The organism is Micromonospora sp. NPDC049049 (assembly GCF_040649115.1).
Lineage (GTDB): Bacteria > Actinomycetota > Actinomycetes > Mycobacteriales > Micromonosporaceae > Micromonospora.
Genome location: NZ_JBEZEX010000009.1, coordinates 134,290 through 191,960, shown reverse-complemented (window position 1 = coordinate 191,960; position 57,671 = coordinate 134,290). Strand labels below are relative to the sequence as shown.

Sequence of the window (57,671 nt, the reverse complement as noted above, 5' to 3'; positions counted from 1 at the left end):
CCACCCGGGCGGACGGCGCGAACCGGCCCGCCCGCAAACTGTCCGACATCACCGAGGTGGGTACGGCGCTCGCCGACGTCACCGACGCCACCCTGACCGCCGCGCTGCGGGCCGCTCAGGCCAGCCAGCCGGCACCGGCGGGGCTGCGGTTCGCGGTGATCGGCATGGGCCGGCTCGGCGGGTACGAGTCGAACTACCTCTCCGACGCCGACGTGTTCTTCGTCTACGACCCGCCCCCGGGCACCAGCGAGAGCGCCGCCAGCGCGGCTGCGCACGCCGTCGCCGAGGAGCTGCGCCGGCTGCTCGGCGTACCCGCCCCCGACCCGCCGCTGGGCGTCGACGCCGACCTGCGCCCGGAGGGCCGCCAGGGCCCGCTGGTCCGCAGCCTCGCCGCGTACGCCGCGTACTACGCCCGCTGGTCGCGGGTGTGGGAGGCGCAGGCACTGCTGCGCGCCCGGTTCGTCTGCGGCGACGCCGACCTGGGCGCCGAGTTCGAGGCGATGATCGAGCCGGTGCGCTACCCGGCCGACGGGCTGACCCGCGAGCAGGTCGTCGAGATCCGGCGGATCAAGGCCCGGGTGGAGACCGAACGGCTGCCTCGTGGCGCCGACCCGGCCACCCACACCAAGTTGGGCCGCGGTGGGCTCGCCGACGTGGAGTGGGCTGTGCAACTCGTCCAGCTCCGGCACGCCGGCGCGATCCCGGAGCTGCGCGGCACGCGTACCCTCGATGCCCTCGCGGCGGCCGAGCGGGCCGGCCTGATCGACCCGGCGGACGCCGCGGAGATGGCCGCCGGGTGGGCCCTGGCTGCGCAGGTCCGCAACGCGTTGATGCTGGTCCGGGGTCGGGCCGGCGACCAACTGCCCCGGCACGGGGTGGAGTTGGCCGGGGTGGCCCGGCTGCTCGGCCGCGACGACCCGGGGGAGTTCCTCGACGAGTACCTGCGCACCGGCCGCCGCTCCCGCGCGGCTGCCGAACGGGTCCTCGATGCCTGACGCGTCTCCGCCCCCGACCGGGCGGAGTATCGCGGGCTGGGCGGCGGCGACCGGGGTGGCGGTGCTGCTCGCCGTAGCGTTCCTCCTCGCTCCACCGATGGGCACCGACCTCGCCGCCCAGGTGGCGCGTGCCGGGTTCACCGAGCGGTACGGGGCCGCGCCGGTCGATTTCGGCTGGTACGGCGGCGTCAACCAGTACGGCTACAGCCTCTTCACGGCCAGGTTGGGCGCGCTGATCGGGGTGCGTCCGCTGGGGGCGGTCGCCGCCGTGGTCGGCGCGGGCGCGCTGGGTTGGCTGTTCACCCGCAACCGGGCCCGCCGACCGCTGCTGGCCGGTGTCCTCGGCGCGGTGGTGCTGGTCGGCAACCTGGCCAGCGGTCGGATCACCTTCGCGGTCGGGCTGGCGTTCGGGCTGCTGGCGCTCTGCGCGGTCAGCGCGGAACGCCCACCCCGCTGGCTTCGGCTGACGCTCGCCGCCGTCTGCGCCGCCCTGGCGACGGCGGCCAGCCCGGTCGCCGGCCTGTTCACCGGGCTGGCCGGCGCGGCGCTGCTGCTCAGCGCCCTGCGCACCGGTGACGGGCCGGGCCGCCCGCTGCCCGGAGGCTGGCGGGCCGACCGACCACTGGTCGAGGGGTTCGTCCTGGCCGTGGCGCCCGCCGTCACGCTCGCCCCGATGGCGTTCCTCTTCGGCAACGGAGGCACCCAGCCGTACTCGGCCGAGTCGATGCGCATCAACGTCGCGCTCGCGGTGCTGGTGGCGGTCGTGCTGCCGCGTCGCCGTCGGGTGCTGCGCATCGGCGCGGCGCTCACCGTGCTGCTGCTGATCGGGGCGTACTACGTGCCCAGCCCGATCGGTTCCAACGCGCTGCGACTGCCGATGCTGTTCGCCCTGCCCGTGCTGGCCGGGTACGCCGCCCTGCCGGGGCCGTGGCTGGCCGGTTTGCTCGCCGCGACCGTGTGGTGGCAGTCGCCGGTGATGATCAGCGACGTGACCCGGGCCGGCGCCCCGGAGAGCGCCGAAAGTTTCTACCAACCGCTCGTCGCCGAACTCGACAGGCGGCAGCCTGCCGGGCGGGTCGAGGTGGTGCCGCTGCGCGACCACTGGGAGTCCGCGTACCTGCCGCCGACCGTGCCACTGGCCCGGGGTTGGGAACGCCAGGTCGACAGCGACCGCAACGCGCTGTTCTACGACGGAAGCCTGAGCGCGCAGACGTACGAGAAGTGGCTACGGCACGAGGCGGTGAGCTACGTGGTGCTCGCCCCGGACGCACCCGCCGACCGGTGGGGCCGCGACGAGGCCGCGCTGATCCGTGCCGGCCTGCCGTACCTGCGGGAGGTCTGGCGTGACCCGACCTGGCGGATGTACGCCGTGGTCGATCCGACCCCGCTGGTGGGTGCCCCGGGTCGACTCGTCACCGCCGACCGCGGCGCGGTCCGGCTGACCGCCCCGCCCGGGGACGTGCCGGTCCGGGTGCGCTGGTCGCGCTGGCTCACACTGAGCGGCCCGGACGGATGTCTGCGACCGGGCCCGGACGGGTGGACCGAGGTGCGCATCCGCGCCGCCGGCGACTACTCGATCTCCAGTGGGCTGGCACCGACGCGCCACTGCTGACCGTGCCTGCCGTCGGCCTCCCACCGACGGGCTGGCAGCATGTCCGGCGTGCCCTCCCACCTCGCGCGCTGGACCGGCCTGGCCGGCTCGATGCTGCTCGCGCTGTCCGCCTTCCTCGGCGGCGCGTTTCCCGGCGGCCCCCTGCGCAGCACCCCGGTCAGCATCTGGCAGGAACCCAACGGCCCGCTGATCCTCGCCGCCTGGCTGGTCGGCACCGGCCTGATGGCGTACGCCTGGTGGGCGCTACGTGACGGGGGACCCTCGACGCGCTGGGCCCTGGTCACCGTCGGGCTCTGGCTGCTGCCGTTGCTGATCGCACCGCCTTTCGGCAGCCGGGACGTGTACGCGTACGCCTGCCAGGGCGCCAGCTTCGTCGGCGGCCTCAGCCCGTACGAGCAGGGTGTCTCCGCGCTGCCCTGCCCCTGGCTGGACACCGTCTCGGTCATCTGGCGCGACACCCCGGCGCCGTACGGGCCGCTGTTCGTGCTCGTCGCGGGCGCCGTGGTGAAGGCCACCGGGTCGCTGACCGCCAGCATCGTGCTGTTCCGAGCGCTGTCGCTGGTCGGCGTCGTCCTCACCGCGTGGGCCCTGCCGGCGCTGGCACGTCGGGCCGGTGTGCCGGCGAAGCGGGCGGTGTGGCTGGCGCTGGGTTCCCCGCTGGTCGCCGCGCACCTGATCGGTGGCCCGCACAACGACGTGCTGATGCTCGCCGCGTTGGTCGGTGGGCTGGCCGTGGTGGCGGCGCACCCGGGCCGGCGCGGAATGCTGCTGGTCGGCGGGCTCCTCCTCGGGATCGCGGTGGCGATCAAGGTGACCGCCGTGGTGGTGGTGCCGTTCGCCGCGCTGGCCGCCACCGCCGGGCCGTACCGGATCCGCACGCTGATCCGCGACGGCGGCTGGGTGGTCGGCGGCACCGTCGCCACAGTGGTCGGCGTGACAGTCGTCGGTGGGCTGGACTTCGGTTGGATCGGCGGGCTGTCCCAGGGTGGCGCCGCCATCGCCTGGACGTCCCCGTCGACCGCCGTGGGACAGACTGTCGGTTACGTCGCGGCGCTGTTCGGTGGTCACATCGACGCGCTTCCGGTCACTCGCGGAATCGCCGTGGTCCTCCTGGCGGTGCTACTCGTCTGGCTCTGGTGGCGGGCCCGCACCCGCGACCCGCTGTACCACGCCGGCCTCGCGCTCGCCCTCACCGTCGCGCTCGCCCCCGTCGTGCACCCCTGGTACTGGACCTGGCCGCTGTTCGTGCTCGCGGCCACCGCCCAGCGGACCAGATGGTTCACAGTGGTCGCACTGGTCGCGTCCTTCCTGGTGCTGCCCGACGGCACCGGGCTGCCCCGGTACACCAAGACGGTCGGGGCGCCGCTGATGACGCTGTTGGTGATCGTGCTGGTCATCCGGTTGGTACGGTCGGCTCGGGCGGCCCGTCAGCCGGTCGCCGCCGACTGAGGGAAGGTGCGCCGGTGACCGCTCCCGGTGCCTCTCTCTCCCGGTACGCCGGCCTGGTCGGGGCGGTCCTGCTCGCCGTGGCCGGATACCTCGGCGGGGCACTGCCCGACGCCCCGCTGGGCGTGACACCCGCGTCGATCTGGCGGACCCCGGACGGCCCGGCGACGCTGACCTGCTGGCTGATCGGCACCGTGCTGCTGGTCGGGGCGTGGTGGTCACTGCGCGACGGTGCGCCGTCGACCCGTTGGGCTTACGTCACCGCCGGGCTGTGGGCGCTACCGCTGCTGCTCGCGCCACCGTTGGGCAGCCGGGACGTCTACTCGTACGCCTGCCAGGGCTGGACGTACGCGCACGGCGTCGACCCGTACACAGTGGGGGTGGAGGCGGCGGGCTGCCCCTGGCTGGACACCGTGGCACCGATCTGGCGGGACACCCCGGCACCGTACGGCCCGGTCTTCGTCCTGCTCGCGGCCCTCGCCGTCGGCCTCGGCGGCGGGCTCACCGGGACCATCGTGGCGCTGCGCGTGATCGCCGTGGCGGGGCTGTTGCTGGCCGCGCTCTGCCTGCCCGCTCTGGCCCGGGCGGCCGGGGTGCCGGCCCGGCGGGCGGTCTGGTTGGCGCTGGCCGGTCCGTTGGTCGGCGTACACCTGGTGGCCGGCGCGCACAACGACGCCGTGATGCTGGGCCTGCTGCTGTGTGGACTGCTGGTAGTGGTCCGGCGACCAGGTCGGCCGGCGGCACTGCTGCTGGCCGGGGCGCTGCTCGGACTGGCGGTCACGGTGAAGGCCAGCGCCGTGGTGGTGGTGCCGTTCGCGGTGCTGGCCGGGATGCCCGACCAGCCCACCGTTCGGGCGCTGCTGCGCCACGCTGGATGGCTGGCCGGTGGGCTGGTCGCCGCGCTGCTGGTCACCTCCGCGGTGTCCGGCCTCGGCTTCGGCTGGGTGGGCGGGCTGACCCACAGTGGCGACTCGGAGCAGTGGACGTCGCCACCCACCGCCGTGGGCTTCGTGGTCGACTACGCCGGCGCGCTGGTCGGCCGGGACCCGCAGGCGGTGCCGGTGGTCCGAGCGGTCGCGCTGCTGCTGCTCGTCGGGGTGCTGCTGGTGCTCTGGTGGCGGGCCTGGCAGACCCTGCGCGGACTGAACGACGCGCGCCCTGAGGTGGGGTGTGCTCCGGTGGTGCGGTCCCGGGTGGCGCTGCACGGCGCGGCGTTGGCACTGGTCGCCACCGTCGTCCTGTCCCCGGTCTTTCACCCCTGGTACGCGACCTGGCCGCTGGCGCTGCTCGCGCTCACCGCCGCCCGCACGACGTGGTTCGTGCTGCCCACCGCTGCGGCAGCCTTCCTCGCCCTGCCCGACGGCACCAACCTGGCCCGCGTCACCAAGGCACCCGGTGCCCTGGCGATGACCGCCCTGCTCCTGACCGTGCTCATCCGCACCCTCCGCACCGCCCGCACGCGCCGCCGCTGCCGCCGTTGCCGCCGTTGATCATGAGGTTGGCCGGGGGCAATTCGGACGGAACGCCTCGCCAACCTCATGATCGTCAGCGTCGTGCGGGGCGGGGCGGGGCGGGGTCGGGCCGGGGTTGGGGTTGGGGGTGGGGGTGGGGGTGGGGGTGGGGGTGGGGGTTAGGCTCGCGCGCCGCAGGTGGGGCAGGGTTGGGTTGAGGGCTGGGGGGTGGAGGCCCGGCGGGAGCGGAGCAGGACGGTCAGGAACAGTACGGCGGGACCGGCGAACGCGACGGCGACGGCGGTCACCGCCAGCTCCGCGAAGGTGACGGCGCCCTGTGCCGCGCCGAAGTTGTCAGCCAGGCCGGGCACCGCCAGGAAACCGGCGGGAGTGAGCAGTGTGACGAGCGCCCAGCCGCCGCGGGTGTCCCCGCCCAGTGCCAGCCCCATGGCCAACAGTGCCCCGACGACCAGCAACAGTCCGCCGACGGTGGGCAGGAAGACTTCCATGGTGTCGCCGTAGTACATGAAGGTCGGGTCCAAGCCCACGAGGAACTGCGTCGCCAGCACCGCCAACAGTGCGGACAGCGCCGGCGCGAGGCGGATCGCCCGGGAGGGTCGATCGGGCAGGGCGAGCCCCAGCAGGCCCAGGACCACCTGCGGCAGCAGCACCATCAGCGGCGGTCGGAGTGTGTCGAGCGCCGCGGCCACCGGTGGCAGCGCGATCGTGAGCACCAGCGCGAAGGTGATGGCCCGCCGGGCGACCCGGCTCGGCGCGACGGCGATCACCACCGCCGCCAGCAGCCATGCCGCCCACGTGACGACACCGAGCGAGACGAACGGGCCGACGTGGGGGACGCCCCACTCGGCGGGCGGCGGGTGCAGCTCTGCCGTACCCCAGACACCGGCCAGGGTGCTGGCGGTGACCAGGGCCAGCAGCGCCGCGAGGCGTACCCCCGGGATCAGGTCGGTGACGCCCGCGGCCCGCAGCCGCTGGCGGAGGCCGCCGCGCACCAGGTCCGCGGCGTCCGCCGGTGCCGGCCAGCGTTGGTCAAGGGCGGCCAGGTCGAGGTAGGTGCCGACGATTTCGGCGCCGCGGGCGCGCCGGTAGTCGGCGGGGTACGCGCGCAGCAGCCGGAAGTAGCGGCGTTCCAGGTCGTTCATGCCAAGCCTCCGGCCGTGCGTGGGGTGGTCGGGAGGGCGGCGCGAGTCCGCTTGGACAGCCGGGCGGTGGCGGCTTCGACGTTGCGGCGCAGCCGCTCGGTCTCGGTGCTCAACGTGGTCTCACCAGCGGGGGAGAGGCGGTAGTAGCGGCGCAGTCTGCCGTCCACCACCTCCTCCCGGTCGACCTCGACGAGGCCGGCGTCGACCAGCCGGTCGAGCGCTCCGTAGAGCGTCCCGGGGCGTAGCGACACGCGGTTGTCGGAGAGGGCGGCGACCTCACCGATCAGCCCGTATCCGTGCATCGGCTGGGCGGCCAGCGCGGTCAGGATCAGGAAGGTCGGTTCGCGTAGAGGTGTGTCCACTGGAGCAATATATCGGACGCGAAGGTATGCCGGGGGTGGCGCACAGCGAGCCGGGCCGGCTCCGCGGTGAGCGGAGCCGGCCCGGCCGGTGTTTCGAGCGACTGCTCAGCAGTCGTAGTACATGGCGAACTCGTGCGGGGTCGGGCGCAGACGCACCGGGTCGACCTCGTTGGCGCGCTTCCAGTCGACCCAGGTGGAGATCAGGTCGGGGGTGAAGACGCCGCCGTCGAGCAGGTAGTCGTGGTCGGCCTCCAGCGAGTCGAGCACTGCCGACAGCGAGCCCGGCACCTGCTTGACGTCGCCCCACTCCTCCGGCGGGAGGTCGTAGAGGTCCTTGTCGATCGGGGTCGGCGGCTCCATCTTGCTCTTGATGCCGTCCAGGCCGGCCATCATCATGGCCGAGAAGGCCAGGTAGACGTTGGCCGACGGGTCCGGGACGCGGAACTCGACGCGCTTGGCCTTGGCGTTGCTGCCGGTCACCGGGATGCGGGTGCAGGCGGAGCGGTTGCGCTGCGAGTAGACCAGGTTGACCGGCGCCTCATAGCCCGGCACCAGGCGACGGTACGAGTTGATCGTCGGGTTGGTGAAGGCCAGCAGCGACGGCGCGTGGTGCAGCAGACCGCCGATGTACCAGCGGGCCATGTCGGACAGGCCGGCGTAGCCGGTCTCGTCGTAGAACAGCGGCTCACCGTTGAGCCAGAGGCTCTGGTGGGTGTGCATGCCGGAGCCGTTGTCGCCGAACAGCGGCTTGGGCATGAACGTCGCGGTCTTGCCGTTGGCCCAGGCCTCGTTCTTCACGATGTACTTGAAGAGCTGGAGCTGGTCACCGGCGTGCAGCAGGGTGGAGAACCGGTAGTTGATCTCGGACTGGCCGGCGGTGCCCACCTCGTGGTGCGAGCGCTCCACGTTGAAGCCGGTGTCGACCAGGCGGCGCACGATCGAGTCACGCAGGTCGGCGTAGTGGTCGACCGGCGGGACGGGGAAGTAGCCGCCCTTGTACGCGGTCTTGTAACCGCGGTTGCCGCCCGGCTCTTCGCGGCCGGTGTTCCAGGCGCCCTCGATCGAGTCGATGTAGTAGAACGACTGGTGCGCCGAGGTCTCGTGGCGGATCGAGTCGAAGATGTAGAACTCCGCCTCGGCGCCGAAGTAGGCGGTGTCGGCGATGCCGCTCGCCGCCAGGTACGCCTCGGCCTTCTTCGCCACGTTGCGCGGGTCGCGGCTGTAGGCCTCGCGGGTGAACGGGTCGTGGATGAAGAAGTTGAGCGCGAGCGTCTTCTGCGCGCGGAACGGGTCGATGAACGCGGTGGCGACATCCGGGAGCAGGAGCATGTCCGACTCGTGGATCGCCTGGAAACCGCGGATCGACGAACCGTCGAACGCGAGGCCGTCGGTGAAGAGGTCGTCGTTGACGGACTCGACCGGCAGGTTGAAGTGCTGCATCACGCCGGGCAGGTCACAGAAACGAACGTCGACGAACTTCACGTCCTCGTTCTTGAGGTATCGCAGCAGTTCCTCGGGATTGGCGAACACACATCCTCCTGGCACGTCCACGGGGTGGCTAGGCTTCTGGCGACGCTAGGGCCGGGGGGTTGCCCGGCCGTGTCTCCGTTGTTTCTGCCGTGTTACGTCCCTCGCGGAGCGTCAGTGGCGCCCCGTCCACGCCTCCGGCCCGCCAGGGACGCCGTACCGACTGTGCCAGTGTAATGACATCTGATCGCTTTGGCCTGAATCGGCACGCAGTGGCGGCGGCACCCGGCAAGCCCTCATCCCGGCGCGGATACCCTTGACCGCTGTGACCAATCCGCACCTCCCGGCAGCGCCGGCCACCGACCCCAGCTTCACCGCGCCGAGCCTCGGTCGGCGGTTCGGGGCGCTGATCATCGACTGGGTGCTCTGCCTGCTGGTGTCCAACTTCTTCGCCGACCCGGTACGCGACGGCTGGGCCCCGGTGCTGGTGTTGGTCCTGGTGTACGGCATCTTCCTCGGCCTGTTCGCCCAGACTCCGGGCATGTTCATCACCAAGATCCGCTGCGTGAGCTGGAACGACGGTGGCCGGATCGGCGTGCTTCGGGGGCTGATCCGTGGCCTCCTGCTGGCCCTTGTCGTCCCCGCGCTGATCATGGACGAGCACCGACGCGGTCTGCACGACCGGATCGCCGGCTCGGTCATCGTCGACGCCCCCCGCGGCTGACCCGACCCTCTGCGCCCCCGAAGGTGGCTGAGTTCGCCTCAGCGATCCCAAGATCGTGCTCGATCATTGATGTAGTGGCATTCACGCACCCGGAGACCACTACATCCAGGTTCGAGCACGATCTTGGCGCTGCTCGAGCCCGAGCCGCCCGCGGGGCGCGGGGCGCGGGGCGCGTTCGACGCCCCGACGCGAAAGAGCCGGGCCCGTGCGGGTCCGGCTCTTGTCGGCGTACGTCGAAGGGGGTCAGCGGCCCCGCGACTGGCGGAAGGCGCCCGGCGGCCGCATGTTCTTCGGGATCGCGCCCTTGGGCATCTGTGGCCGGGCGGTGAGCGCCTTGAGTCGCTTGTCCAGCGAGTTGACGTCCTTGCCGGAGAGGGCGCGGGGCAGGCGCAGCAGCGTGGTCCGCAGCTTGCGGATCGGCAGCTCGCCCTCCTCCTGCCCGATCACGTAGTCGTGCAGGGGAGCGGAGCCGATCACCTTGGACAGCCGCCGCTTCTCCTGGCCGAGCAGGCCGCGCACCCGCTGCGGGTTGCCCTCGGCCAGCAGGATCACGCCCGGGCGGCCGATCACCAGGTGGACCATGTCCATCTGGGTGGTCGAGCTGACCGCCGGGGTGACCCGCCAGTCGCCGCGCATGTTCTCCATGATCTGCGCCGCCGCGCCGGGTTGCCCCTCGGCGGCGTTCATCATCGCCTTGTTGGACCGAAGGTTGAGCACGATCAGCACCGCGAGCAGGATGAACAGGATGCCCAGCGGCAGCCAGATCCAGCCCCAGAGGATGACCGCGACCACGGTGAGCGCGAGCGGGAGCAGCACCGCTGCGGCGACCAACGGCGCGAACCACCGGTCCTGCTTGGCGGTGAACTGGAACACCATCCCGATCTGCTTCAGCCGCTGGCCGAACGAGACCTTCTCCTGGGGCTTTGCCATGCCGCAGAGTCTAGTGGTCGCCGCCGGCCCGGTTGATCCGCGTCCGGGTGCCGGGGCAGCTGAGTACCTTACGTCGCCGTGAGCGCCCTGAGCGGCCGGGTAAGGAGGGTGTGGGCGCGGAAGATGAGGCGCCGTGCCCATGCCCGGGTGGGGCCTTCGCGCGAAGAGTCGTCAGCAGAAGACGACGACGCCACGAAGGAGCCCGACATGTTCGGCAACGACGCAGATTTCCTGCTCACCCTGCACCGTACCCACGCCGCCGAGCTGCGCGCCGACGCTGCCGCGGACCGGCTCGCCCGGTCGCTGTCCCGTCCGGTCAGCCGCGGGTGGCTGGGCCGGCGCAGGCAGGCCGGTCGCACCGGCGACGCCCGCCGGTGACCGCGCTCAGCGTGGCCGCCACGTCCACCGCGCCTGTAGTGGCCGCTGCCACGGCTACCGCGCCCGGCGGGCTGGCCGCTCGACCCGATCCGACCCCGCCGCCCGGCCTCCGGCCGATCGGCGGGGCCGGCGGGGTGGGCCGCCATGGCATGCTCGAACACGTGACCGTACGCGCCGCCAGCTCCGTCCTCGTCGGGCGCCACCGCGAGACCGTGGCACTACGGGACGCGCTGGGTCGGGCGCGGGCCGGGGAGCCGACCGCTGTGCTGGTCGGCGGCGAGGCGGGGGTGGGTAAGACCCGGCTGCTGGAGGAGTTCGCGGGCTGGGCCACCGAGGGGGCGGCGCGGGTGCTCGTCGGCCAGTGCCTGGAGCTGGGCGAGGCGGGTCTGCCGTTCGCGCCGTTCGCCGCCGCGTTGCGGTCGGTGCTCCGCGCCGACGGCCCCGAGGTCTTCGCCGGTTACGAAGCGGAGTTCGCTCCGCTCCTGCCGGAGCTGGGCCGCGCCTCTGCGGCGCTGACCACCCCCCGCGCGGTCCTGCTCAGCGACGCCCCGCGCGGCTACCTGTTCGACCTGGTCGCCGAGCTGTTCCAGCGGCTGGCCGATGCTCGCCCGCTGGTCCTGATCATCGAGGACCTGCACTGGGCCGACCGTTCCACTCGCGACCTCATCGGTTTCCTCGTCCGGGCGGCGAGGCCGGGCCGGCTGCTGCTGGTCTGCACCTACCGCACCGACGAGTTGCAGCGCGGGCACCCGCTGCGCCCGTTCCTCGCCGAGCTGGATCGGGCCCGGGGTGTGGAGCGGGTCGAGCTGGCTCGCCTGGACCGCGACGGCACCGCCGCGATCCTCGCCGACCTGCTCGGTGCCGAGCCGCCCGCCCGCGCCGTCGACGATGTCCATGGCCGCACCCAGGGCAACCCATTCTTCATCGAGGAGTTGGCCGTCGCCGGTGACCCGATCGGCTGCGCGGCGCTGCCCGAGACGCTGCGTGACCTGCTGCTGGCCCGGGTGGACCGGCTTCCGGAGCCGGCGCAGCGGGTGTTGCGGATCGCCGCCGCCGGCGGCACCCGGTTCGCCCACGACCTGCTCGCCGAGGTCGCCGGGCTGCCCGAAACCGAGCTGGAGGACGCGTTACGCGCCGCCGTCGCCGCCCAGTTGGTGGTGGCCGACCGGGACGGTGACTACGAGTTCCGACACGCGCTGGTCCGCGAGGCCGTCCACGACGAGTTGTTGCCCGGTGAGCACGCCCGGCTGCACGCCCGCTTCGCAGCCGCCATCGAGGCCCAGCCGCATCTGGTCGCCGCCGGCCGGGCCCCGGCCGAGATCGCCCACCACTGGTACGCCGCGCACGACCATCCGCGCGCCCTCGTCGCCGCACGAGCCGCCGCGTGCGCCGCCGCCGACCGCTACGCGTACGCCGAGCAGCGCCGACTGCTGGAGCGGGCGCTGGAGCTGTGGGAACTGGTGCCCGACGCCGCCGACCTGCTCGGCATGGACCATCTGGCGTTGCTGGAGCAGACCCTGGCCGCGGCGGTCACGGCCGGCGACTTCAGCCGGGCCATCACGCTGACCCGGGCCGGCCTGGCCGAGGTGGACACCGACGCCGCACCGCTGCGTGCCGCCCGCCTGCTCAACCAGCGGGGTCGGCTGATGGCCCTGCTCGGCAAGAGTGACGGCCGCCGGGAGCTGGATGAGGCGTACCGGCTGGCCGCCGGCGGCCCCCGTGACGTGGCACGGGTTCGGCTGCTCGCCGACATCGCCGCGCACATGGTCAAGATCGACCCCGGACAGGCGGCCCGGGTGGCTGCCGAGGCCGCCGTGGACGGCAAGGCACTCGGCGAGGACCTGGCGCTGCTGCACACGCGGATCGCCCTGCTCTGCCACGGCGAGCGGGACCTGGAGCGGGGGTTGGCCGAGCTGAGCCAGGCTGAGGCCGTCGTCCGCGAGTCCGGGGACTCCACGGCCCTGGTGCTCGCCCGGGTGTACCAGTCCGACGTGCTCTGCGAGTTGGGCCGCTACGCCGAGTCCGCGGAGGCCGCCGAGGCCGGCGTGGCCGAGGCGCGACGGGTGGGGATCAGCCGCTCCACCGGGGCGTACCTGCTCTCCAACCGGGCCGAGGCGCTCATCGCGTTGGGTCGGTGGGACGAGGCCGAGGCGGTCTGCGGAGAGGCCGCTCGGATCGACCTGTCCGGTGTCACCAGTCTGCACTGGATCCAGTTGGGCGCCGGGCTGCGGCTGGCCCGCGCCCACCCGGGCGCCGACGAGCTGGTCGACAAGGCGCTCACCTTCCTCAACCGACCGTACCTGTGGCCGAACCACCGCCTGCCCCTGCACGAGCTGGCGATCGAGGCGGCGCTGGCCGCGGACGACAAGGTCGAGGCGGTACGCGCAGCCCGCGTCGCGGTGGCCGACGAGAGCCTGCCGCGCCTGCCCCGGGAGGGTTGGCCGGTGCTCAGCGCCGCCGCGCGTACCGCGGCGCGGGTGGGTGACCGGGAGTTGGCCACAGCGGTGGCGGCGCTCGCCACCGACCTGCCGGCGCGGCACCCGGCGGCCCGCGCGCACGCCGCCCAGGTCACCGCGCTGCTCGCGGTCGGCGACCAGGCGCTGCCGGCGTGGCGTGCGGCGGTCGACGCGTGGCGGGCCGACGGGCAGCCCTACCCGTTGGGCAGGGCGCTGCTGGCGTTCGGCGAGGCGACGGCCGCGGCCGGGGAACGCGACGAGGCGGCGACGGCGGTCACCGAGGCCACCGAGATCGGCCGGCGGCTGGGCGCGACCCCGCTGGTCGAGGCGGCCGCCACCCTGGCGCGGCGGGTCGGCCTGCGCGCCGGGGGCGGGGCCGGAGCGGACCTGTTGACCGCCCGGGAGCGGGAGGTGCTGCGCCTGGTCGCTGAGGGACACAGCAACAGCCGGATCGCCGAGCGGCTGTTCATCTCGCCGAAGACGGCGAGCGTCCATGTCTCCCGGATCATCGCGAAGCTGGGTGTGACCAACCGGGTGGAGGCCGCCGCCCTGGCCCACCGCCTCGGCCTGCTCACCGAGGCCGCCGGGCCGCGCTGACGCGCACCGAGGCCGCCGGGCTGACGTGGGCCGCTGGGGTCAGCGCGGCAGGTAGATGCGCCAGCCCTCGATGGTGACCAGGTCGAGGCTGCCCGGCGTGGCTCGCTGCCGTTCGTCGAGCACCTCCGCCAGGGGTGAGCCGGCCGGCGCGACCCAGGCCGGTGCCGCCGCGCTGTCCACCTCCCGCCGGTACGCGGGGTAGCGGTCGAAACCGGGGCGCAGGGTGTCGTCGACGACCGCGCAGACCACCTGCTCCGCGCTGGCGAAGGTGAGCCGGTTGCAGGTCCAGTAGCCGGCGTGCACGTGCCGTACGCCCAGTTGTCGCAGGGTGCTCACCAGTTCGGTGTGCCGGGCCTCGGCGTCCCGGGTCGCCGGGACGGTCTCCGCTGCCCGCCAGGTGGCGTGGGCCGCGGTGCCCAGCGTGGCGGCGAGCATCACCACAGCGACCGACCGGGCCAGCGTCGACCCGACGCCGTGTCGGCCGGTCGCCGCCCGACGCAGCCCGTGCCGGGCCACCGTCCACACCGGCCAGAGCAGCGCCGGCAGGGAGATGAGCAGGCAGGACAGGTAGCGGGAACTCTCCACGGGGGTGAGCCCGGCGGAACTGCTCACCGTGTACGCGCCGAGGGTGGCCACCGCGGCCAGCACGAGCGCCAGCCGTGCCGCCGCGGCCACCCGAGGCGACACCGCGTCGTTGCCCACAGCGGCAGAGCCAGCAGGATCGGGTTCGCAGGCGCGCAGGGCCCGCCAGGCGGTCGCGGCGGCGATGGCCAGCAGCAGCGGCAGGGCGAGCGCCCACCACAGTTGCCAGGTGGCGCACTGCCCGGGAGCGCAGAAGCCCATGCCCAGCCCGGGGCCGAGAACCAGGCCACCGTGCAGCCGGTCCGGCCAGCCCGCGCTGGCGTTCGTACCGCTGGCCGCGAGCACAGCGTGCAGCGGGTTGCGCCCGGTCAGCAGGCTGTGCAGCAGCAGTGGGGCCGCTCCCAGCACGGCCGCCGCCCCTAGCAGCGCCCCGGCGGCACCCCACAGCTCCCGGCGGCAGAACCCGACGAGGACCGCGCCGGTCGCCGCGACGTACGGCAGCACGAGCGGGTCGACCCAGAGCATCAGCCCGGCCAGGAACCCCCACGCGGCCCAGCGCGCCAACCGCCAACCGGGTCGCCCGGCCTCGGCCGTCCGCCGCCCCGGTCGACCGGTGGCGAGATCCACTGCGAGCACTGCCAGCGCCGCCCCGGCCGTGTTCATCTCGGGGTAACCGCCGCCGGCGATCAGCTGGTTCTTGACGATCCGGTCGGAACCGAGGGCCAGCAGCGCCACCATCAGCAACCCGAACCACCGGTCCCCGGTCAGCCGCAGCGTCAACCGCCAGGCCAGCAGCAGGAACAGCGCGTACAGGGCCAGCGTGGGCAACCGCAGCCCGAGCAGCGACGGCCCACCGGCGAGGGCGAACACCGGCGCGGCCAGGTACGCCTCCAGCGTGCCCATGTACTGCTGGCCGTAGAACCAGACCGGGAAGTCCTCGCCTCGGGCGATGTGCAGCGCGGCCAGCCCCATGGTGGCCTCGTCGCTGTTCGTCGGCGGGGCGGCGTGCAGCAGAAGCCAGAGCCGGTAACCCACCCCGGCGAGCACCACCAACCCGGTGAGCCAACCGACCAGGCCGGAGCGCGCGCCGGGTCGCGGGCGCGGCGAGTCCGCGCCGCGCGGCTGCTCGCGTACGCCGACGGTCATCACAGGATCATGACACCCGGACGCCGAACGGCCGTGCGGCGCTGCCGGCGGAGTCAGCTGGCGGTGGCGACCGAGGCGGCGGCGCGGGCGTCGATGGCCTGCTTGTAGAGCCGGCCGGCCCGGTACGACGAACGCACCAGCGGCCCGCTCATCACCCCGGCGAAGCCGATCTCCTCGGCCTCCTCGCGCAGCTCCACGAACTCCTCCGGCTTGACCCAGCGGGTCACCGGGTGGTGCCGGGGCGAGGGGCGCAGGTACTGGGTGATGGTGATCAGCTCGCAGCCGGACTCGTGCAGGTCACGCAGCGCCTGCGAAACCTCGGCCCGCTCCTCGCCCATGCCCAGGATCAGGTTGCTCTTGGTGACCAGGCCGTCGGCGCGGGCCTGCCGGATCACGTCCAGCGAGCGGTCGTAGCGGAACGCCGGCCGGATGCGCTTGAAGATGCGCGGCACCGTCTCCACGTTGTGGGCCAGCACCTCGGGACGGGAGCTGAAGACCTCGGCCAACTGCTCGGGGACGGCGTTGAAGTCCGGGATCAGCAGCTCGACGCCGCAGCCGGGCTGAAGGGCGTGGATCTGTCGGACGGTCTCGGCGTACAGCCAGGCACCGCCGTCGGGCAGGTCGTCACGGGCGACACCGGTGATGGTGGCGTAACGCAGCCCCATCGAGACCACCGACTCGGCGACGCGACGCGGCTCGTCGGCGTCGAACTCGGCCGGCTTGCCGGTGTCGATCTGGCAGAAGTCGCAGCGCCGGGTGCACTGGTCACCACCGATGAGGAAGGTGGCCTCCCGGTCTTCCCAACATTCGTAGATGTTGGGGCAGCCGGCCTCCTGGCAGACGGTGTGCAGCCCTTCGCGCGAGACGAGCCCGCGCAACTGGGTGTACTCCGGGCCCATCTTGGCCTTGACCTTGATCCATGGCGGTTTGCGCTCGATCGGCGTCTCGGCATTACGCGCCTCGATCCGCAGCAGACGCCGCCCCTCGGGGGCCGCCGTTGCGGTGCGCGCTGCCTGGCCGGTCGTCGGCGCGGAGTGCTCGATCGTCACGAAAATGAGCCTACGCCGGACGGCGGGTGTCTATGTGCGTCAGGCGACCGGCGTCACGCCCCGAACGTTGTGACGCCGGACACCGGGGTGTCGAAAATGTGCGTCACACGAGCGGGATTCGGGTGCTACGGTCACCGCCAACAGCGACGACGGAGCCGAGTAGCCCCCGACCCGCCAGTGCAGAGAGCCGCCGGTGCTGAGAGGCGGTCTGGCACCGGGGCGCGAAGACCCTCCCGAGCTGCGGGAAGAACGGCCGCGGGTCCCCCGCGCCCAGTAGAGCCCGCCCGGCTGGCCCCGGTCATCAGGCGACGAACGAGGCCCCCGCTCCGGCGGGGGCGAAGGTGTGGTGGCACCGCGAGGTTCCCGCTCGCCCACACCTCCCTGGGGCTGATGCGACGCTTTCGCCACCCCGGGGCGGCGACGGCGTGGCGATCGACCGAGGAGCAGCCCGCCATGCAACGAACCCTGTCCCAGCAACTGCCCGCCAGGATCGGCACGACAGTGCGGATCGCCGGCTGGGTGCACCGCCGCCGACTGCTCAAGTCGGTGGCCTTCCTGATCGTTCGGGACGCCACCGGCCTGGCCCAGGTGGTCGTCACCGACCCGGCCGTCCGCGCCGAGCTGGAGAAACTCACCGAGGAGACGGTCGTCGAGGTCACCGCGACGGCCACCGCGAACGGCACGGCGCCCGCCGGGGTGGAGCTGACCGACCCGACGGTACGTCTCCTCGGGTCGCCCGCCGAGCCGCCGCCGTTCGACCTGTACCGGCCGGCACTCACCGCGAGCCTGCCCACCCAGCTCGACAACGCGCCCACCGCCCTGCGGCACCCCACCCGTTCGGCCGCCCTGCGGATCTCGGCGGCCGCGGTGGCCGGGTTCCGGGCCGCACTCGACGCTCAGGACTTCGTGGAGGTCCACACGCCGAAGGTGGTCAGTTCCAGCACCGAGAGCGGTGCGAACGTGTTCGCGCTGGACTGGTTCGGTCGACCCGCCTACCTGGCCCAGTCACCGCAGTTCTACAAGCAGTTGATGGTCGGCGTCTTCGAACGTGTCTACGAGGTGGGGCCGGTCTTCCGGGCCGAACCGCACGACACGGTCCGGCACCTCGCGCAGTACACGTCGCTCGACGCGGAGCTGGGCTTCGTCGCCGACCACCGGGACGTGATGCGCGTGCTGCGCGACACGGTGGCCGGGATGCTCGGGACCGTGGACGAGCGGGCCGCCGGCGCGCTGGCGACGCTCGGCGTCACGCCGCCGCAGGTGCCGGCGGAGATCCCGGCGGTGCACTTCACCGAGGCGCTGACGATCGCCGGGGCGCCCGCCGACGAGCCGGACCTCGCGCCTGCCCACGAACGGGCGCTGGGGGAGTGGGCCCGGCGCGAACACGGGTCGGACTTCCTCTTCGTCACCGGCTACCCGATGGCGAAGCGACCCTTCTACACCCACCCGGACCCGGCGCGGCCCGCGTACTCGAACGGTTTTGACCTGCTGTTTCGGGGTCTGGAGCTGGTCACCGGCGGGCAGCGGTTGCACCGGCACGCCGACTACCTGGCGGCGTTGGCGGCCCGGGGTGAGCCGGTCGAGCCGTACGTCGGCTACCTGGACGCGTTCCGGCACGGCATGCCGCCGCACGGTGGCTTCGCCATCGGCCTGGAACGGTTCGTGGCCCGGCTGGTCGGCGCGGCGAACGTCCGCGAGGTCACCGCGTTCCCCCGTGACCTGCATCGCCTGACCCCGTAGGTGGGAGCCCTGCCGGCCCACTCGATCCGTGGAGCGGGCCGGCAGCGGCTCAGGCGGGGCCGAGGAGGTCCCAGAGGTTGCCGGCGACGTCGCGGAAGACGGCGACCCGGCCGTACGGTTCGGTGCGCGGCGGTTTGACGAACTCGACGCGCTCCTCGACCATCCGGCGGTAGGTGGCGTCGAAGTCGTCGACCTGAAGGAAGAAACCCACCCGGCCGTGGGTCTGGTCGCCCACCGCGGCCTCCTGCCGCTCGCCGTCGGCACGGGCCAGCAGCAAGCCGGTTCCGCCTCCCGGCGGACGGACCACCACCCAACGCTTCGGCCGCCCGTCGTTGGTCAGCGACGGGGCGTCCTCGGCCAGCTCGAAGCCGAGCACCCCGGTGAAGAAGGCGATGGCCGGGTCGTACTCGGTAACGACGACGGTGACGAGATCAATCTGCACCAACCGAGGGTAAGCCGCCCGTCGGTCACCCGACGCGCGGCCGAGTCTCAGATCGTGACAAGGGTGGAGAGCCGGCGCTCGACCACCGGCAGCACGTCCGCGACGCTGATCGGCCGACCAAGCTCGGCGGTGAGCGAGGTGACGCCCGCGTCCCGGATGCCACACGGCACGATCCGGTCGAAGTACGTCAGGTCGCAGTCGCAGTTGATCGAGAAGCCGTGCAGGGTGACGCCCCGCGCCACCCGGATGCCGATGGCCGCCACCTTGCGGGCCGGCCCCCTGTCGTCCTCGGGCACCCAGACCCCGCTGCGCCCCTCGACCCGGCCGGCGGTCAACCCGAACTCCGCGCACACGTCGATGAGCAGCTCTTCGGTCCGGCGCACGTAGGCGACCACGTCCACCGGGTCGGGCAGGCGCAGGATCGGGTAACCGACCAGCTGCCCCGGCCCATGCCAGGTGATCTTGCCGCCACGGTCCACGTCGACGACCGGGGTGCCGTCCATGGGCCGGTCCCACGGTTCGGTGCGCTTGCCCGCTGTGTAGACGCTCGGGTGCTCCAGCAGCAGCACTGTGTCGCCGCGCTCGCCAGCCACCACCGACTCGTGCAGGCTCCGCTGCTCGTCCCAGGCGGTCTGGTAATCGAGCAGACCGGCACGGACGGCCGTCAGGCCGGGGGTCGTCGTTGTCACGGCAACCAGCCTAGTCCCGACCGGGGCGATCATCCCTGGTGAGCCGCCTCACGAGGACCACGTCGGTGCCGCTCGGCGGCTCGTTGTCACGCCGGAGCAGGGCCCGTCGCAGCGCGGTGGCGGCGGATCCGGCGGACGATGAGAGCGATCACGAGCAGCGTCGGCACGGCCAGCGTCAGGTAGACCCAGAGCGGGGCGGCGAACGGTGACGGCCGGGGCTCTGACCCACCGAACGCGGCCCGGGTCAGCAGGTCGCCCGGCACCATCAGGTCGGTCGACCCGACCGGCGTGGTCACCAGCACCTCGCGACCGCCGTCGGGCGACAGCGCGGCGAGAGTGGCCTGCCGGTCCGTGTCCGCCTCCGTTCTGTTGACATACCGCAGGAGCGGGTCGTCGCCGCGCCAGCCGACGATCCCGCTGACCGAGGTGCCGGCCGGCAGGGCCTTGCCGACGGCTTGGCCGGTGGCCGTGTCCAGGAACTCGATTCGCCAGCTGCGCGCCGCCAGCTGCTCGGACGTGCACCTGGGCCCGGCGCAGCCGTCGAAGGCGAGCAGCGCGAGCCGCCGGCCGTCGGGATGCCAGGCGGCGGGGCCGGCCAGCATCCGCCGGTCGCCCAGGTCGACCTGCCAGCGAGGACCCCCGCCGGTCGGGTCCAGGACCACAAGTCGCTGGCGCTCGGCGAGCCGGGCAGGCACGTCCGGCGAGCCGGTGACCGCCAGCAGGTCGCCACGGGGTGACCAGGCCGCCTCGTTGTGGGCGGCGAAGGTGCCGGCCGCGACCACCTGCTCGGTGCCCTGGTACGGGTCGACGACGAGCAGGTCGTCGGGCTTCTCCGGATCGTTGAGCTGCTGGTTGTCCGGCCCGTAGCTGATGACGTGATCGTCGTTGTTTCGGGTGCCGAGCACGCGTCGCCCATCCGGTGACCAGGCGAACGGGTGCAGCCCGGGTTTCACTGTGCGGCGCTGCCGGCCGGTGGTGAGGTCCAGCAGCTCGCCGGTCTGCGGCCGCAGGTAGTGGCGCCCGTCGGGGGAGAGCAGCCCGTGCCCCTCCGCCATGCCGATCGGGATGAGCCGGTAGGCGCCGTCCCGGGCGACGAGCACGCCTGTCGACTCGAAATAGCGGGTGCGGTCGGTGAAGAACACCAACGCGGCCGGACCCGCCGGTCGTTGCCCCACTGTGGCTTGCCACAGCCACGGATCGCGCACCCGGCTCGGCACCACCCCGGCCGTGCTGTCGGTGAGAGCGCTGCTCGCGGCCGTGGCGGGGCTGTCAGCGGCCGTGGCCGCTGGCGCGCTGAGCGCGACGAGCCCCAGCGCGAGCCCGACAACGGTGGCACGCCGCAGTCGCCCGCCGGTCGATTCCATCGGCCCATTAAACGCGATGACGGCCGGTCGCGATGCCCCGACCGGCCGCGTCGCGGACTACCGATCGGTGGGCGGGATGCGCCAGAGCCAGACGTCGTCGACCCGTTGCGGCTCGCCGAACAGGGCGGTGGCGGTACGCAGCAGCGCCTCCTCGTCGACCTCGAACTTCGCGCCGTGCACCTGGTCGGCGAGCACCACCGTCTCGATTCGCCAGTGCCGCAGGTCCGCTTGGACCTCCCGGATGGTCCCGTCGGTGACGATCGGCACCAGCCCGGTGCGGCCGGCCTGGTCCATCAACGCGCTGAGCGTGCGCGGCACCGGACCGATCCGGCCCCGCCCGTCCGGCCCACCGGGCCCGAGGAAGAAGCCGCCGGGGATCTCGAACTCGCCCTGCCGGTGCGACAGCGCGTACGCCTGCCACCGCTGACCGTCCGGGTAGATGTCCACGGTCAGCGGCACCGGGGTCAGCACCCCGTCCGGCGAGACATAGTCCTTCCAGGTGCCGGAGGTGATGAACCGCGGGATCGGCTCCCGCTCGTCGGTCAGCAGCGGGGTGGGCAGCAGCGGCACCAGGGCCGCCGCGAAGCCGAGCACCCAGGCCAGCTCCGTGGGGCGGTACCGGGGTGGCGCGGCGCGCAACTGGTCGACGGTGTACGCCAGCACCAGCCCGATCACCGGCGCGACCACCAGCGCCAGACGGGCGGGCAGCGCGGCGTTCACCACCGGCAGTTGTCCGAGCAGGTCGAACGGCATGGGGAGGTCGGTGCGTCGCCCGTCGACCTTGGCGATCGGGCCGAAGGAGAGCACCGAGAAGATCAGCGCCAGAACGCCCAGCGCCCAGAGGGTGGCCCGGCGGCTCGGGTCGGCCCGCCGCCAGAGCACGACGAAACAGACCACGGTGAGCACCAGCAGCGGAATGCCGAAGAAGGAGTTCTCCTCGGTCGGGTTCGGCGCCAACGAGGTGCCCAACCCGGCCTCGCCGGCCAGCGAGCGGCGTGGGAAGGCGGCGAACGCCGCGATGTCCTCGGAGTGGATCGCCGGGTCGAAGCCGGTGCCGTGGAACCGCTGCGGCCCGGCGAAGTGCAACCACAGGGGGTACGACAGCAGCACGCCGGCGACCACGGCGGTCACCCCGAGCCCGCGTACGAAATTGGGCAGCACGGCACGGGCCTCCGCCCGGTTGGCCGGGTGCAGCGCCCAGATGGCGACGAACACCCCCAGCGCCAGCGCGGTGAAGAAGAGCCCTTCGGCGGCGATCGAGAAGGCCACCGCCACCAGCACGCCGAGGATCACCCCGTCGCGGAGCCAGTGCCCGGCTCGGCGCAGCGCGAACAGCCGCCAGATCAGCAACGGCACCAGCCAGCCGGCGGTCCAGTTCAGGTGCGCGTTGGCGTGCGACACCATGCCGGGGGAGTAGGCGATGAACAGGGCGCCGACCCCGGCGGCCAGCCGGCTGCGGACCAGGTGCCGGGAGAGCAGCCAGTACCAGACCAGCGCGGTGGCGAGCAGGTTCAGGGTGAGGATCACCAGGAACGTCGCCGGTGGCCCGATCAGGTACGTGAGGGGGGCGAAGACCACCGCGTAAACAGTGATCGAGGTGTTGACCGCGAGGTTCACGCCGTCCGGGACGTTGATCAGGTACGTGAAGAGCGGGTTGTCCCAGTGGGTGACCGCGTGCCCGCCGAAGGCCAGCAGCCATTCGAACAGCGCCTGGTCACTGGAGTTGACGGTGATGGTGCGGGTGTTCGGGTCCCGCCACAGCCCGCTTGTCACCCAGACGGCGAGCGCGAGCGCCACCAGCACGACGATCAGGTCGGCCCGGCGGTCCCGGACGGTGCGCTGCGGTGACGCGGGGGCGGGCCCGGTGGCCAGCGACGGGGAGGACGGCACGCAGCGGACGTTACCAACCGGACCTGGACGGTCCGGTCAGACCGGCGGTTGTCGTCGGTTCCGGTACGGCGTCGGCGGGCGGGGTTCGGCGTACACAGCGTCCGTCGTGAATGTGTGAGTCGGCCCCATGTCATAGCGGCGACACATCGTCGTAACGTCTCGGCAACTCGACAGTGACCCAGTTCACAGTCCGCCCCTTCCAGGAGGCCGCCGTGCGCCGCTCCTCGTCCACCCTCACCAGGCTGCTCGGTGCGGTCGCCGGGCTCGCCCTCGCCGTCACGGGCGCGGTCGCCGTCGCCGCGCCCGCTCAGGCCGCCACCCTCACCCAGGTCACCGGGTTCGGCTCCAACCCCGGCAACCTCGCCATGTACGCCTACCGGCCGGACAACCTGCCGGCCAACTCCCCGGCGGTCGTCCTCCTGCACGGGTGCACCCAGAACGCGTCCGGCTACTTCGCCAACTCCGGCTGGCAGAAGTACGCCGACCAGTGGAAGTTCGCCCTGATCGTCGCCCAGCAGCCGTCCGGCAACAACGCCAACTCCTGCTTCAACTTCTTCGAGGCCGGAGACACCACCCGAGGGCAGGGTGAGGCGCTGTCGATCAAGCAGATGGTCGACCACGCCAAGACGAACTACGGGGTGAACGGCTCCCGGGTCTACGTCAGCGGGCTCTCCGCGGGCGGGGCGATGAGCGCGGTCATGCTGGCCACCTACCCGGACGTCTTCGCCGCCGGATCGATCATCGCGGGCATCCCGTACCGCTGCGCCACCAGCATGGTCAACGCGTTCAGCTGCATGAACCCGGGCGCGGACAAGACCCCGGCCGCGTGGGGCGACCTGGTGCGGGGCGCGTACTCCGGTTACACCGGCCCGCGGCCCCGGGTGGCGATCTGGCACGGCACCTCGGACACCACAGTCACCCCGCTCAACGGCACCGAGTCCCGCGACCAGTGGACCAACGTGCGAGGCGTGTCGCAGACCCCGACCAGCACCTCGTCGCTGCCCGGCAACACCAGCCTGGAGGTGTACGGCAACGACGACGTGCGCCTCTACCGGATCTCCGGAATGGGCCACGGCACCCCGGTCGACCCGGGCTCGACGGCCGAGCAGTGCGGCACCGCGGGCGCGTACTTCCTGGACACCATCTGCTCGACGTACCGTGACGCGCTCTTCTTTGGTCTGAACGGCGGCGGGACCAACCCGACCCCGACCCCGACGGCCACCCCCACGCCGACGCCGACCGCCACGCCCACGCCGACCCCGACGGCCACCCCGACCACGCCGCCGACCTGCGTGACGGCCAGCAACTATGCGCACGTGGCGGCCGGTCGGGCGTACCAGTCCGGCGGCTACGCCTACGCCAACGGCTCCAACCAGCGGATGGGCCTCTACAACACGTTCTACACCAGCACCCTCAAGCAGACCGCCCCCAACTACTGGGTGATCGGCTGCTGACCCCACCCGCCCGCCTTCGTTGATCAAGAGGTTTGCGTCATCCGGAAGCCGGATCCTGACGCAAACCTCTTGATCAACATTGCGGTCGGGTTAGGGGGTCAGGGCTGCTTTCAGGGCGGTGTCGAGGGTGGGGTGCTGGTAGGGGTAGGCGGCTCTGGTCAGGACTCCGGGGAGGACCCGGGTGCTGGTGAGGGCCTCGTGGGAGAAGCCGCCGAGGGCCACCTTGAGCGCCAGCGCGGGAATCGGGATGACCGCCGGCCGGTGCAGTTGCCGGGCCAGCTCGCGGGTGAACTCGGCGTTGGTGACCGGGTTCGGCCCCACCACGTTGACCGGGCCGGCGATGTCGTCGCGGTCGAGCAGGAAGCGGACCGCGTCCAGCCAGTCGGCCATCGAGATCCACGGCAGCCACTGCCGGCCACTGCCCAACCGGCCGGCGATGCCGAGCTTGAACGGCAGCAACTGCGGCTTGAGCAGGCCGCCATCGCGGTGCAACGGCAGGCCGGTACGCAGTCGGACCACGCGTACGCCGGCGTCCTCGGCCGGACGGGTCGCGGCCTCCCACACCCGGCAGACGTCGGCCAGGAAACCTTCGCCGGCCGGGGCGTCCTCCTCGACCGCCCGGTCGCCCGTGTTGCCGTACCAGCCGACGGCGGACGAGTTGAGCAGCACCCGGGGTCGGCCCGTGGCGGGGAGCCCGGCGATTGTGGTCGCCAGCGTGGTGGTGGTGTCCACCCGGCTGGTGCGGATCAACCGCCGGTAGTCGTCGTTCCAGCGTTTGTCGCCGACGCCCGCGCCGGCCAGGTTGACAACGGCGTCGGCCTCGGCGACCACGGCCGGGTCGAGTTGCCCGGCGGCCGGGTCCCAGCGCCGCTCCTGCGGCCCGCCCGGCGCTCGACGGACCAGCCGGGTGACCTCGTGTCCGTCGCGGACGAGCAGGTCGGCCAGCCGGGTGCCAAGGAAGCCGGACGCGCCGGCCAGGAGGATCCGCATACCCCCATCTTCGTCCAAACCCCCGCCCCCGGACGCATCTGCAGCCCCCACCCCTCGCCGATCTTGCACTTTCGGTCCCCGTTCTGTCCTGCTACGCACTTTTTATCGGCACAGAAAGTGCAAGATCGACGGGGTGAGGGTGAGGGCGGGAGCGAGGCCGGGGCGGGGGCGGGGGGCGGGTTAGGGGGTGCGGAGGTCGGTTAGGAGGCGCTCCACCTCGGAGTAGGACTCGGGGCTCAGGGGGCCCAGCTCCAGGGTGGAGAGGTTCTCGTCGGCCTGGGCGACCGTGCGCAGGCCGGGGATCGGCACGGTACGGGGGCTGCGCGCCAGCAGCCAGCCCAGCGCGCCCTGGGCCAGGGTGCGACCGTCGGCGGTGAGCGCCGCGCGGACCTGGTCGACCCGGGCCGCCCAGCGTGGCGTCGGCCGGCCGTCGGTGAACCATTCCAGCCACTCCGGTGCCCGCCCGCGCACATCGTCCGCCCCGACCGCCCGGGTCGACCCGGTGAGCAGCCCCATCGCGAGCGGGCCGCGGTTGAGGCTGGCCAGGTCGTGCTTGTCGCAGACCGCCAGCACCGCCGCGTTGTCGCGCAGCACCGACTCGTCGTGCTGGATCGCGGCGCAGTGCGGGCCGGCGGCCGCGAACGCCTCCGCCGAGGCGGCATCGTCGGTGCTCCAGCCGTACGCCCGGATCTTGCCCTGGTCGACCAGGGCCTCCAGGGTGTCGACCAGATCGAGCGCGGCGGGCACCGGCAGATCGTTGAGGTGCAGTTGGTAGAGGTCGACGTGGTCGGTGCCGAGCCGGCGCAGCGAGTCTTCCAGGCTGCGCACCGCGAAGGCCGGGCTGGCGTCGGTGCCGAGCGCCCGCCGGGTGCTCTCCTCGCTGACGTTGCCGAACTTCGTGGCGATCACCACGTCGTCCCGGCGGCCGGAAAGGGCCCGGCCGAGGACCCGCTCGCTGTGGCCGGCGCCGTAGTTGCTGGCCGTGTCGAACAGGGTCACCCCCAGGTCGAGTGCGCGGTGGATGGTGCGGATGGACTCGTCGTCGTCGACCTCTCCCCAGCCGAACGGCTGCCCACCGTCACCCCAGAGCGGGCCACCGATGGCCCAGCACCCCATCCCGATCGCGCTCACCTCGATGCCGCTGCGTCCCAGCGTTCGTGTCATCGTCATGCGCTCCACCCTCCAACCTGGAGCGCGCTCCAGGTCAAGCATTAAAATCTCGCGACATGAGCGGTTACGCCCCATCGGAGGCCGCCCGCCGCAGCGGCTTCAGCCTGGACACCCTGCGGTACTACGAGAAGATCGGCCTGCTCGCCGACGTGGAGCGGACGGCCGGTGGTCAGCGGGTCTTCACCGACGACGACCTCGGCTGGTTGGAACTGTTCCGGTGCCTGCGCGACACCGGGATGCCGATCGCGCAGATGCGCCGCTACGCGCACCTGGCCCGCGAGGGTGACCACACCGTCGACGAGCGCTGTGAGCTGCTGCGACACCACGCGGTGCGGGTCGAGGAGCAGATGGGCCTGCTCCAGCGCCAGTACGAGCACCTCCGGGAGAAGATCCGCTTCTACGAGCGGCTATCCCCTGTCGCCCCGGGCTCGGAGGCCGAGCGGGCCGGCTAGGGGGAACCGGGCGCGGACAGGCCGAGCAGATCCTCTGTCGTTCCGGGTCGACCGGTGAGCGCGTTCAGGGCGGTGACCAGCCGCTTCTCCTCGTAGCGGAAGTGCGACTCCAGCAGGGCGGCGAGCCCGGCCAGCTCGGCGCGTACCTGGGCGACCGGCACCGTCGCGTCGCCGCCCAGCAGTGCCTCGACCCGTTCCAGGATCCCCGCCACCACCTCGTGATCGGTGATCAGGTTGTCGATGACCGGGCGCAGCTCGGGGGCCTCCTCGGCCAGCAGCCGGAACGCGCCAGCGTCCTCACCGGTGTGGTGTCGGCCGAGCGCGGCGCAGAAGGTGAGGCAGTGCGCGCGCAGGTCCCGCGACGGGGTGTCGAGGCTTGACTGCAGTCGGGCCAGCTCCGCGCTGAGCCAGAGGTGGATCTCGATCATCTGATTGCCGACGGCGGCGAGCCGGCCGGCCGGTGAACCGGTTGGGTGCACGTGTCGTCCCATGCTGTCCCCGCGCCTCCATGCCCACGGCGGCCTTCGGGCCGGGTGCACTGCGACGCTGCGCCGAAGTCTAGGGCCGGCCGGTCGCGCCCGTGACCCCGGGCAGGCCGCTGTCACGGAGTGGTCGGTTCGTCGGTCTCCTCGACGTCGTGCCAGCGCGCCCGCCAGGCGGCCTCATGGGCCTCGTGGCTGGTCCGCTCCTGGAAGACGGCGGCCCGCAGGGCGTGCCGGGATTGCGCCATCACCACCACCTCCACGGCCACCAGCGCCACGCAGATCACTGTCGCGAGGATGAGCGCGCCCAGCGCCGGCAGGTGCTGGCCGACCGGAAGGGCAGCCGTGAGAACCACTATGACGCCGAGACGGGTCCAGCTCACGGTGTGCAGGGTGCGCAACTGGAAGAGCAGGTTGACGGCGAAGTAGCAGATCAGACCGCCGAAGAACATCGCTATCGCCGGTCCCTCGATCTTCTCGGCGATCCCGCCGGCCGGGTCAGTGATCTTGTGGAGGATCTGCTCGTTGCCGATCGAGAAGAGGATCACCCCGGCGATCATCGGCAGGTACGCGTACGCGTACGCGTCGCGGGCCATCGCCACCCGGGGGCCGCCCTCCGCCGCGTGCAGGGCGATCCGGGCGGCCGGCCCGATGAAATCGAAGTGCGCCCACCAGAGGGCTGCGGTGACCACGATGCCGAGCGCGGCGGCGGCCACCGCCGGCCAGGTGACCGGCTTGCCGAGCAGGTTGCCGCCCACCCCCGTCGAGATGATCGACTCGCCCAGCGCGATGATCAGGATGAGGTCGTAGCGCTCGGTCCAGTGCTCGGCGCTGGTCACCCCCCAGCCCCAGGTACCGACGATGAAGCCGGTGGCGTACTGCACCACCACCACGGCGATCCACAGCCCGTCGCGGACCAGGGCAGCCCGGTCGGGGTCGGTGATCTGCGGCGGGATGAGCGCGGCGGCCAGCAGCAGCACGATGCTCACCGCCAGCTCCGGAGCGAAGCGCCGCAGTTGCCGCCGCTCCTGCGGGCTGTCCCGCACCACGTGCTGATAGAGGATCCAGTGGATGCCGCGGACCACGACGTAGCTGATCGCCACCAGCATCGGGCCGGCGGCGCTCCCCTTCGGGTCGCTGAACGCCTGCGGGAGCGCCAACGCGAACGCGAACAGGGCGACCATCGCGATCACCATGAGCACCGGGACGTAGCCCTCGCCGAGCCGGACCCGGGTGGCGACCAGGCTGTGCACCACCCAGATCCACCAGAGCACGGCGAGCACCAGGCTGGCGTGCAGCAGTTGCCGACCGGAGATGTTCGCGGCGGTGGCCCGGGTGATGATGAAGAACGAGAAGACGAAGACCAGGTCGAAGAAGACCTCGAACTTGTCCACCCGGGCGCCCGGGGCGATCGGGACGGCCGGTCCCAGCTGTCCACGCCGCCGGTAGCCGCCCACGATCCCACTCTGGCAGCGTCCGGGCTGGTCGGAGGCCCGAACGGCGAGGGTGACGGGCTCGGCGTTACCTCCGGCCCGGGTCGGGGAAGCATCGGGGCCACACGGCCTCCCGCAGCGGGCCGGTCGGTCCGCCCACCCCGGACAAGGATGGACAATGACGACCAACAACCCGATCACCACTTCGTTCGCCCATCACTCCACCGCTATGGACGTGATCCGGGGCGTGGACCTCGTCGGGCGGCGGGCGATCGTCACCGGCGGGTCCTCCGGGATCGGCGTGGAGACCGCCCGCGCCCTGGCCAGCGCCGGCGCGGAGGTCACGCTGGCCGTCCGGAACCCGGACGCGGGTCAGCAGGCCGCCAACGACATCACCGGCACCACCGGCAACGACCGGGTCCTGGTCGCCCCGCTCGACCTCGCCGACCAGGATTCGATCGCCGACTTCGTGGCCAACTGGGACGGCCCCCTGCACATCCTGGTCAACAACGCCGGGATCATGGCGGCACCGCTGTCCCGCACACCGCAGGGCTGGGAGATGCAGTTCGCCACCAACCACCTGGGGCACTTCGCGCTCGCCAACGGGCTGCGCCCGGCACTCGCGTCCGGCGACGGGGCCAGGATCGTCTCGGTCAGCTCCGCCGCCCACCTGCGCTCACCGGTGGTCTTCGAGGACATCCAGTACGACAAGCGGGAGTACGAGCCGTGGCAGGCGTACGGGCAGTCCAAGACGGCGAACGTGCTCTTCGCCGTGGAAGCGACCCGGCGCTGGTCCGACGACGGCATCTACACCAACTCGCTGATGCCCGGCGCGATCCAGACCAACCTGCAGCGCTACGTGAGCAAGGAGGAACTGGACCGGATGCGGTCGGGCAACGCGGCGGCCTGGAAGACCGTCGAGCAGGGCGCCGCCACCTCCGTGCTGGTCGCCGCGTCACCGCTGCTCGACGAGGTGGGTGGGCGCTACTTCGAGGACTGCCAGGAGGCCGCCCCCGCCCAACCGGGCCAGCGGACCGGGGTCGCCGACTACGCGCTGGACCCGGAGGCCGCCGAGCGGCTCTGGCAGGTCTCCACCGCCCTGCTCAAGAGCTGAGCACCAGAGCGGGAAGGGCGCCCCGGTCGATGACCGGGGCGCCCTCTCGTCGTTCAGCGGATCAGGCCAGGCCCAGCTCCGACTCGAAGTTGCCGCCCTCCAGCCGCTCCTTGACCGCGGTCAGGAAGCGGGCCGCGTCGGCGCCGTCGATCAGCCGGTGGTCGTACGACATGGCCAGGTAGACCATCGACCGGACCGCGATGACCTCGCCCAGCTCCGGGTCGTTGACCACGACCGGACGCTTCACCACGGCACCCGTGCCGAGCATCGCCGACTGCGGCGACGGCACGATCGGGGTGTCGAAGAGGGCGCCACGGCTGCCGGTGTTGGTCAGCGTGAAGGTCGCCCCGGCCATCTCGTCCGGGGTGATCTTGTTGGCCCGGGTGCGCTCGGCCAGGTCGGCGATCCGCTTGGCGATGCCGCCCATGTTGAGGTCACCGGCGTTGTGGATGACCGGCACGAGCAGACCGCGCTCGGTGTCCACAGCGATGCCGAGGTGCTCGGCCGCCGGGTAGGTGATCGTGCCGCCCTCCAGGTCCATGCTGGCCTGGATGATCGGGTGGGTCTGCAGCGCCTCGATGGCGGCGAGGGCGAAGAACGGCAGGAAGGACAGCTTCACGCCGTGCTTGGCCAGGAACGAGTCCTTGGCCTTCGTCCGCAGCTTGGCGACCTTGGTGACGTCGACCTCGACGACAGTGGTCAGCTGCGCCGTCTCGTGCAGCGACTGCTGCATCCGCTTGGCGATGGTCGCCCGGATCCGCGGCAGCTTCTCCGTGGTGCCCCGCTTCGCGCTGGGCTCCGGCTTGACGGCTGGCTTCGCCGCAGCGGCCGACGGCGCGGCACTCGGCTGAGCAGCCTGGGCTGGCGCGGCCTTGGCGGCCTTCGCCTTCTCGGCCGCCTCCAGCACGTCCTGCTTGCGGATCCGACCACCCACGCCGGTGCCGTTGAGCGCGGCCAGGTCGACGCCGTGCTCACTGGCCAGCTTGCGCACCAGCGGGGTCACGTACCCGGCGGCCTCCTCGCCGGCGCCCGGCGCCGGAGCGGACGGACGGGCCGGCGCCGAGGTCGACGCGGCCGGCTGCGCGGCCTGCTCGGTCTTCGCCGGCTGCGCCGAGCTCTCGGTCTCCGCGGCGGGCTCGCTGTACGAGGCGCCCTGCGTCGGCTCCTCGACCTTCGGCTCCGGCTTTGGCTCGGCCTTCGGCGCCGGCTTGGCCTCCGCCTTCGGCTCGGGCTTCGGCTCGGGCTGCGCCTGGGCGGGGGCCCCGCCGGCAGCGCCGATGATCGCCAGGTCGGCGCCGACCGCTGCGGTCTCGTCCTCGGCGACCTTGATCTCCAGCACCGTGCCGGCTACCGGCGACGGGATCTCGGTGTCCACCTTGTCGGTGGAGACCTCCAGCAGCGGCTCGTCGACCTCGATGGTCTCGCCGACCTGCTTGAGCCAGCGGGTGACCGTACCCTCGGTGACGCTCTCGCCCAGGGCGGGCATCTTCACCGCGGTGCCCTCGCCCGAGGAGGCGGCGGCCGGAGCCGGAGCCTCGGCCGGGGCCTCGTCCTGGGCCACCTCGTCGGCGGTGCCCTCGGCGGCGGCCGTCGGCTCGGCGGCCGGCTCGACCGACTCGGCCGGAGCCTGCTCCTGCGGGGCTGCCTCGCCGCCGCCGGTCGACTCGCCCTCACCGGCGATGACGGCCAGCTCGCTGCCGACCTCGGCGGTCTCGTCCTCGCCGACCACGATCCGGCTCAGCACGCCGGCAGCGGGTGACGGGATCTCGGTGTCGACCTTGTCGGTGGAGACCTCAAGCAGGGGCTCGTCGACCTCGACCGTGTCGCCCTCCTGCTTGAGCCAGCGAGTGACGGTGCCCTCGGTGACGCTCTCGCCGAGCCGGGGCATGGTGACCGATACCGGCATGTTCTGAGACTCCTTCATTCCCCTGGTGGGATCTTCGCCCGTCGCCGGACGCCGCGGTTGTGGATGATCAGGCGTGCGCGTGCAGCGGCTTGCCGGCGAGGGCCAGGTGCGCCTCGCCCAGGGCCTCGTTCTGGGTCGGGTGGGCGTGCACGAGCTGGGCGACCTCCGCCGGGTACGCCTCCCAGTTGTAGATGAGCTGCGCCTCGCCGATCAGCTCACCCACCCGGGCGCCGATCATGTGTACGCCGACGACCGGGCCGTCCTCGACCCGGACCAGCTTCACGAAGCCGGTCGTCTTGAGGATCTGGCTCTTTCCGTTGCCACCCAGGTTGTAGTTGTACGTCTTGACCTTGTCAGCGCCGTACTGCTCCTTGGCCTTTGCCTCGGTGAGGCCCACCGACGCCAGCTCCGGGTCGCAGTACGTGACGCGCGGGATGCCGACCTCGTCGATCACGGCGGGGTTCTGGCCGGCGATCTCCTCGGCGACGAAGATGCCCTGCTGGAAGCCGCGGTGCGCGAGCTGGAGGCCGGGCACGATGTCGCCGACCGCGTAGACGTTCGGCACGCTGGTGCGCAGCCGCTCGTCGGTCAGCACGAAGCCGCGGTCCATCGTGACGCCCTGCTCCTCGTACCCGAGGTTGGCGGTGTTCGGGCCGCGACCCACGGCGACCAGCAGCAGCTCCGCCTCGACGGTCTCGCCGCCCTGGATGGTCAGCTTGACGCCGCCCTCGGTCTTCTCGACCTTCTCGAACGGCTTGCCGACCTTGAAGTTGATCTTCCGCTTGCGGAACGCCCGCTCCAGCGCCTTGGACGACTCCTCGTCCTCGGCGGCGACCAGCCGGGGCAGCGCCTCGACGATCGTCACGTCCACGCCGAAGGACTTCCACACGCTGGCGAACTCGACGCCGATCACACCGCCACCGAGCACGATCACCGACGACGGCACCCGGTCCATCGTGAGGGCGTGGTCGCTGGTGATGATCCGCTCGCCGTCGACCTCCAGGCCGGGCAGGCTCTTCGCGTACGAGCCGGAGGCCAGGACGATGTTGCGGCCGGTGTAGCGCTTGCCGTCCACCTCGACCACGTTCTTGCCGACCAGCTTGCCGGCACCCTCGACGATCGTGATGCCCTTGTTGCCCTTCAACATGCCCTGCAGGCCCTTGTAGAGGCGGGCGATCACGCCGTCCTTGTACGAGTTGACCCCGGCCATGTCGATGCCGATCAGCTCGGCCTTGACCCCGAACTGCTCCGACTCACGGGCCTGGTCGGCGATCTCGGCGGCGTGCAGCAGAGCCTTCGTCGGGATGCAGCCGTTGTGCAGGCAGGTGCCGCCGAGTTTGCCCTTCTCGACCAGCGCGACCTTCAGGCCCAGCTGGACGGCGCGCAGCGCGGTCGCGTAGCCGCCGCTGCCACCTCCGAGAATGACAATGTCGAAGGTCGCTTCGTTCGGCTCGCTCACGTCCAACTCCCAGGTCGCGTCGCTGCATCGGGGGTCACAGAGGTGTAACACGGACACACCCCACCTCGGTCATCTTGTCACCACTGGGCACAGGGTGCGTACCGAGGTGCCCAACGACACGTCATCGACACGTACCCTTGGCACCGTTGTCGATGACGCTCGGTGGGGGAGAGAACCGGTGGGCTTGTTCCGGCGCCGCAAACAGGCGGCTGTGCCGAGCCATGACCGTGCTGCCAGTCGTGGGGATCTGGACCATTTGGAGAACTTCATCCGGAGTCGGCGCGGCGTCGAGGCGTACATCGAACCGCGTACGACGGTGACCGAGACCACCGTCATCCTGATCGCCGACGACGGGGAGTGGACCCGTCGGCGCATCGACGGCCCGGACGGAGCCCGGCGCTTCGCGTACCGGATGGGCATCCCGGTCTACGACGTCCGGCTGATGGGCTACCCGCAGCGGATGCGTGACTTCAACGAACGCCGCAAACGTCGCCCCGAGCGGTAGCGAAAGGGCCCCCGGCGTCGACCGGGGGCCCCTCGCTTTCCGTTCCGTCAGCCGTTGGCGGCGACATCCTCGACGAGCTGCACCAGCGTGCGGACCGGAACTCCGGTGCCGCCCTTGGTCCAGTAGCCGAACGGCTCGCCCGAGTGGTAGCCCGGCCCGGCGATGTCGATGTGCGCCCACGCCACGTCGTCGGTCACGAACTCGCGCAGGAACACGCCGCCCTGCAGCATGTGACCCGCCCGGTCCATCCCGGCGTTGACCTGCGAGATGTCCGCCACATCCGACTCCATGCCCTTACGGACGTCGTCGGGCAGCGGCATCGGCCAGGCCGGCTCGCCGACGGCGTCGCCGGCCACCTTCACCCGGTCGCACAGCTGCGGGGTGCCCATCACGCCGGCCATCCGCTTGCCCAGCGAGATGACCTGGCCGCCGGTCAGGGTGGAGGTCTCGAACAGGTAGTCGGTGCCGTCCGCGCAGGCACGGGCCATGGCGTCGCCCAGGATCATCCGGCCCTCGGCGTCGGTGTTGAGCACCTCGACCCGCTTGCCGTTGAACATGGTGATCACGTCACCCGGCCGGTAGCTGGTGCCCGACGGCATGTTCTCCGCCATCGGCAGGTACGCGCTGACCGCCACCGTCGGCTTCAGCGCGGCGATCGCCAGCATGGCCGCGCCCACCGCGGCGGCGCCCGCCATGTCGGACTTCATCTCCCACATGCCCTGCGCCGGCTTGATCGAGATGCCGCCGGTGTCGAAGGTGATGCCCTTACCGACCAGCGCGACCCGCTTGCCGTTGCCGCCGCCCTGCGGGGTGTAGGTCAGCTTCACCAGCCGCGGCGGGGCCTCCGAGCCCTGCCCGACCGCGACGATGCCGCCGTACCCGCCAGCGGCCAGCGCCGCCTCGTCGAGCACCTCGACGCCGAGGCCCGCCTCGCGCGCCGCGCTGGCGACCGCGTCGGCGAACGACGGCGGACGCAGCTCGTTCGGCGCGGTGTTCACCCAGTCCCGGCTGAGCCGGACCGCGCCCGCCACCGCCTGCGCCCGGACGACCTCCGCCTGGGCGCTCGCGTCGGCGGCGTCCGGCACCGCGATGAGCACCTCGGCCACCGGCTCGCGCCGGGTCGGCTGGGGCCGGGTCTTGTAGCCGGGGAACCGGTACCCACCCAGCAGCGCGCCCTCGGCGACCGCGCGCAGCTCGGCCGACGCGTCCGCGTCGTCCGGCAGCGGCAGCGCCAGCGCGACAGTGGGTGCGCCCGCCAGGGCCCGGATCGCCGCACCCGCGGCCCGGCGCAGCGTCTCCGGGGCCGGGGCGGCACCCGACGGCTCCGGGCCGAGCCCGACCGCGGTGACCAGCGGGGCGGTCACGGTGCCCAGCGTGGCCAGCTTGATCACCTCACCCGGCCCGCCGGTCGCGCCGAGCAGCGCGAGGGTCTCGGTCAGCTTGCCGTCGAACGCGGCAGCGATGCTCTCGGCGCCGCTGGCGAGCAGCAGGGTGCCGGCGAGGCCGCTGGTGGCGCCCTGCTCTCCGGTCTGGCTGTGCACGCCGATCACGATCGCGTCGACGGCGAGCTCCGCCGGGTCGGTGTCGACCAGGCTCAGGTTGGTGGTGCGGGGTGAAGTCACTGAAGCTACTCCGGGCGGGCCGGGCCGGTCGCGGCGTCGCGTACCAGCGGTGAAGGTCTCCGGCGGAACCTACCCGCCGGACGTCATGGCTGTCCCGCCGACAGCGCCAGCGGGCTCCCGCCGATGCTAACCAGCGACGTTGCCCCCGGTAAGTTGCCACCCATGACCGACGTGACCTCCGACGCTGCCGCGACCCGGCTGCGCCGTTCCCCGCTGCACGAGCGGCACACCGCCGCCGGAGCCAAGTTCGCCCCCTTCGGGGGCTGGGAAATGCCCCTGGAGTACGCCGGCGGCGGGGTGCTCAAGGAGCACACCGCTGTGCGTACGGCGGTCGGGGTCTTCGACGTGTCACACCTGGGCAAGGCCCGGGTGAGCGGCCCCGGCGCGGCCGACTTCGTCAACTCCTGCCTCAGCAACGACCTGGGCCGGATCGGCCCGGGCCGGGCGCAGTACACGCTCTGCTGCGACGACGCCACCGGCGGTGTGGTGGACGACATCATCGCCTACCTCTATGCCGACGACCACGTCTTCCTCATTCCGAACGCGGCGAACACCGCCGAGGTGGTGCGCCGGTTGCGCGCCGCCGCTCCCGCACAGGTGACAGTCACCGACGAGCACGAGGCGTACGCGGTGCTGGCCGTGCAGGGCCCGCGCTCGGCCGAGTTGCTGGCCGCCCTGGACCTGTCCACCGAGCACGGCTACATGAGCTTCTCCGCCGCGAGCCTCGCCGGGGTGGAGCTGACCGTCTGCCGTACCGGCTACACGGGTGAGCTGGGCTACGAGCTGGTGGTGCCGGCGGAGCACGCGGTCACCGTCTGGGATGCGCTCTTCGCCGCCGGCGCGGCGTTCGAGCTGCGTGCCTGCGGGCTGGCCGCCCGGGACACGCTGCGGACCGAGATGGGGTACCCGCTGCACGGGCAGGACCTCTCCCTGGGCATCAGCCCGGTGCAGGCCCGCTCCGGCTGGGCGGTCGGCTGGGACAAGCCGGCCTTCTGGGGCCGCGACGCGCTGCTCGCCGAGAAGGCCGCCGGCCCCCGGCGTACGCTGCGCGGCCTGGTGGCCGTCGACCGGGCGATCCCGCGGCCCGGCATGACCCTGCACGTGGGCGACACCCAGGTCGGCACCGTGACCAGCGGCACCTTCAGCCCGACGAGGAAGCAGGGCATCGCGCTGGCCCTGCTGGACACCGACGCCAACCTGACCGACGGCGACGAGGTCGAGATCGACATCCGAGGCCGCCGAGCCCCCCTGACCCTGACCAAACCCCCCTTCGTAAACCCCTCAGTGAAGTAACCCGGATCGCCTCGCCCCGGGCCCCAGATGTTGTTGATCATGAAGTTATTGCTACGACACGCCGGCAGCCATGACAATAACTTCATGATCAACGTGGCTGGGGCTGGGGCTGGGGCTGGGTGGGGTTAGGGGGTTTTGGGGGTTGGGGGTTCGCCGGAGTCCAGGACTGCCTGGGTCCAGCCGCCTTCGATGACGCCTGTGGCGTCCAGGACGGCCCAGTCGACCACGTCGGACGTCTCCACGACCACGGGGCCGCCGATGCGGACGCTCTGGTCGGTGTTGGCGTCGCTGGCGCTCACGCCGACGATGCGTTCCGGGGTCTCCCACGAGGTGACGCCCGCCCAGACGTACTCCGGGCCGTCGTCTCCGGGCAGGCCGTACTTCACCACCAGTTGTGACTCCGTGGGGAGTTGCCCTGCGACGAACCGGGCCCGAGCGTCATCCAGCGCGGCCCGGGCGGTGGCGACCGCACGGCTCATCGCGTCACCGGAGCGGGCGTAGCGCACGTCCGGCTGGATGCCGGAGAACAGGGTCGCGCAGGCGGCGGCGTAGTAGCGCCCGTCCGGACCGGGGTGCCCGGCCGGCGGGCGCAGGCTGAGGAACGAGTCGGCCTCCGGGTCGGTCGCCGGGTCCAGTTCGAGGCGCAGCAGCACCGGGGCGGTGGCGCCGTGCTGCTCCGGGTTGCCGTACGCCACAGCGATGTCGTGCCCGGTGACCGTGGCCAGCACCGGGAGCTGCACGAACGCCGGCACCTCCTCGCCGGTGAGCCCGTCGGTCCAGTCCCGCAGCAGTCGGCGGGCCGCCCCGGTCATCACCGCACCCCAGGCCCGGGTGAGGTGGTCGGGAACCCCCTGGGTCTGCAACTCCAGCAGACCGAAGCGGCGCAGCCCCTTGGTGGTGAACCACAGGCCCTCGGTGTCCGACGAGTACGGCACCAGCACCCAGTCGACAAGTCGGATCCGGCCCTGCTCGTCGGGGAGGGAGCGCAGCGCGGTCGCCGGGTCGAGGAACTGGAGGCCGAAGACGTCCACCACGTCGCAGTCGACGGATTCCGCCACGGCTGCCGCGACCGCCCGCGCGGCCCACTCGTGCGCGGGTGGCCAACCGGGCCGGTACTCGGCCTGTACGACCACCAGGTGCGTCGCCGCCGCCAGCCGGTCCAGTTGCTCCTTGGTGGCACCGAACGCGGTGAGCAGGTCCGGTGGCAGTTCGGGGAACTCGGCGATCGGCCGGGTGTCGACGCTCATCAGCGGGCTGTCGAGCATCTGCCGGGCCAGCCCGTGCACCGGCTCGGCCAGTCGGCCGGTCAGGGCCGCCACCGCGGTCTTCGCACTGACCTTCGGTAGCCCCGCCATCGGCACCAGGTAGGTCGCGCTGAGCGACTCCGGCACCGGAACGGGCAGGAAGTCGTCCGTGATGAGCATTGTGGGTTCCCCCGGTGGCCGCGCCGGTGTTGTCGAGCCGAACGCTACCCGGCCCGCCGGGCCCGGTTCAGCCGGACAGCACCAGACCCAGGTAGACCAGCGTGGTGACCACCTCGACGGTCGCGCCGAGGACGTCGCCGGTGATCCCGCCGAGGCGGCGTACCACGTGGTTGAGCAGCGGTAGCGCGACGGCGGTCGCGGCGACGACGGCCAGCGGCCCCTGCCACGGACGGCCCGGCACCGCGGGCACCGCCAGCAGCACGACGGCGACCGCGCCGGCGGCCACCGCCACCGGGCCGACCGTGCCGGCGACCAGCGCGCCCAGCCCGTCGGGCCGGGCCGCCGGCACGCCCCGCCGGCAGGCCACCGTGACACCGAGCCGCCCGGCCGCGGTCGCCGCGACCACCGCCGCGAGGCACGCCGGCCAGGACCGACCGGCGAGGTCGGCGAGCGCCGCCGCCTGCACCAGGAGTACGACCACCAGGGCGACCACTCCGAACGGGCCGACGTCCGGCTTCTTCATGATCTCCAGGGCCGCCGCGCCCCGCCGGTAGGAGCCGAGCGCGTCAACTGTGTCGGCCAGCCCGTCCAGGTGCAGCCCTCGGGTGAGCAGCGCGGCGACGCCGACGGTGACGCCGGCCGCCACCAGCGGCGGTGCGAGCGCCCCGGCCAGCAGCAGCACACCGGCCAGCAGGGCGCCGAGTAGCGCGCCGACCACCGGGGCGAGGGCCATCGCCGTGCCCGCGACGGATCGGTCGATGCGCCCGGCCCGCACCGGCAGCGTGGTGAACGTGGTGACCGCCAGCCGGGCTCCCGCGAGCAGCCGTGGCTCAGCCGGCACGCCAGCCCGACGCCGGCTGCTCGTCCACCCCGGTGCTGGCCGGGCCCGGCCCGGCCGGCACCGGCTCGGCGAAGTCGGGCTCGGTCGAGTCGGGCTCGGTGAGATCCGGGTCCGCGTAGCTCGGGTCGGTGGACTCCGGCTCGTCGGCGGGCGGGTCGGTGTCGTCGGTGCCGCCCAGCGACGGGTGCACCGGCAGCGCGGCGGACAACGCCAGCACCGAGCGCAGCAGCGGTAGCGCGACCAGCGCGTTGGCGCCCTCGCCGAGATCCATCCGCAGGTCGAGCAGCGGGGTGAGGCCCAGCACGTCGGCGGCGAGCCGCACGGCCGGGTGCCCGCCGTGGTCGGCCAGCAGGCACCAGTGCCGGGCCTGCCCGGCCAGGTCACGGCTCACCATGGCGGCGGCCAACCCGACCGGACCGTCGAGCAGCACCGGCACCCGGCGGGCGGTGGCGCCGAGCAGTACGCCGGTGGCCACCGCCACGTCGCCGCCGCCCAACTCGGCCAGGATGTCCTTCGCGCCGCGAGACGAGCGTCGGGTGCGGTGCAGCGCGTCGCGCACCGCCGCGCAGCGGATCATCCACGCCGCGTCGTCGATCTCGCCGGAGTCGGTGATCACCCGACCCAGCACGGCGGGCGGTTCCGCGCCCGCGGTCGCCGCGAGCACCGCCGCGGCCGCCGCCTCGGTGCCGGCGCCGCACGCGGCGAGCACCAGTAGTTGTACGCCGGCGTCGGCGGCCTGCTCGGCCAACCGCCAGCCGTAACGCAGCGCGGACTCCACCTGCTCCGGCGCGAGGGCCTGCTGGTCTTCGATCGGCGCGGAGGCCGGGGTGTCCACCACCTGGAGACTCGCGCCGCTCTCGGCGGCCAGCCGTGCCAACGCGCCCTGACCGGCGCGGGCCTGTGCGGCGCGGCGTGCCGACTCACCGGCGACGGTGCCGGCCGCCGCCCCGCCGGCGTGGTCGCCGTGCAGCAGCAGCACCCGCGCTGAGCCCCAGGCGGCGGGGGTCGAGGTGCCCTGGGTGGCGGCGGCGAAGCCCACCACCCGGTCCAACACGCCCAGCCCGGCGCCCGGTACGTCCAGCGTGGCCAGTCGGTCGACCGCCTGTGGGCCGGCGTACTCGTCGGGCATGGGCAGCTCCATGCCGGGCTGGATGACCAGCCCGGTGGACACCATCGGCAGCGCCATTGTCGGCGCGGCCCAGGGGTTGCCCGGTTCCGCGGTCGGGGTGGCCGGCGGCGTGGGGGTCAGCACGTCGGGGAGCTGCACCTCGGGGGTGGGCTCGGTGTCGGCCAGGCTCGCCACGACCGGTGCCGCGGCTGCGGTCGGCGACGCGGTCACCGTGGCGGGAGCAGACGGTTCGGTGGCGGTGGCGGTGGCGGGCGACTTGAGCCAGACCGGCTGACCGGCGACGACCAGTACGACCGCGTCGCAGGCGTCGGCGACCGCACGGTTGGCCGCGCCCAACGCGTCGGTGAACGCCCGGCCCAGCGGGGTGGTCGGCACCAGCGACAGCCCCACCTCGGGGCTCACCAGCACCACCCGGGCGGCACACCCGCGGATCGCCTCGGCCAGCTCGGCGATGGTCGCCACGTCGTCGGCGGGCTGGTGGTCCGGGTCGAGCAGCACCGTCACCCAGCCGCCCAGGTCGTCGACGAGCAACAACTCGTTGGGCTCGGCGGACTCGAGCACGTCGGCCAGCCGGCGCGGGTCCTCGGTGGTCTCCTCGGTGGTCCAGCTGCCCGGCCGTCGGGCGCGGTGCGCCGCCAGCCGGGTCGCCCACTCGGTGTCCTCCGGGTCGCCCTCGGGCGCGGTGGCGACGTAGCGGACCACCGGCGCGTCGCTGACCAGGGACTCGGCGAACTCGGACTTGCCGGACCGGATACCGCCGAGCACCAGGACCGTGTTCCACCCGTCTACGGACATGCCCGTACCTTAGTTCTCATCCTTCGGGCCCGGGCACGTCGCCCCGACCCTGCCGAAGATCGAAAGTCCGTTCCGCCTCCATTGCGGGGAAGCGCCCAGTTCCCCCACCCGAAGGCGGCGCGCGACCCCGGCCCGCTGCACTGCCGGCGCGGCGGTCAGTCGCAGTGTTCGAACCCGCTGCCGTAACTGACGCCGCCGGTGGTGCCGCCCCACTTGACGCACGTCCCGGCGGCGGTGGCCCGCACCGGCCCGGCGTAGTAGTCGAAGGACCCGCTGTCAGTGCTGCGGGCCCGACCCTGCACCTCCAGGTACGCCGACGCTGCGGACTTCGCGCCGACCGCGGTGTCCTTGAGGGTGACCACGCAGTTGGTCCCTGTGCCCGAGTGGTACAGCAGGAAGACCCGGCCCTTGCGCTGCCCGTCCCCGCCGGTCAGCGTCGCCGAGTCGATCACCTGGTAGCCGCTGCCGCACGCCTGGGCGGCCGTGTACGGGTTGGGCCGGCTGGACGGGGTGCGGCTGGGCGTCGGTCGGCTGCTGGTCGTACCGGTCGGCGTACCGCCCGGCACTGCGGCGCTGGTGGGGTCGCCGCTGGTCGTCGCGTCGGGAGACCCGGTCGGGGCGGCCGTCGCGGTCCGACCGACCCCCGGCGTTGCGCTGGGCCCGGGCCCGGTGGTGGTCGCGTCCCCGGGCGGCAGCGGTGCGTCGGAGACCGCCGCCGACTCGCCGGCCAGCGCGGGTGGCTGGTCCGCCGAACCCGACTTCGCTTCGGGCCGGAGCGCCACCACGGCCACCGCGACGACGAGCGCGACGAGAACGGCCGCACCTGCCCCGACCAGCAGCGGACGGCGTCGGCCCGGCGGCCCGCTCCCGAGCGCGTCCTCCCGGGTCGGCTTCGGCTCGGTCGTCGCTTCGACCGCGACGCTCGCCGGTGGGCGTGGAGCGGCGGGCCCTGCCGACACCGACCCGGCGGGCGGCGTCGCCGCGACCGACGGTGCGGAAGCCAGGCCGGCTGGCGGAAGGGGAGTCGGGCCGGCCGGCGGGGCGGCGGGGGCCGCGACGCCCGGGGTGGGAGCGGCCAGCGCCCACGGTGGGCGGGCGGAGACCGGAATGCTCGCCACTGTCGCGTCGCGGGCATCGGCGGCGGCAGCGGCCAACTCAGCGGCGCTGCCGAACCGGTCCTCCGGGCGCTTGGCCAGCGCGCGGGCCACCACCGCGGCAACCGCCGGTGGGGTGTCCGCCGGCAGCGCCGCCGGATCCTCCTGGGCGTGCCGCAGCGCCACCGCGAGCGGGTTGTCACCGTTGAAGGGCGGCTGCCCGGAAAGGCAGAAGTACGCCACCGCGCCGAGCGCGTAGATGTCGGTGGCGGCCGAGGCCGGCTGCCCGGTGGCCTGCTCCGGAGACATGTACGAGGCGGTGCCGAGCACCATGTTCGCGGCGGTGAGCCCGGCCATGTCGCGGGACCGGGCGATGCCGAAGTCGACGAGCACCACGGTGCCGTCGCCCTTGACCAGCAGATTGCCCGGCTTTACGTCCCGGTGCACGATGCCGGCGAGGTGTGCGGTGTGCAGCGCGTCGGCGGCCTGGGCCAGCACCGACATGGTGGTGGCCGGATCCAGCCGCCCCACCGCGCGCACCCGGGCGGACAACGGCTCGCCCTCGACGTACTCCATCACCAGGTAGTCGACCTGGCTGCCGTCGTCGAGCACTGCCTGCCCGACGTCGTGCACCGGCACCACGCCGGGGTGCCGCAGCGCGGCCAGCATCCGCGCCTCGGCCCGGAACCGGGCGGTGAACTCCGGATCGGCGACCAGCGACGGCAGCAGCACCTTCACGGCGACCTCGCGTTCCAGCAGGACGTCGGTGCCGCGCCAGACCGCTCCCATCCCACCCGTCGCCACCCGCTCGCCTAGCCGGTACCGGCCGCCGAGCAGCACTCCCCGTGTCAGCACCGAGCCACCGTACCGGCCGGCGTCGATCGGATTGATCCACCCCGTCGGCCCCTGCCGGGGCGAGCGAGCGGCCGTTGCGCGCCGGGCCGACTACGCTGGCGAGGGTTCGTCCCACGGGGACTTCAGCGGCGAGGGGAGACGCGGCATGGCGTGGAGCTGGCGGTACGAGGGCACGGACGGCCAGACGGTCGAGGGACCGGCGGAGTCGTTCGGCAGCCAGGCCGACGCCGAATCCTGGATCGGTCAGACCTGGCGGGAGCTCGCGGCGTCCGGCGTCACCTCGGTCGCGCTCGTGGAGGACGACCGGGTGGACTACCGGATGAGCCTGCTGCCCACGGCCGAGTGATGGCCTACGACCGCCCGGGCGGTGACGGGCTGGTCCTCGGCGTGCCCAAGGCGGCGTTCCGTCCCAGCCCGGTCTTCCTCGGTCTGGTCGCGCTCTTCGCGGTCAGCGGGGTGCTGACCTGGAACGGGTACGGCAGCGTCCGGTTCAACGTGTTCCTCTTCGTGGTGTCCGGCTGGCTGGTGTCGCTCTGCCTGCACGAGTACGCCCACGCGGTGGTGGCCTACCGGGCCGGCGACCGGGACATCGCCCATCGCGGCTACCTGACGCTCAACCCGTTCAAGTACACCCACCCGTTGCTGTCGATCGTGCTGCCGGTGGTGGTGGTGCTGCTCGGCGGCATCGGCCTGCCGGGTGGCGCGGTCTGGGTGGACCGGCACGCCATCCCGGGTCGACTGCGGCACACCCTGGTCAGCCTCGCCGGCCCGGCGACGAACGTGCTGTTCACGCTGCTGTTGGTGGCGGCCGTGCAGGTCGGCACCCGGTCGGATGGTCCGGTGGAGTTCTGGGCCGGGGTGGCGCTGCTCGCCTTCCTCCAGCTCACCGCCAGTGTGCTGAACCTGCTGCCGGTGCCCGGCCTGGACGGCGGCAACATGATCCAGCCGTGGCTCACCCCGCAGTGGCGCAAAATGTACGACCTGTTCGCGCCGTACGGCTTCATCCTGCTCTTCGCGCTGCTGTGGAACCCGCGCATCGGCGGCTGGTTCTTCGACGCGGTCTTCGCGGTCGGTGACCTGCTCGGTCTGCCGTCGTGGCTCTACGCCACCGGCCTGGAGCTGATCCGCTTCTGGCAGAGCTGACCGGGCCCGGCGACCGGGCGGAGCTGACCGGGCGGAGCTGACCCGGCGGAGCTGACCGGGCGGAGCTGACCCGGCCCGGTCGGCGCGAGGGATTCGCGCCGGCCGGGCCGGAACAACGTCAGGGACGCTGCGCGGGGGACTCGGTCTTCGCCGCGTCCCGCTCGACGATCGGCTCGACGATGTCGTCGATCGCCGTGAGCAGGTCGGCGTCGAGCTTCACCCCGGCGGCCTTCACGTTGTCGTGCACCTGCTCGGGGCGGGACGCGCCGATGATCGCCGACGAGACGTTCGGGTTCTGCAACACCCACGCCACGGCGAGCTGGGCCATGCTGAGCCCGGCCTGCTCGGCGAGGGGCTTGAGCTGCTGGACCCGGGTCAGCACGTCGTCGTTCATGAACCGGGAGATGAAGCCCGCGCCCGACTTCTCGTCGGTGGCCCGGGAACCGGCCGGCGGTGGCTGGCCCGGCAGGTACTTGCCGGAGAGTACGCCCTGCGCCATCGGCGACCAGACGATCTGCCCGATGCCCAGCTCCTCGCTGGCCGGCACGACCTCAGTCTCGATGACCCGCCAGAGCAGCGAGTACTGCGGCTGGTTGGACACCAGCGGCACGTGCAGCTCCCGGGCGAGCGGGTGAGCGGCGCGCAGCTGGGCGGCGGTCCACTCGGAGACGCCGATGTAGTGCGCCTTGCCGGAGTGGACGACGTCGGCGAACGCCTCCATCGTCTCCTCCAGCGGGGTGCTGTAGTCGTAGCGGTGGGCCTGGTAGAGGTCCACGTAGTCGGTGCGCAGTCGGCGCAGCGAGCCGTTGATCGACTCCATGATGTGCTTGCGGGACAGGCCACGGTCGTTGCGGCCGGGCCCGGTCGGCCAGTAGACCTTGGTGAAGATCTCCAGGCCCTCACGACGCTCGTTCTGCAACGCCCGGCCGAGCACGTCCTCGGCCCGGGTGCCGGCGTACACGTCGGCGGTGTCGAAGGTGGTGATCCCCGCGTCGAGAGCGGCCCGGACGCAGGCGAACGCCGCGTCCTCCTCGACCTGCGAACCGTGGGTGATCCAGTTGCCGTACGAGATCTCGCTGACCATCAGGCCGGAACGGCCCAGGTGTCGGAATTCCATGTACCGACCCTAGCCCCAGTGGATCAACACCGGCGACCGGCGACTCAGAGCACCGGGTTGGCGTCGGTGAGGAGCCGGTCGATCTCCTCCAGCACCTCGGCGCGATCGCGGTGCACCGGATCGATGAGCGGCACGCCGCGCCGGTCCAGCGCGCCCCACCGCCCGTTGTCGCTCTCGACCAGGAACGCCACCGGGTGGATGACCAGCATCGGGTGCGCCGGCGGGACCAGCACCGTGCCGGTGCGGTCCACCACGCCCCGCCGACCCGCCACGTCGACCACGGCGAGCCCCTCGTCGGTGAAACCGTCGATCTTCTGGCCGTCGGCCAACTCGGTGACGAAGCCGTGGTAGCGGGTGGGCACGATGACCCGACCGGTCCGGTCGACCGCTCCCCAACCCTCGCGCCGTACCGCGGCCAGCCCACGCCGGAACGGTCGTACCTCGGCGAAGTTCGGCGCGACCTGCACCGCCCCGGTCGCGTCGATCGCCGTCCAACCACCCTCGCCGACCACCCACGCCAGGCCGTCGCTGAACGGCTGCGCGGCCCGGAAGGACGGCGGGATCACCGTCGTACCGAGCAGGTTGATCAGCGACCAGCGGTCGGTGTCCGGCCGGCGGACCCAGGCCAACCCGTCGTGGAAGGGCTGCGCCTCGGCGTACCGGGCGGGGACGATCACGTCGCCGTCCTGGCTGGTGTAACCCCACAGCGACCCGTCCCGGTCCGGCAACGGGGGCCGGTCCCGGTCGAGCACCTCGTCCCGACCCCGGGGGTACGCCCCGAAGCCATCCGCCTCGGCCCGGACGGTGACCGCGTCGAGGGCGACCCGGACCCGTTCCAGCAGTTCGGCGTCGCCCGCGCCGCGCAGGTCGAGCGCCTTCTCGAAGTGCTCGCACGCCTCCATGAGCCGCCCCTGGTCGTAACACGACCGCCCGGCGTGCTCGTGCAGCGCGGCCCGTAGCCGGTCGGGCAACTCGACCGAGTTGGCCTGGGCGAAGAGCTGGTCGGCCTCGGCGAAGTTGCCACGCCAGCGCAGCACGTGGGCCAGCCGGGCCTGGGCCAGCGCGGTCCGGCGCAGCTCGCCGGTGGCCTCGGCGTAGGTGAGGGCGAGCCGACCGTCGGCCAGCGCGTCGTCCAGGTCGCCGAGGATCCGCGAGGCCACCGCCCGCAGGCTGAGCAGCCGGGCCCGGGCACGGTTGTCGACCGCCGAGCCCAACTTCTCGGTCAGCCGCCGACGGATGGCCCGCAGGTCGTCCGGCTCCGTCAGCTCCTCGCGCAGGGTGACCGGGTCCAACCGCCACCGGTACGCGGCCAGCACCTGCTCCGGGTCGCCCGGGTCGGCCAGCGACGGGCGGGTCACCACCGGCGGTGCTTCGTCGGGTGGCGCGGACACCTGCTCGTGCTCCCCGTCCCAGCCGCTCCTCGGGCCGGGTACGGCCGACGCCGGCGGTGCGGACGTCGGCGCCACCGATGCTGGCGGTCCGGAGACCGGCGCCACCGATGCTGGCGGTGCGGACGTCGGCGCTATCGACGCTGGCGGTCCGGAGACCGGCGCTGCGGCGGGCGGTGCTGTCGAGGCCGGTGGCGCGGAGGCGGGCTCTGCTGCGGGTGCCGGCGGTGCGGAGACCGGGGCTCCGGAGTACGGCTGTGCGGGCGCGGGTGGCGCGGATACGGGCGCTACGGAGTACTGCTGCGGTGAGGCGGGTGGTGCGGGCACCGGAGCTGCGGTCGGTGCCGGCGGTGCGGAGACGGGCGCGGAGGAGAGGGGCGGCACGGAGACGGGTGCCGCGGGTGGCGCCGATACCGGCGGGGCCGGAGGGACGGAGACCGGCGTGACCGAGGCGGGCGGTGCGGAGACCGGTGTGAGCGAGGCGGGCGGTGCGGAGGTCGGTGTGACCGAGGCCGGCGGTGCGGAGACCGGCGTGACCGAGACCGGCGGTGCGGAAAGCGGCGGTGCGGAGACGGGAGGTGCCGAGACGGGCGGGCTCGTGTCGTCCGCAGCCGTGACATGCGTCGCCGCGTCGCCCCGCCACTCGTCGGCTGGCGAGCCGTCCGCCGGGCTCGCGCTCGGGTCGTCGATCGCGTCCGTCGGCTCGGCCGGTGGCGCGAGTTCGTCCGTCGGGTCGTGCTCGACCGGATCGGTGTTCGCGCTGGGTGACGCGGCAAAGGGCTGCTGGTCGGCCTCGCCCTCGGCGTCGAGGTCGGCTTCGGTCCGCTGGTGGGGCATCGCGACGACAGGTACGCCGGAGACGGGCTGGTCGCCATCCACAGGGTCCGTGTCGAAGCCGGGCTGCGGGTCGTCGTCCAGGTCGTCCGCCCAGAGCCGCGGGGCACCGGAGACCGGGTGGGCGGGCGGCGCGGAGACCGGGGCGAACGCGTCGTCTGGTGCCGACCCGCTGGCGTGCTCGTCGGCCACACCGAGATGGGTGTCGGCCGCCGGCGTCGACACCTGCGCGTCCGGTGTCGCGGAGCGGTCGGGGTCGCCGGCCTCGTCGTCGATCTGGTCGAACGACCGCTGGTCCGTCGCAGGCTCGGCCTGGTCGGATTCGGCGGGCTGAGCGGGGCTGAACCACGCCTCCGGTCCGCGGGCACCCGGGACGTCGTCCGGCTCGTGAACGGGCGCCACCGGCTCTTCCGCGGGCGGCGGGGGTACGTAGCGGCGCGGCGTACCGGGGGCCGGCGGAAGCACCGGCTCGACCTCCGCCGCCGGTGGCTGCGGGGCCGCCGGGCTCGGGTCGGACCGGGTCGCCGGCGGCGGTGCCTGCCAGGTGGGTGGCGGGGCCACCGACGGACGGGCGTCCGCCGTCGGTGCCAGTCGCTCCGGTGGGTACGGGCGCTGCTGCGCCGCCGGTCGATCCGGCGCGGCCGGTCGATCGGCGGGGTGCGGCCGCTCCGCCGGGGGCGAGCGGTCCGGGGAGGTCGGGCGGCGGTCGGTCGGTGGGGTGCCGGCCAACGGGTCGCCGACCCGACGGCGGTCCGGGCCCGGCTCCTCGCCGCGCCGCTGGTCCGCCGGACGGTCCCGGCTGTCCGGGCCGGGGTAACGCGGCGGCGGAGCGGGATGCGGTCCGGATGCCGGTGGCGGTTCGGCCAGCGGCCGGCGTCCCGATGCCGATGGGGCGTCCGAGCGCTCGTCGGCGCCGGGCGGGTCCACCGGCGCGGGCAGGTACTCCAACCGCAGGCGCGCGGCGGGTGGCCCCGAGACCGGCCGGTCGGAGGCGGGTGAGACCGGGACGGCTGACACCGGTCGGTCCCAGGCGGGGGAGACGGGTGCTGGCGACACCGGTCGTTGCGGGGAAGCGGGGGCGGCTGACACCGGTCGGTCCCAGGCGGGGGAGTCGGGTGCTGGCGACACCGGTCGTTGCGGGGAAGCTGGGGCGGCTGACACCGGTCGGTCCCAAGCGGGGGAGACGGGTGCTGGCGACACGGGCCGCTCCGGGGAGACCGGCATGGCGCGGTCGGAGGCGGGCGGCGCTGTGGCGGCCGGGCGTACCTGTCGTTCGTCGTACCGTGTCGGAGTGGCCGCCGGGCGCTCGTCAGGCCGGGACGGCGTGGCCGCCGGCCGGTCGGGCCGGGCGGCCGGGCGCGGCGACATGCCCGGGTCGGCGCCGCGGTACGGGTCCGCGCCGCGGTACGGGTCCGTGGTGCGGTGCGGGTCGGGGCTGCGGTACGGGTCGGGGCTGCCGTGTGGGTCGGTGCGGTGCGGGTCCGTGGTGCGGTGGCCGGGCTCCCGGGTGCGGTCCGAGGTGCGGTCCTGGCGCACCGGACCCGGTGCTGGCCAGGGCAGACTGCCGTCCGACCGTTGGCCAGGCTGCGGACGGGGCTCGCGGTACGCGTCCTCACGGGGTGCGTCGTCGCGGTACCCGTTGTCCCGGTACCCGTCCGGGCGGGCCTGCTCGCGGGGTCGCCGGTCCGGGTACGCCTCGGCGCGGGCCGCCGCCTCACGGGGCTGCTGCCGGTGCGGGTCGGTGTCGGGCCGCCGCCGGTCGTCGTCGAGGCGCGGTTGGTCGGTCAGGTCCGGCTCGGGGCGACGCCGTCGCCCACCGTTGGGTGAGGGTGCTGCGCCGATCCCCTCGTCCGCGCGGTAGCGCGGCTCCGGGCGGCGCAGGTCCTCTGCGGCCCGGTCCGGGTACCCGTCGGCGCGGTATCGCGTGCGGCCGTCCACTGATGCCCACGGGTCGACCCCGTCGGCGACGCGGCCGTCGTGGTCGCGGGTGGGTCGGACGCCGTACCCGTCGGCGGTGTGCCGTTCGTGACCAGCGGCGGGCCGTTCCGGCGTGCCGCGCCGACGTGGTGTGTCGTCCGGCTCGGGCACCCAGCCGGGTTCGGGTCGGGGCGCGGGGGAGACCGGCGGAGATCCCCGGTAACCCCGATCCCGCTCGGCGGGCTCCTGCCGGGGGCCGCGGCTGTCGTACCGCTCGGGGTTGGGCTGGTCCCGATGCCAGGCGGCTTCCCGAGCGGGACCTCGCTCGTCGGCGGGGCGTCGGTCGGACCAGGCGGTCCGTCGGTCCGACTCGGGCGAGCGGCGGTCGTCGCGGCGGGGTGGCTCGGGCAGCGGACGACGGTACGGCTCGTGGTCGTAGTGGCGGGAGTCAGCGCTGTCGGGCCGGCCGTAGGCGGACGCGTCGGCCGCGAGCTCGTCGCTGCGGAGTCGGCTGTAGGCCGACGCCTCGCCCGGCTCGTCGTCGGCCCAGGAACGGCCGTGAGGTGCCTGTTCCGCCGGTGGTTCGTCGGACCAGGACCGGCCGAGGTAGGTGCCGTCCGGGCGGGTGGGCGCCAGCGGCGGCACCTCGGCGCGACCGGACACCGTCGCGCGTCCGCGCGGTGGTGGCTGGTGCGGCATGCCGATGTCGCCGGCGTAACGCTGGCCGGGGAACTGGGGGTGCCACTCGGTGGTCGGCTCGACCACCCAGGACGGTTCGTTCGGGTCTGACCACCGGTCGGTGTAGCGGCCGTTCATCCGCCGAGCCCGTCGCCACACCCGGCCGCTCGGCCGATTCTCGCCGGGGGTGAGGTGTCCGCAGCCGCCGTCGGGTGACCGCTGGGCGTCCGGTCGCCGCCTGCCACGCCCCGGTGGCCGGCTCGCGTCCGCTCGCTCACGCGTTGTCACCTCGTTGCAAATTGTCGCGCTGGGGCCGCACGCGCCGGTCAGATCGCCGCTCCGGCAGGCCGTGGCTGCGGATGGAGGGTAACGGCGTGGGCTCGCTCACCGCCACTGTGGTGCCGCCCACCGGCGCAAACGTTATCCCATTGGTTTCGGACATTTGGTCCTATAAGCGAATCTGGACTCCGACCTTACCGCACTCAAGGATCACCTGGCTGCGGCGGTATCGCCCTCGTCGCTCAGGGGTGCTCCATGACGAGGACGGCGAACGTACCGGGAGCGAGCGCCTCGTAACGGTGCGGGGCGTCGCCGGGGAACGTGGCGTAGTCGCCGGGTTCGAGTTCGACAGGTGCCGCCTCGGGCCCCACCCGCAGCCGTCCGGCGGCGACCACCACGTGCTCGATACTGCGCGGGGTGTGTCCGGGCCCGGCCCGCACGGCGCCGGGCTCGAGCCTGATCAGGTAGACGTCCCGGCGCAGGTGCGCCGCACCGGCGCTGAGCAGCGTTCCGCTGAAGTCGGCCTGCTCCGAGCGGACGTGCGGCCCGTCCCCGGCCCGGATGACCCGTACGCCGTCGTCGACGGGCTCCACCAGCCGGCTGAACGGCACACCGAGGGCGACGCCCAGCGCCCAGAGTGTCTCCACACTCGGGTTTCCGGTGCCCGACTCCAGTTGGGAGAGGGTGGACTTGGCCACCCCCGCTCGGCGGGCCAGCTCGGTCAGCGAGATGCCGACCCGTTCCCGCTCCCGGCGTAGGGCGGCGGCGATGGTGGCCAGGGGGGCAGCCGGTTCCGAAGGCATGCCTTCGCTCCATTGGTCACATGTTCGGTCTGTCGAACAACGACCCGTTCAGCATGAAGAACGCACGACAAGATCCGCGCAGTTACGGCGAAACTGCTGCCTCGCAGATGTCTGAGGCAGCAGTTTCGCTGATGGTGCGAGGATCGTGGAGCTGTGGGACGGCCCGCCCGCCGGTCAGACCTTGTCGCCCAGCTTGACCTGGGGCGCCGGAGCGCGCATCCGGCGGAAGGTGATCGACCGCATGACCGCGTAGAGGAAGAGCGAGCCCATCCGCTGGTCGGTCTTCGGGAAGCGCTCCCGGACCAACTTGCTGATCTTGCGGCAGATCAGCACCGAGTCGACGACCACACCCAGCGCCAGCGCTCCCCAGAGCACGTTGGAGATCAGCCGGACCACCGGCGGCATGGCGGCGTTCGAGCCGACCAGCACGATCAGCGCGCCGCCGAAGAACCAGGTGCCGACGGTACGCCGGGAGTCGACCACGTTGCGGGCCAGCAGCCGCTCCGGGCCACGGTCGCGGGGGCCACCCTCGCGGCGGAACTCCGACGCCGCCTCGGCGCGCAGTTGCCGGCGGCGCTCCCGCTCCTCCTCCTTGGTGAGGGGACGCGTGGGGCCGGCCGGCCGACGGCCGACGGTCGGCCGCTTGGGCGTCTCCCGACCCTTGGCCGGGGTGTAACCCCGGGAACGCTCAGCGGTCTCCTCGGGGGTCACCGAGGTGACGGCCTCGTCGACGAGGTCGGTGGACTTGCGGCGAAAGAGCGACGGCACGCGGCAAGGGTAGCCAACGGTCCGCGCCCGGTGCACATCGCGGTACAGCGACCGACGGCTCCAGGTCGCAGCGCGACCTGGAGCCGTCGTAGCCGAACGATGGGTGAGCGACGTTACGGACGCTCGGCGTGCGCGCCCAGGTCGGCGAGCTTCGCCTCGAAGTCCTCGTAGCCCCGGTTGATCAGGTCCACGCCGTACACCCGGGAGGTGCCCTCGGCCGCGAGCGCCGCGATCAGGTGGCTGAACCCGGCCCGCAGGTCCGGGATGACCAGGTCGGCGGCGTGCAGCTTGCTCGGCCCGGCGATCACGGCGGAGTGCTTGAAGTTGCGCCGGCCGAAGCGGCACGGGGTGCCGCCGAGGCAGTCCCGGTAGACCTGGATGTTGGCGCCCATCGAGTTGAGCGCCTCGGTGTAGCCCAACCGCTGCTCGTAGACCGTCTCGTGGACGATCGACAGGCCGCGCGCCTGGGTCAGCGCCACGACCAGCGGCTGCTGCCAGTCGGTCATGAAGCCGGGGTGCACGTCGGTCTCCAGCGCCACCGCGTTCAGCTCGCCACCCGGGTGCCAGAAGCGGATGCCGCCCTCCTGACCCGGGTCGCCCAGCTTCGGCGCGCGGGCGTCGGTGACCTCGTACTCGCCGCCGACCGAGCGGAAGATGTTCAGGAAGGTCATCATGTCGGCCTGCTGAGCGCCCAGCACCTCGACGTGGCCACGGGTGGCCAGGGCGGCGGCCGCCCAGCTCGCCGCCTCGATCCGGTCCGGGATCGGCCGGTGGGTGTAGCCGTGCAGCTTGGGCACGCCCTGAATCTCGATCACCCGGTCGGTGTGGACCTTGATGATCGCGCCCATCTTCTGCAGGATGCAGATCAGGTCGATGATCTCCGGCTCCACTGCGGCGTTGCGCAGCTCGGTGACGCCCTCGGCCATCACGGCGGTCAGCAGCACCTGCTCGGTGGCACCGACGCTCGGGTACGGCAGGGCGAACTTGGTGCCGTGCAGCCCGTTCGGCGCGGACAGGTGCAACCCCTCGGGCCGCTTCTCGACAGTCGCTCCGAACTCGCGCAGCGCCTGAAGGTGGAAGTCGATCGGACGCGGGCCGATGTGGCAGCCGCCCAGATCCGGGATGAACGCGTGCCCGAGGCGGTGCAGCAGCGGGCCGCAGAACAGGATCGGGATCCGGCTGGAACCGGCGTGCACGTTGATCTGGTCGGTGCTGGCGCTCTCCACGTTCGCCGGGTCGAAGACGAGCTCGCCGTCCTCGGTGCCGTCGGTGACCTTGACGCCGTGCAGGCCGAGCAGACCTCGCACCACCTCGACATCGCGGATCTTCGGCACGTCGAACAGCCGGCTCGGGCTGTCGCCGAGCAACGCGGCGACCATCGCCTTCGAAACGAGGTTCTTCGCGCCGCGCACGCGGATCCGCCCTTCGAGCGGAGTACCTCCGTGCACAACCAGGACGTCGTCGGTCAACGCAACCTCCAGCGCGTCGGTGCTGCTGTGTTGATGGTGGGGTGCCTGAACGTCCTCGCTACCCCGGATGCGGCCACATCGAAACGGCTCGCGTGTGTCGTCGCTTGGGCAGCATAGCCCTCGGTGACGAAAAAGGACTCGGTCACATCGGCGTGTGTGGCATTAATCGGTGATCCGGCACTTTTGCGTACCAAGAGCGCTACGGATCGTGATCAGGACACCGTCGGCGGCGGGGTGTCCGCGCCGGGCAACGCGAGCATCTGATCAAGCGCCACCCGGGCGTGGTGCGCGGTGTCGGCGTCCACCGTGATCTGGTTGACCACCCGGCCCGCTACCAGCTCCTCCAGGGCCCAGACCAGGTGCGGCAGATCGATCCGGTTCATCGTCGAGCAGTAGCAGACGGCCTTGTCCAGGAACATGATCTGCTTGTCCGGGTGCGCCAGGGCGAGCCGGCGGACCAGGTTCAGCTCGGTGCCGAGCGCCCACGCCGAGCCGGCCGGAGCCGCCTCGATGGTCTTGATGATGTATTCGGTGGACCCGACGTAGTCGGAGGCCGTGACCACCTCGTGCCGGCACTCCGGGTGGACCAGGACGTTGACCCCTGGCACCCGCTCCCGTACGTCGTTGACGCTCTCCAGGGTGAACCGGCCGTGCACCGAGCAGTGCCCCCGCCACAGGATCATCTTGGCGTCGCGCAGCTGCTCCGGGGTGAGCCCGCCACCGGGCTTGTGCGGGTCGTAGAGCACGCAGTCGTCCAGCGACAGGCCCATCTCCAGCACCGCGGTGTTACGGCCCAGGTGCTGATCCGGCAGGAAGAGCACCTTCGACCCCTGCTCGAAGGCCCAGTCCAGGGCGCGCTTGGCGTTGGACGAGGTGCAGACCACGCCGCCGTTGCGGCCCACGAAACCCTTGATGTCAGCCGAGGAGTTCATGTACGTCACCGGGACCGTGTCGCCGGCGATGCCCAGCTCGGTCAGCGTGTCCCACGCGGCCTCGACCTGGCCCAGCACGGCCATGTCGGCCATCGAGCAACCCGCCGCGAGGTCCGGCAGGATCACCCGCTGGGTGCTCGTGGTGAGGATGTCCGCGCTCTCGGCCATGAAGTGCACGCCGCAGAAGACGATGTACTCCGCGTCCGGGCGGGCCGCGGCCTCCCGGGCCAGCTTGAACGAGTCGCCCGTCACATCGGCGAACTGGATCACCTCGTCGCGCTGGTAGTGGTGCCCCAGCACGAAGACCTTGCTGCCCAGCTTCGCCTTCGCGGCGGTGGCACGGGCCACCAGATCCGGATCGCTGGGCGCCGGCAGGTCGCCCGGACACTCGACACCGCGCTCGGTGTCGGGGTCACTGCCCCGGCCGAGCAGCAGCAGAGCCGTCGCCGTGTTGGAGGGTTCCACCCAGGTCGAAGTCACGTAGCCCATGGTCCCACAGCGCGAGCGCGACGCAGCCTCGCTCGGTGTGGGCTGCCACACTGCTCGGCATGCGCGTGCTGCTCTGCCCGGACAAGTTCGCCGGCACCCTGTCCGCACCGGAGGTGGCCGCCGCCGTCGCCGCCGGTTGGCGCACCGTCACCGACGGAGACGATCTGCTGATCCGACCGCTCGCCGACGGCGGACCGGGCTTCGTGGAGGTGCTCGCCGAGGCCCTCGGTGGCCGGCGGGTGCCGGTGTCGACGGTCGATCCGCTGGGCCGGCCGGCGGCCGGTGAGATCCTGCTCACCGCCGACGGCTCGACCGCCTACCTGGAGAGCGCGCAGGCGTGCGGGCTGCACCTGCTCTCCCCGGCCGAGCGCGACCCGAAGACCACCACCTCGTACGGGCTGGGTCTGTTGGTGGCCGCCGCGGTGGAGAGCGGTGCCCGCACCGTGGTGATCGGGCTGGGTGGCTCCGGCACCAACGACGCTGGCGCCGGAATGCTCGCCGCGCTGGGCGTGACCCCCCTCGACCAGGGCGGCGCCGCTCTGCCGTACGGCGGGGCGGCGCTCGCCGCCGTCGACGCGCTGGACGGCGCGCCCCGGCTGCGTGGCGTCCGGCTGGTCGCGGCCACCGACGTGGACAACCCCCTGCTCGGCCTGCACGGCGCCAGCAACGTGTTCGGGCCGCAGAAGGGCGCCGACCGCGCCGACGTGTTACTGCTCGACGCGGCCCTGGAGCGTTTCGCGGCGGTGCTGGAGAAGGACCTGGCCGGCTGCCCGGCAGGGCTCGGCGCGCTGCCCGGGGGCGGGGCCGCCGGCGGCATCGGCGCGGCGCTCCTCGCCCTGGGCGGCGACTGCGAGTCGGGGATCGGCCTGGTCACCCGGGCCACCCGTCTCGACGCCGCGCTGGACACCGCCGACCTGGTGATCACCGGCGAGGGGTCGTTCGACCACCAGTCGCTGCGTGGCAAGGTCGTCGCCGGTGTGGCCGGCGCCGCCCGCGACCGGGGGGTGCCCTGCGTGGTGGTGGCCGGGCAGGTGAGCACCGGCCGGCGGGAGGCCGCCTCGGCCGGGGTGACCGACGCGTACAGCCTGGTGGAGCACTTCGGCGGCGAGGAGCGCGGCGGGCTCGACGCGGCGCTGAGCCGGCCCGCCGAGGGGCTGCGCGAGCTGGGGGCCCGGCTGGCCCGGCAGTGGAGCCGCTGAACGTCCCGGCCGCCCGCGTGCGCCCGCCCCGACCGGGGGCGACCTGCGGCGGGGGTCACGCCACGCGGGTGGGCCCGGCCAAGGCGGCGTACGATCGGTTGAGGACCACAACCGGGAATCACTGGACGACGCGCGACGTTGGCCAGTGCGTCCGGACCCAAACCGCGCAGGGAGACTTCCACGTGACCACGCCAGCGCAGACCGAGTCGACCGAGGCCAAGGCCCCTACTTCCGTCGTCCTCACCGACGTCGCAGCGCAGAAGGTCAAGGCCCTGATCGAGCAGGAGGGCCGCGACGACCTGCGGCTCCGCGTCGCCGTGCAGCCGGGCGGCTGCTCCGGCCTGCGGTACCAGCTCTTCTTCGACGAGCGTTCGCTCGACGGTGACGTCGTGACCGACTTCGGTGGTGTCGAGGTCGTCGTCGACCGGATGAGCGCCCCGTACCTTTCCGGCGCGACGATCGACTTCGCCGACCGGATCGACGCCCAGGGCTTCACCATCGACAACCCCAACGCGGGCAGCTCCTGCGCCTGCGGTGACTCGTTCAACTGAGTCACACCACACATCAGCGACGATGGGGCCGTTCTTCGGGACGGCCCCATCGCCGTACCGGTCGGCTGTCGCACCGGTCCCGAAGCGGGCCGTGGCGGGCTGGTTGCCGGTGTCCGACCGAGCGGTGACCATCGCGTTGCCGTCCCGGTAGGCTGACCGCGCCCTGCTCCCGACCCTGAGGGTTGACATGAAGATCGCCGTCACCGGCTCGATCGCCACCGATCACCTGATGAGCTTCCCCGGTCGCTTCGCCGACCAGCTCATCGCCGATCAACTGCACAAGGTGTCCCTCTCCTTCCTGGTGGACGACCTGGTGCTCCGCCGCGGCGGCGTGGCGGCGAACATCTCCTTCGGGATGGGTCAGCTCGGGCTGCGCCCGGTGCTGCTCGGCGCGGTCGGCGCCGACTTCGCCGACTACCGCTCCTGGCTTGAGCGCCACGGTGTGGACTGCGACTCGGTGCACATCAGCGAGGTGGCGCACACCGCCCGCTTCGTCTGCACCACCGACACCGACATGTGCCAGATCGCGTCGTTCTACGCCGGTGCGATGAGCGAGGCCCGCAACATCGAGCTGGCCCCGGTCGCCGACCGGCTCGGCGGTCTGGACCTGGTGCTGGTCGGCGCGAACGACCCCGAGGCGATGCTGCGCCACTCGGCCGAGTGCCGCACCCGCGGGTACGCCTTCGCCGCCGACCCGTCCCAGCAGCTCGCCCGGATGCCCGGCGAGGACGTGGTGGCGCTGATCGAAGGCGCCGAGTACCTGATGACCAACGACTACGAGAAGTCGCTGCTGCAGAGCAAGGCGCAGCTCAGCGACGACCAACTGCTGGACCTGGTCAAGGTGCGGGTCACCACGCTGGGCAAGCACGGTGTGGAGATCGCCGGGCGCGGCATCGACCCGATCCACGTACCGATCGCGCGGGAGATCCGGGCGGTCGACCCGACCGGCGTCGGCGACGGCTTCCGGGCCGGCTTCTTCACCGCGCTCTCCTGGGGCCTGGGCCTGGAACGCGCCGCCCAGGTCGGCTCGCTGCTGGCCACGCTGGTCCTGGAGACCGTCGGCACTCAGGAGTACGACGTCCGCCGCGACCTGTTCGTCAAGCGCCTAGCCGAGTCCTACGGCGACGCGGCGGCAGAAGAGGTCCGCCCCCACCTCCTCCCGGCCTAACCGCCCCGCCCTCAGCCCTCGCCCCGGCACTCGCGCCTCGCCCCGCGGCCTTCAGCCCCGGCCCCGGCCCTCGCCACTCGGCCTGTGGCCTTCGGCCTTCGGCCCTGCCCCTCGCCGCCGCGATCTTGCACTTCCTGTCGCCTTTTCGCGGCTTCTGCGCACGTTTGTCCCCGCAGAAACTGCAAGATCGCGAGGGTGAGGTAGGGCGGGGTGTAGGGACGGGGCCTCAGCCCGCGCCGCCCGCCTCTGTCCGGTCGATCATGGAGTTGTGGCGGGCGGATAGCCCATTCATGTGGCTTTTGTCCACCACCACAACTCCATAATCGACGCGGGGTGCCGGGGTGCCGGGGTGCCGGGGTGCCGGGGTGCCGGGGTGCCGGGGTGCCGGGGTGCCGGGGTGCCGGGGTGCCGGGGTGCCGGGGTGCCGGGGTGACG

Annotated in this window: 44 protein-coding genes and 1 pseudogene (1 of these 45 running past the window's edge); 18 read left to right on the top strand and 27 right to left on the bottom strand. The window is 72.9% G+C overall.

Features of this window, described 5'->3' with window-relative positions; genetic code table 11:
• The 4 genes in view from AB0B68_RS12545 to mptB (AB0B68_RS12530) are tightly spaced (at most 48 nt apart) and all read left to right on the top strand, a layout consistent with a single transcriptional unit that may run on beyond the window.
• A protein-coding gene (locus tag AB0B68_RS12545) for a bifunctional [glutamine synthetase] adenylyltransferase/[glutamine synthetase]-adenylyl-L-tyrosine phosphorylase (protein WP_357259742.1) crosses the window boundary here: on the top strand, positions 1-995 show its 3' end. The gene continues 2,026 nt to the left of window position 1, outside the view; only the last 995 of its 3,021 coding nucleotides appear in the window; the start codon falls outside the window, past its left edge; its stop codon occupies positions 993-995.
• Positions 988-2,607: a hypothetical protein gene (locus AB0B68_RS12540; protein ID WP_357259739.1), complete on the top strand. Its 1,620-nt coding sequence runs from the start codon at positions 988-990 to the stop codon at positions 2,605-2,607. Before AB0B68_RS12545 ends, AB0B68_RS12540 begins: the two co-directional genes overlap by 8 nt.
• Positions 2,608-2,655: 48 nt before the next feature.
• Entirely contained in the window at positions 2,656-4,056 is a 1,401-nt protein-coding gene (gene mptB / locus AB0B68_RS12535; protein WP_357259736.1) for a polyprenol phosphomannose-dependent alpha 1,6 mannosyltransferase MptB, read from the top strand.
• 14 nt (positions 4,057-4,070) lie between these two features.
• Positions 4,071-5,543, top strand: coding sequence for a polyprenol phosphomannose-dependent alpha 1,6 mannosyltransferase MptB (gene mptB / locus AB0B68_RS12530; protein WP_357259732.1), 1,473 nt, complete (start codon positions 4,071-4,073; stop codon positions 5,541-5,543).
• A gap of 140 nt (positions 5,544-5,683) precedes the next feature.
• Here mptB (AB0B68_RS12530) and AB0B68_RS12525 read toward each other — a convergent pair whose 3' ends face one another.
• The 3 genes from AB0B68_RS12525 to glnA form a co-directional block, all read right to left on the bottom strand.
• Positions 5,684-6,667 (bottom strand): hypothetical protein, encoded by a 984-nt coding sequence (locus AB0B68_RS12525; RefSeq protein WP_357259729.1) that lies wholly within the window; start codon positions 6,665-6,667, stop codon positions 5,684-5,686.
• Positions 6,664-7,029 (bottom strand): helix-turn-helix transcriptional regulator, encoded by a 366-nt coding sequence (locus tag AB0B68_RS12520; RefSeq protein WP_357206601.1) that lies wholly within the window; start codon positions 7,027-7,029, stop codon positions 6,664-6,666. The genes AB0B68_RS12525 and AB0B68_RS12520 overlap by 4 nt, the downstream gene beginning before the upstream one ends.
• A gap of 105 nt (positions 7,030-7,134) precedes the next feature.
• Positions 7,135-8,559 (bottom strand): type I glutamate--ammonia ligase, encoded by a 1,425-nt coding sequence (gene glnA, locus AB0B68_RS12515; RefSeq protein WP_355007781.1) that lies wholly within the window; start codon positions 8,557-8,559, stop codon positions 7,135-7,137.
• A 262-nt stretch (positions 8,560-8,821) separates the two neighbouring features.
• Between glnA and AB0B68_RS12510 the strand changes: the two genes are divergently transcribed.
• Entirely contained in the window at positions 8,822-9,220 is a 399-nt protein-coding gene (locus AB0B68_RS12510; RefSeq protein ID WP_357203682.1) for an RDD family protein, read from the top strand.
• Between the two features lie 243 nt (positions 9,221-9,463).
• Here the strand turns inward: AB0B68_RS12510 and AB0B68_RS12505 are convergent, their stop codons facing one another.
• Complete coding sequence (locus tag AB0B68_RS12505) at positions 9,464-10,150, bottom strand: DUF4191 domain-containing protein (protein ID WP_145779624.1); 687 nt, start codon at positions 10,148-10,150, stop codon at positions 9,464-9,466.
• Positions 10,151-10,357: 207 nt separating this feature from the next.
• Here AB0B68_RS12505 and AB0B68_RS12500 point away from each other — a divergent pair, with 207 nt between their 5' ends.
• Both AB0B68_RS12500 and AB0B68_RS12495 read left to right on the top strand, forming a co-directional pair.
• The gene (locus AB0B68_RS12500) at positions 10,358-10,528 is read left to right on the top strand and encodes a hypothetical protein (RefSeq protein ID WP_167362519.1); all 171 of its coding nucleotides are present in this window, start codon (positions 10,358-10,360) and stop codon (positions 10,526-10,528) included.
• 161 nt (positions 10,529-10,689) lie between these two features.
• Complete coding sequence (locus AB0B68_RS12495) at positions 10,690-13,581, top strand: AAA family ATPase (protein ID WP_357259726.1); 2,892 nt, start codon at positions 10,690-10,692, stop codon at positions 13,579-13,581.
• Between the two features lie 39 nt (positions 13,582-13,620).
• Here the strand turns inward: AB0B68_RS12495 and AB0B68_RS12490 are convergent, their stop codons facing one another.
• Positions 13,621-15,309, bottom strand: coding sequence for a hypothetical protein (locus AB0B68_RS12490; RefSeq protein WP_357259723.1), 1,689 nt, complete (start codon positions 15,307-15,309; stop codon positions 13,621-13,623).
• 53 nt (positions 15,310-15,362) lie between these two features.
• Positions 15,363-16,358: a lipoyl synthase gene (lipA, locus tag AB0B68_RS12485; RefSeq protein ID WP_355007777.1), complete on the bottom strand. Its 996-nt coding sequence runs from the start codon at positions 16,356-16,358 to the stop codon at positions 15,363-15,365.
• Between the two features lie 453 nt (positions 16,359-16,811).
• Here lipA and aspS point away from each other — a divergent pair, with 453 nt between their 5' ends.
• The gene (gene aspS, locus AB0B68_RS12480) at positions 16,812-18,098 is read left to right on the top strand and encodes an aspartate--tRNA(Asn) ligase (protein WP_357203670.1); all 1,287 of its coding nucleotides are present in this window, start codon (positions 16,812-16,814) and stop codon (positions 18,096-18,098) included.
• A 49-nt stretch (positions 18,099-18,147) separates the two neighbouring features.
• Here the strand turns inward: aspS and AB0B68_RS12475 are convergent, their stop codons facing one another.
• The 4 genes from AB0B68_RS12475 to AB0B68_RS12460 form a co-directional block, all read right to left on the bottom strand.
• Complete coding sequence (locus tag AB0B68_RS12475; protein ID WP_357203667.1) at positions 18,148-18,540, bottom strand: VOC family protein; 393 nt, start codon at positions 18,538-18,540, stop codon at positions 18,148-18,150.
• Between the two features lie 47 nt (positions 18,541-18,587).
• Positions 18,588-19,229 carry a lipoyl(octanoyl) transferase LipB gene (lipB, locus tag AB0B68_RS12470; RefSeq protein ID WP_357259719.1) on the bottom strand — a complete coding sequence of 214 codons (642 nt, stop codon included), beginning with the start codon at positions 19,227-19,229 and terminating at the stop codon, positions 18,588-18,590.
• An 86-nt stretch (positions 19,230-19,315) separates the two neighbouring features.
• On the bottom strand, positions 19,316-20,593 hold the full coding sequence (locus AB0B68_RS12465) for a hypothetical protein (protein ID WP_357259716.1): 1,278 nt from the start codon (positions 20,591-20,593) through the stop codon (positions 19,316-19,318).
• Positions 20,594-20,650: 57 nt separating this feature from the next.
• Positions 20,651-22,483 (bottom strand): DUF2079 domain-containing protein, encoded by a 1,833-nt coding sequence (locus AB0B68_RS12460; protein ID WP_357203661.1) that lies wholly within the window; start codon positions 22,481-22,483, stop codon positions 20,651-20,653.
• A gap of 212 nt (positions 22,484-22,695) precedes the next feature.
• Between AB0B68_RS12460 and AB0B68_RS12455 the strand changes: the two genes are divergently transcribed.
• On the top strand, positions 22,696-23,937 hold the full coding sequence (locus AB0B68_RS12455; protein WP_357259792.1) for a PHB depolymerase family esterase: 1,242 nt from the start codon (positions 22,696-22,698) through the stop codon (positions 23,935-23,937).
• 90 nt (positions 23,938-24,027) lie between these two features.
• Here the strand turns inward: AB0B68_RS12455 and AB0B68_RS12450 are convergent, their stop codons facing one another.
• Together AB0B68_RS12450 and AB0B68_RS12445 are read right to left on the bottom strand one after the other, a co-directional pair.
• On the bottom strand, positions 24,028-24,927 hold the full coding sequence (locus AB0B68_RS12450; protein WP_357259714.1) for a TIGR01777 family oxidoreductase: 900 nt from the start codon (positions 24,925-24,927) through the stop codon (positions 24,028-24,030).
• A gap of 180 nt (positions 24,928-25,107) precedes the next feature.
• Positions 25,108-26,097 (bottom strand): aldo/keto reductase, encoded by a 990-nt coding sequence (locus AB0B68_RS12445; RefSeq protein WP_357259712.1) that lies wholly within the window; start codon positions 26,095-26,097, stop codon positions 25,108-25,110.
• A gap of 56 nt (positions 26,098-26,153) precedes the next feature.
• Here AB0B68_RS12445 and AB0B68_RS12440 point away from each other — a divergent pair, with 56 nt between their 5' ends.
• On the top strand, positions 26,154-26,549 hold the full coding sequence (locus AB0B68_RS12440; RefSeq protein ID WP_357203653.1) for a MerR family transcriptional regulator: 396 nt from the start codon (positions 26,154-26,156) through the stop codon (positions 26,547-26,549).
• Here the strand turns inward: AB0B68_RS12440 and AB0B68_RS12435 are convergent.
• Together AB0B68_RS12435 and AB0B68_RS12430 are read right to left on the bottom strand one after the other, a co-directional pair.
• Positions 26,546-27,028, bottom strand: coding sequence for a hemerythrin domain-containing protein (locus AB0B68_RS12435; RefSeq protein ID WP_357259710.1), 483 nt, complete (start codon positions 27,026-27,028; stop codon positions 26,546-26,548). The two genes, AB0B68_RS12440 and AB0B68_RS12435, sit on opposite strands and share 4 nt — an antisense overlap.
• 122 nt (positions 27,029-27,150) lie before the next feature.
• Positions 27,151-28,488, bottom strand: coding sequence for a low temperature requirement protein A (locus AB0B68_RS12430; protein ID WP_357203647.1), 1,338 nt, complete (start codon positions 28,486-28,488; stop codon positions 27,151-27,153).
• 154 nt (positions 28,489-28,642) lie between these two features.
• Here AB0B68_RS12430 and AB0B68_RS12425 point away from each other — a divergent pair, with 154 nt between their 5' ends.
• Positions 28,643-29,578, top strand: a complete 936-nt coding sequence (locus AB0B68_RS12425; RefSeq protein ID WP_357259707.1) for an SDR family NAD(P)-dependent oxidoreductase — start codon at positions 28,643-28,645, stop codon at positions 29,576-29,578.
• A 61-nt stretch (positions 29,579-29,639) separates the two neighbouring features.
• On the opposite strand, the gene sucB is transcribed toward AB0B68_RS12425, so the two are convergent.
• Together sucB and lpdA are read right to left on the bottom strand one after the other, a co-directional pair.
• Positions 29,640-31,484 (bottom strand): 2-oxoglutarate dehydrogenase, E2 component, dihydrolipoamide succinyltransferase, encoded by a 1,845-nt coding sequence (gene sucB / locus AB0B68_RS12420; protein WP_357206163.1) that lies wholly within the window; start codon positions 31,482-31,484, stop codon positions 29,640-29,642.
• A 67-nt stretch (positions 31,485-31,551) separates the two neighbouring features.
• Positions 31,552-32,943, bottom strand: a complete 1,392-nt coding sequence (gene lpdA, locus AB0B68_RS12415; RefSeq protein WP_357206165.1) for a dihydrolipoyl dehydrogenase — start codon at positions 32,941-32,943, stop codon at positions 31,552-31,554.
• A 178-nt stretch (positions 32,944-33,121) separates the two neighbouring features.
• On the opposite strand from lpdA, the gene AB0B68_RS12410 reads away from it, so the two are divergent.
• The gene (locus AB0B68_RS12410) at positions 33,122-33,448 is read left to right on the top strand and encodes a hypothetical protein (protein WP_355007761.1); all 327 of its coding nucleotides are present in this window, start codon (positions 33,122-33,124) and stop codon (positions 33,446-33,448) included.
• A gap of 47 nt (positions 33,449-33,495) precedes the next feature.
• On the opposite strand, the gene AB0B68_RS12405 is transcribed toward AB0B68_RS12410, so the two are convergent.
• Positions 33,496-35,070 (bottom strand): leucyl aminopeptidase, encoded by a 1,575-nt coding sequence (locus AB0B68_RS12405; protein WP_357206167.1) that lies wholly within the window; start codon positions 35,068-35,070, stop codon positions 33,496-33,498.
• A 162-nt stretch (positions 35,071-35,232) separates the two neighbouring features.
• Here AB0B68_RS12405 and gcvT point away from each other — a divergent pair, with 162 nt between their 5' ends.
• Positions 35,233-36,363 (top strand): glycine cleavage system aminomethyltransferase GcvT, encoded by a 1,131-nt coding sequence (gene gcvT / locus AB0B68_RS12400; protein WP_357259704.1) that lies wholly within the window; start codon positions 35,233-35,235, stop codon positions 36,361-36,363.
• Between the two features lie 125 nt (positions 36,364-36,488).
• On the opposite strand, the gene AB0B68_RS12395 is transcribed toward gcvT, so the two are convergent.
• From AB0B68_RS12395 to AB0B68_RS12380, 4 genes and pseudogenes are all read right to left on the bottom strand, one after another.
• On the bottom strand, positions 36,489-37,787 hold the full coding sequence (locus AB0B68_RS12395) for a DUF2314 domain-containing protein (RefSeq protein ID WP_357259701.1): 1,299 nt from the start codon (positions 37,785-37,787) through the stop codon (positions 36,489-36,491).
• Between the two features lie 67 nt (positions 37,788-37,854).
• A complete protein-coding gene (locus AB0B68_RS12390; protein WP_357259698.1) occupies positions 37,855-38,628 on the bottom strand; it encodes an adenosylcobinamide-GDP ribazoletransferase in 774 nt (257 codons plus the stop codon).
• A complete protein-coding gene (locus AB0B68_RS12385; protein ID WP_357259694.1) occupies positions 38,618-40,552 on the bottom strand; it encodes a bifunctional adenosylcobinamide kinase/adenosylcobinamide-phosphate guanylyltransferase in 1,935 nt (644 codons plus the stop codon). Before AB0B68_RS12385 ends, AB0B68_RS12390 begins: the two co-directional genes overlap by 11 nt.
• 509 nt (positions 40,553-41,061) lie before the next feature.
• Positions 41,062-42,501: pseudogene (locus AB0B68_RS12380) on the bottom strand (protein kinase); the annotation flags it as partial.
• Between the two features lie 145 nt (positions 42,502-42,646).
• On the opposite strand from AB0B68_RS12380, the gene AB0B68_RS12375 reads away from it, so the two are divergent.
• Positions 42,647-42,847 carry a hypothetical protein gene (locus AB0B68_RS12375; RefSeq protein WP_007463228.1) on the top strand — a complete coding sequence of 67 codons (201 nt, stop codon included), beginning with the start codon at positions 42,647-42,649 and terminating at the stop codon, positions 42,845-42,847.
• Complete coding sequence (locus tag AB0B68_RS12370) at positions 42,847-43,644, top strand: site-2 protease family protein (RefSeq protein WP_357206177.1); 798 nt, start codon at positions 42,847-42,849, stop codon at positions 43,642-43,644. Before AB0B68_RS12375 ends, AB0B68_RS12370 begins: the two co-directional genes overlap by 1 nt.
• 118 nt (positions 43,645-43,762) lie before the next feature.
• On the opposite strand, the gene AB0B68_RS12365 is transcribed toward AB0B68_RS12370, so the two are convergent.
• From AB0B68_RS12365 to nadA, 6 genes are all read right to left on the bottom strand, one after another.
• Positions 43,763-44,761: an aldo/keto reductase family protein gene (locus AB0B68_RS12365; protein WP_355007754.1), complete on the bottom strand. Its 999-nt coding sequence runs from the start codon at positions 44,759-44,761 to the stop codon at positions 43,763-43,765.
• Positions 44,762-44,805: 44 nt separating this feature from the next.
• Positions 44,806-49,716, bottom strand: coding sequence for a WG repeat-containing protein (locus AB0B68_RS12360; protein WP_357259690.1), 4,911 nt, complete (start codon positions 49,714-49,716; stop codon positions 44,806-44,808).
• 383 nt (positions 49,717-50,099) lie between these two features.
• Positions 50,100-50,660, bottom strand: coding sequence for an XRE family transcriptional regulator (locus AB0B68_RS12355; protein ID WP_357202862.1), 561 nt, complete (start codon positions 50,658-50,660; stop codon positions 50,100-50,102).
• A 174-nt stretch (positions 50,661-50,834) separates the two neighbouring features.
• Positions 50,835-51,428, bottom strand: a complete 594-nt coding sequence (locus AB0B68_RS12350) for a DUF3043 domain-containing protein (RefSeq protein WP_355007751.1) — start codon at positions 51,426-51,428, stop codon at positions 50,835-50,837.
• A 113-nt stretch (positions 51,429-51,541) separates the two neighbouring features.
• Positions 51,542-52,897, bottom strand: coding sequence for a UDP-N-acetylglucosamine 1-carboxyvinyltransferase (murA, locus tag AB0B68_RS12345; RefSeq protein WP_110564159.1), 1,356 nt, complete (start codon positions 52,895-52,897; stop codon positions 51,542-51,544).
• A 212-nt stretch (positions 52,898-53,109) separates the two neighbouring features.
• On the bottom strand, positions 53,110-54,309 hold the full coding sequence (nadA, locus tag AB0B68_RS12340; protein ID WP_357202858.1) for a quinolinate synthase NadA: 1,200 nt from the start codon (positions 54,307-54,309) through the stop codon (positions 53,110-53,112).
• 68 nt (positions 54,310-54,377) lie between these two features.
• Between nadA and AB0B68_RS12335 the strand changes: the two genes are divergently transcribed.
• The 3 genes from AB0B68_RS12335 to AB0B68_RS12325 all read left to right on the top strand — a co-directional run bounded on the left by AB0B68_RS12335 (position 54,378) and on the right by AB0B68_RS12325 (position 57,236).
• Positions 54,378-55,517: a glycerate kinase gene (locus tag AB0B68_RS12335; RefSeq protein WP_357259789.1), complete on the top strand. Its 1,140-nt coding sequence runs from the start codon at positions 54,378-54,380 to the stop codon at positions 55,515-55,517.
• Positions 55,518-55,699: 182 nt separating this feature from the next.
• Complete coding sequence (gene erpA / locus AB0B68_RS12330) at positions 55,700-56,068, top strand: iron-sulfur cluster insertion protein ErpA (RefSeq protein ID WP_091407494.1); 369 nt, start codon at positions 55,700-55,702, stop codon at positions 56,066-56,068.
• A 187-nt stretch (positions 56,069-56,255) separates the two neighbouring features.
• Positions 56,256-57,236 carry a carbohydrate kinase family protein gene (locus tag AB0B68_RS12325; RefSeq protein WP_355007749.1) on the top strand — a complete coding sequence of 327 codons (981 nt, stop codon included), beginning with the start codon at positions 56,256-56,258 and terminating at the stop codon, positions 57,234-57,236.
• Positions 57,237-57,671: the final 435 nt, after the last annotated feature.

Excerpts from the sequence above, each read along its gene's own strand:
- aspS (WP_357203670.1), top strand. The coding sequence starts at position 16,812 with ATGCAACGAACCCTGTCCCAGCAACTGCCCGCCAGGATCGGCACGACA.
- AB0B68_RS12395 (WP_357259701.1), bottom strand. The coding sequence starts at position 37,787 with ATGCTCATCACGGACGACTTCCTGCCCGTTCCGGTGCCGGAGTCGCTC.
- AB0B68_RS12385 (WP_357259694.1), bottom strand. The coding sequence starts at position 40,552 with ATGTCCGTAGACGGGTGGAACACGGTCCTGGTGCTCGGCGGTATCCGG.
- AB0B68_RS12370 (WP_357206177.1), top strand. The coding sequence starts at position 42,847 with ATGGCCTACGACCGCCCGGGCGGTGACGGGCTGGTCCTCGGCGTGCCC.
- AB0B68_RS12440 (WP_357203653.1), top strand. The coding sequence starts at position 26,154 with ATGAGCGGTTACGCCCCATCGGAGGCCGCCCGCCGCAGCGGCTTCAGC.
- AB0B68_RS12335 (WP_357259789.1), top strand. The coding sequence starts at position 54,378 with ATGCGCGTGCTGCTCTGCCCGGACAAGTTCGCCGGCACCCTGTCCGCA.
- AB0B68_RS12425 (WP_357259707.1), top strand. The coding sequence starts at position 28,643 with ATGACGACCAACAACCCGATCACCACTTCGTTCGCCCATCACTCCACC.
- AB0B68_RS12490 (WP_357259723.1), bottom strand. The coding sequence starts at position 15,309 with ATGACCGTCGGCGTACGCGAGCAGCCGCGCGGCGCGGACTCGCCGCGC.
- AB0B68_RS12355 (WP_357202862.1), bottom strand. The coding sequence starts at position 50,660 with ATGCCTTCGGAACCGGCTGCCCCCCTGGCCACCATCGCCGCCGCCCTA.
- AB0B68_RS12360 (WP_357259690.1), bottom strand. The coding sequence starts at position 49,716 with ATGAACGGCCGCTACACCGACCGGTGGTCAGACCCGAACGAACCGTCC.
- AB0B68_RS12375 (WP_007463228.1), top strand. The coding sequence starts at position 42,647 with ATGGCGTGGAGCTGGCGGTACGAGGGCACGGACGGCCAGACGGTCGAG.
- AB0B68_RS12325 (WP_355007749.1), top strand. The coding sequence starts at position 56,256 with ATGAAGATCGCCGTCACCGGCTCGATCGCCACCGATCACCTGATGAGC.
- AB0B68_RS12525 (WP_357259729.1), bottom strand. The coding sequence starts at position 6,667 with ATGAACGACCTGGAACGCCGCTACTTCCGGCTGCTGCGCGCGTACCCC.
- sucB (WP_357206163.1), bottom strand. The coding sequence starts at position 31,484 with ATGCCGGTATCGGTCACCATGCCCCGGCTCGGCGAGAGCGTCACCGAG.
- AB0B68_RS12450 (WP_357259714.1), bottom strand. The coding sequence starts at position 24,927 with ATGCGGATCCTCCTGGCCGGCGCGTCCGGCTTCCTTGGCACCCGGCTG.
- gcvT (WP_357259704.1), top strand. The coding sequence starts at position 35,233 with ATGACCGACGTGACCTCCGACGCTGCCGCGACCCGGCTGCGCCGTTCC.
- AB0B68_RS12465 (WP_357259716.1), bottom strand. The coding sequence starts at position 20,593 with ATGGAATCGACCGGCGGGCGACTGCGGCGTGCCACCGTTGTCGGGCTC.
- AB0B68_RS12445 (WP_357259712.1), bottom strand. The coding sequence starts at position 26,097 with ATGACGATGACACGAACGCTGGGACGCAGCGGCATCGAGGTGAGCGCG.
- AB0B68_RS12500 (WP_167362519.1), top strand. The coding sequence starts at position 10,358 with ATGTTCGGCAACGACGCAGATTTCCTGCTCACCCTGCACCGTACCCAC.
- AB0B68_RS12365 (WP_355007754.1), bottom strand. The coding sequence starts at position 44,761 with ATGGAATTCCGACACCTGGGCCGTTCCGGCCTGATGGTCAGCGAGATC.
- AB0B68_RS12505 (WP_145779624.1), bottom strand. The coding sequence starts at position 10,150 with ATGGCAAAGCCCCAGGAGAAGGTCTCGTTCGGCCAGCGGCTGAAGCAG.
- AB0B68_RS12540 (WP_357259739.1), top strand. The coding sequence starts at position 988 with ATGCCTGACGCGTCTCCGCCCCCGACCGGGCGGAGTATCGCGGGCTGG.